General features: G+C 42.7%; 55 protein-coding genes and 1 pseudogene (1 of these 56 running past the window's edge). 27 read left to right on the plus strand and 29 right to left on the minus strand.

The genetic code is table 11. The annotated features are described in order from the left end of the window. Nucleotides 1–8 precede the first annotated feature (8 nt). Nucleotides 9–656: an START domain-containing protein gene (locus ACZ8ZH_RS00180; protein WP_086210356.1), complete on the plus strand. Its 648-nt coding sequence runs from the start codon at nucleotides 9–11 to the stop codon at nucleotides 654–656. A 51-nt stretch (nucleotides 657–707) separates the two neighbouring features. Here ACZ8ZH_RS00180 and ACZ8ZH_RS00185 read toward each other — a convergent pair whose 3' ends face one another. After that, a complete protein-coding gene (locus ACZ8ZH_RS00185) occupies nucleotides 708–1112 on the minus strand; it encodes a hypothetical protein (RefSeq protein ID WP_119063349.1) in 405 nt (134 codons plus the stop codon). Between the two features lie 99 nt (nucleotides 1113–1211). Here ACZ8ZH_RS00185 and ACZ8ZH_RS00190 point away from each other — a divergent pair, with 99 nt between their 5' ends. Continuing rightward, nucleotides 1212–2663 carry an aminotransferase-like domain-containing protein gene (locus tag ACZ8ZH_RS00190; RefSeq protein WP_119063348.1) on the plus strand — a complete coding sequence of 484 codons (1452 nt, stop codon included), beginning with the start codon at nucleotides 1212–1214 and terminating at the stop codon, nucleotides 2661–2663. 28 nt (nucleotides 2664–2691) lie between these two features. Here ACZ8ZH_RS00190 and ahr read toward each other — a convergent pair whose 3' ends face one another. From ahr to ACZ8ZH_RS00230, 8 genes and pseudogenes are all read right to left on the minus strand, one after another. After that, nucleotides 2692–3714: an NADPH-dependent aldehyde reductase Ahr gene (ahr, locus tag ACZ8ZH_RS00195; RefSeq protein ID WP_086210353.1), complete on the minus strand. Its 1023-nt coding sequence runs from the start codon at nucleotides 3712–3714 to the stop codon at nucleotides 2692–2694. A gap of 33 nt (nucleotides 3715–3747) precedes the next feature. Further along, nucleotides 3748–4302, minus strand: coding sequence for a DNA-3-methyladenine glycosylase I (locus ACZ8ZH_RS00200; protein WP_119063347.1), 555 nt, complete (start codon nucleotides 4300–4302; stop codon nucleotides 3748–3750). A gap of 21 nt (nucleotides 4303–4323) precedes the next feature. Next, the gene (locus ACZ8ZH_RS00205; protein WP_086210351.1) at nucleotides 4324–4569 is read right to left on the minus strand and encodes a hypothetical protein; all 246 of its coding nucleotides are present in this window, start codon (nucleotides 4567–4569) and stop codon (nucleotides 4324–4326) included. 15 nt (nucleotides 4570–4584) lie between these two features. Next, nucleotides 4585–5127 (minus strand): M23 family metallopeptidase, encoded by a 543-nt coding sequence (locus ACZ8ZH_RS00210; protein ID WP_171405789.1) that lies wholly within the window; start codon nucleotides 5125–5127, stop codon nucleotides 4585–4587. A gap of 99 nt (nucleotides 5128–5226) precedes the next feature. Beyond that, nucleotides 5227–6262: pseudogene (gene mutY / locus ACZ8ZH_RS00215) on the minus strand (A/G-specific adenine glycosylase). Nucleotides 6263–6368: 106 nt separating this feature from the next. Next, the gene (locus ACZ8ZH_RS00220) at nucleotides 6369–6731 is read right to left on the minus strand and encodes an HIT family protein (protein ID WP_119063344.1); all 363 of its coding nucleotides are present in this window, start codon (nucleotides 6729–6731) and stop codon (nucleotides 6369–6371) included. A gap of 73 nt (nucleotides 6732–6804) precedes the next feature. Further along, the gene (locus tag ACZ8ZH_RS00225) at nucleotides 6805–7545 is read right to left on the minus strand and encodes a dienelactone hydrolase family protein (protein WP_119063343.1); all 741 of its coding nucleotides are present in this window, start codon (nucleotides 7543–7545) and stop codon (nucleotides 6805–6807) included. Nucleotides 7546–7714: 169 nt separating this feature from the next. Beyond that, the gene (locus tag ACZ8ZH_RS00230; RefSeq protein WP_004647174.1) at nucleotides 7715–7873 is read right to left on the minus strand and encodes a DUF1328 domain-containing protein; all 159 of its coding nucleotides are present in this window, start codon (nucleotides 7871–7873) and stop codon (nucleotides 7715–7717) included. Nucleotides 7874–8074: 201 nt separating this feature from the next. Here ACZ8ZH_RS00230 and ACZ8ZH_RS00235 point away from each other — a divergent pair, with 201 nt between their 5' ends. Next, the gene (locus tag ACZ8ZH_RS00235; RefSeq protein ID WP_119063342.1) at nucleotides 8075–8527 is read left to right on the plus strand and encodes a YcgN family cysteine cluster protein; all 453 of its coding nucleotides are present in this window, start codon (nucleotides 8075–8077) and stop codon (nucleotides 8525–8527) included. Between the two features lie 98 nt (nucleotides 8528–8625). Beyond that, complete coding sequence (locus ACZ8ZH_RS00240) at nucleotides 8626–9909, plus strand: replication-associated recombination protein A (protein ID WP_119063341.1); 1284 nt, start codon at nucleotides 8626–8628, stop codon at nucleotides 9907–9909. Nucleotides 9910–9992: 83 nt separating this feature from the next. Here ACZ8ZH_RS00240 and ACZ8ZH_RS00245 read toward each other — a convergent pair whose 3' ends face one another. Continuing rightward, nucleotides 9993–10610 carry a LysE family translocator gene (locus ACZ8ZH_RS00245; protein WP_119063340.1) on the minus strand — a complete coding sequence of 206 codons (618 nt, stop codon included), beginning with the start codon at nucleotides 10608–10610 and terminating at the stop codon, nucleotides 9993–9995. A 93-nt stretch (nucleotides 10611–10703) separates the two neighbouring features. On the opposite strand from ACZ8ZH_RS00245, the gene ACZ8ZH_RS00250 reads away from it, so the two are divergent. After that, nucleotides 10704–11162, plus strand: a complete 459-nt coding sequence (locus ACZ8ZH_RS00250; protein ID WP_110974702.1) for an Lrp/AsnC family transcriptional regulator — start codon at nucleotides 10704–10706, stop codon at nucleotides 11160–11162. A 613-nt stretch (nucleotides 11163–11775) separates the two neighbouring features. Here the strand turns inward: ACZ8ZH_RS00250 and ACZ8ZH_RS00255 are convergent. The 7 genes from ACZ8ZH_RS00255 to dapA all read right to left on the minus strand — a co-directional run bounded on the left by ACZ8ZH_RS00255 (nucleotide 11776) and on the right by dapA (nucleotide 17529). Continuing rightward, nucleotides 11776–12552 carry an ABC transporter ATP-binding protein gene (locus tag ACZ8ZH_RS00255; RefSeq protein ID WP_119063339.1) on the minus strand — a complete coding sequence of 259 codons (777 nt, stop codon included), beginning with the start codon at nucleotides 12550–12552 and terminating at the stop codon, nucleotides 11776–11778. Between the two features lie 8 nt (nucleotides 12553–12560). Then, nucleotides 12561–13274: an ABC transporter permease gene (locus tag ACZ8ZH_RS00260; protein WP_086210342.1), complete on the minus strand. Its 714-nt coding sequence runs from the start codon at nucleotides 13272–13274 to the stop codon at nucleotides 12561–12563. After that, a complete protein-coding gene (locus ACZ8ZH_RS00265; protein ID WP_119063338.1) occupies nucleotides 13271–13960 on the minus strand; it encodes an ABC transporter permease in 690 nt (229 codons plus the stop codon). The genes ACZ8ZH_RS00260 and ACZ8ZH_RS00265 overlap by 4 nt, the downstream gene beginning before the upstream one ends. A gap of 84 nt (nucleotides 13961–14044) precedes the next feature. Next, nucleotides 14045–14830: an ABC transporter substrate-binding protein gene (locus ACZ8ZH_RS00270; protein WP_086210340.1), complete on the minus strand. Its 786-nt coding sequence runs from the start codon at nucleotides 14828–14830 to the stop codon at nucleotides 14045–14047. Nucleotides 14831–15251: 421 nt separating this feature from the next. Beyond that, nucleotides 15252–15971, minus strand: a complete 720-nt coding sequence (gene purC / locus ACZ8ZH_RS00275; RefSeq protein WP_004691818.1) for a phosphoribosylaminoimidazolesuccinocarboxamide synthase — start codon at nucleotides 15969–15971, stop codon at nucleotides 15252–15254. A gap of 36 nt (nucleotides 15972–16007) precedes the next feature. Then, nucleotides 16008–16616, minus strand: a complete 609-nt coding sequence (locus ACZ8ZH_RS00280) for a lipoprotein-34 precursor (NlpB) (protein ID WP_110974700.1) — start codon at nucleotides 16614–16616, stop codon at nucleotides 16008–16010. Between the two features lie 13 nt (nucleotides 16617–16629). After that, a complete protein-coding gene (gene dapA, locus ACZ8ZH_RS00285; protein WP_086210338.1) occupies nucleotides 16630–17529 on the minus strand; it encodes a 4-hydroxy-tetrahydrodipicolinate synthase in 900 nt (299 codons plus the stop codon). Nucleotides 17530–18240: 711 nt separating this feature from the next. On the opposite strand from dapA, the gene mhpT reads away from it, so the two are divergent. The 4 genes from mhpT to ppk1 all read left to right on the plus strand — a co-directional run bounded on the left by mhpT (nucleotide 18241) and on the right by ppk1 (nucleotide 23550). Further along, a complete protein-coding gene (mhpT, locus tag ACZ8ZH_RS00290; RefSeq protein ID WP_110974699.1) occupies nucleotides 18241–19446 on the plus strand; it encodes a 3-(3-hydroxy-phenyl)propionate transporter MhpT in 1206 nt (401 codons plus the stop codon). 213 nt (nucleotides 19447–19659) lie between these two features. Continuing rightward, nucleotides 19660–20304, plus strand: a complete 645-nt coding sequence (pncA, locus tag ACZ8ZH_RS00295) for a bifunctional nicotinamidase/pyrazinamidase (RefSeq protein WP_119063336.1) — start codon at nucleotides 19660–19662, stop codon at nucleotides 20302–20304. 61 nt (nucleotides 20305–20365) lie between these two features. After that, entirely contained in the window at nucleotides 20366–21319 is a 954-nt protein-coding gene (locus tag ACZ8ZH_RS00300) for a bile acid:sodium symporter family protein (RefSeq protein ID WP_119063335.1), read from the plus strand. Nucleotides 21320–21486: 167 nt separating this feature from the next. Beyond that, nucleotides 21487–23550, plus strand: a complete 2064-nt coding sequence (ppk1, locus tag ACZ8ZH_RS00305; protein WP_086210334.1) for a polyphosphate kinase 1 — start codon at nucleotides 21487–21489, stop codon at nucleotides 23548–23550. A 57-nt stretch (nucleotides 23551–23607) separates the two neighbouring features. Here the strand turns inward: ppk1 and ACZ8ZH_RS00310 are convergent, their stop codons facing one another. Next, entirely contained in the window at nucleotides 23608–24861 is a 1254-nt protein-coding gene (locus tag ACZ8ZH_RS00310; protein ID WP_086210333.1) for a hypothetical protein, read from the minus strand. A gap of 77 nt (nucleotides 24862–24938) precedes the next feature. Between ACZ8ZH_RS00310 and serB the strand changes: the two genes are divergently transcribed. After that, a complete protein-coding gene (serB, locus tag ACZ8ZH_RS00315; protein ID WP_086210332.1) occupies nucleotides 24939–26159 on the plus strand; it encodes a phosphoserine phosphatase SerB in 1221 nt (406 codons plus the stop codon). Between the two features lie 410 nt (nucleotides 26160–26569). Continuing rightward, a complete protein-coding gene (aciT, locus tag ACZ8ZH_RS00320; protein ID WP_004691806.1) occupies nucleotides 26570–26905 on the plus strand; it encodes a ciprofloxacin tolerance protein AciT in 336 nt (111 codons plus the stop codon). 57 nt (nucleotides 26906–26962) lie between these two features. On the opposite strand, the gene ACZ8ZH_RS00325 is transcribed toward aciT, so the two are convergent. Further along, complete coding sequence (locus ACZ8ZH_RS00325) at nucleotides 26963–28114, minus strand: IS4-like element ISAbe18 family transposase (RefSeq protein ID WP_058971770.1); 1152 nt, start codon at nucleotides 28112–28114, stop codon at nucleotides 26963–26965. 219 nt (nucleotides 28115–28333) lie between these two features. Between ACZ8ZH_RS00325 and ACZ8ZH_RS00330 the strand changes: the two genes are divergently transcribed. Then, complete coding sequence (locus ACZ8ZH_RS00330) at nucleotides 28334–28813, plus strand: SCP2 sterol-binding domain-containing protein (protein ID WP_004691804.1); 480 nt, start codon at nucleotides 28334–28336, stop codon at nucleotides 28811–28813. A 64-nt stretch (nucleotides 28814–28877) separates the two neighbouring features. Beyond that, nucleotides 28878–29390, plus strand: a complete 513-nt coding sequence (locus ACZ8ZH_RS00335; RefSeq protein ID WP_086210384.1) for a hypothetical protein — start codon at nucleotides 28878–28880, stop codon at nucleotides 29388–29390. Between the two features lie 47 nt (nucleotides 29391–29437). Here the strand turns inward: ACZ8ZH_RS00335 and dtd are convergent, their stop codons facing one another. Next, nucleotides 29438–29878, minus strand: coding sequence for a D-aminoacyl-tRNA deacylase (dtd, locus tag ACZ8ZH_RS00340; RefSeq protein WP_086210331.1), 441 nt, complete (start codon nucleotides 29876–29878; stop codon nucleotides 29438–29440). A gap of 231 nt (nucleotides 29879–30109) precedes the next feature. Between dtd and ACZ8ZH_RS00345 the strand changes: the two genes are divergently transcribed. The 5 genes from ACZ8ZH_RS00345 to asd all read left to right on the plus strand — a co-directional run bounded on the left by ACZ8ZH_RS00345 (nucleotide 30110) and on the right by asd (nucleotide 35454). Beyond that, the gene (locus ACZ8ZH_RS00345) at nucleotides 30110–31630 is read left to right on the plus strand and encodes a catalase (RefSeq protein WP_119063334.1); all 1521 of its coding nucleotides are present in this window, start codon (nucleotides 30110–30112) and stop codon (nucleotides 31628–31630) included. A 142-nt stretch (nucleotides 31631–31772) separates the two neighbouring features. Then, a complete protein-coding gene (locus ACZ8ZH_RS00350; protein ID WP_119063333.1) occupies nucleotides 31773–32267 on the plus strand; it encodes an ankyrin repeat domain-containing protein in 495 nt (164 codons plus the stop codon). 116 nt (nucleotides 32268–32383) lie between these two features. Beyond that, the gene (gene pncB, locus ACZ8ZH_RS00355) at nucleotides 32384–33586 is read left to right on the plus strand and encodes a nicotinate phosphoribosyltransferase (RefSeq protein WP_119063332.1); all 1203 of its coding nucleotides are present in this window, start codon (nucleotides 32384–32386) and stop codon (nucleotides 33584–33586) included. Between the two features lie 171 nt (nucleotides 33587–33757). Continuing rightward, entirely contained in the window at nucleotides 33758–34606 is an 849-nt protein-coding gene (locus ACZ8ZH_RS00360) for a sulfurtransferase (protein ID WP_110974693.1), read from the plus strand. Then, nucleotides 34603–35454 (plus strand): archaetidylserine decarboxylase, encoded by an 852-nt coding sequence (asd, locus tag ACZ8ZH_RS00365; RefSeq protein ID WP_119063331.1) that lies wholly within the window; start codon nucleotides 34603–34605, stop codon nucleotides 35452–35454. The genes ACZ8ZH_RS00360 and asd overlap by 4 nt, the downstream gene beginning before the upstream one ends. A gap of 95 nt (nucleotides 35455–35549) precedes the next feature. Here asd and phoR read toward each other — a convergent pair whose 3' ends face one another. The 3 genes from phoR to ACZ8ZH_RS00380 form a co-directional block, all read right to left on the minus strand. Beyond that, nucleotides 35550–36908, minus strand: a complete 1359-nt coding sequence (gene phoR, locus ACZ8ZH_RS00370; protein WP_086210325.1) for a phosphate regulon sensor histidine kinase PhoR — start codon at nucleotides 36906–36908, stop codon at nucleotides 35550–35552. A 9-nt stretch (nucleotides 36909–36917) separates the two neighbouring features. Continuing rightward, entirely contained in the window at nucleotides 36918–37628 is a 711-nt protein-coding gene (phoB, locus tag ACZ8ZH_RS00375) for a phosphate regulon transcriptional regulator PhoB (protein ID WP_086210324.1), read from the minus strand. Between the two features lie 214 nt (nucleotides 37629–37842). Beyond that, a complete protein-coding gene (locus ACZ8ZH_RS00380) occupies nucleotides 37843–38541 on the minus strand; it encodes a TetR/AcrR family transcriptional regulator (RefSeq protein WP_086210323.1) in 699 nt (232 codons plus the stop codon). 201 nt (nucleotides 38542–38742) lie between these two features. Between ACZ8ZH_RS00380 and ACZ8ZH_RS00385 the strand changes: the two genes are divergently transcribed. After that, nucleotides 38743–39582, plus strand: a complete 840-nt coding sequence (locus ACZ8ZH_RS00385) for an SDR family NAD(P)-dependent oxidoreductase (protein WP_086210322.1) — start codon at nucleotides 38743–38745, stop codon at nucleotides 39580–39582. Nucleotides 39583–39693: 111 nt separating this feature from the next. On the opposite strand, the gene ACZ8ZH_RS00390 is transcribed toward ACZ8ZH_RS00385, so the two are convergent. The 5 genes from ACZ8ZH_RS00390 to ACZ8ZH_RS00410 all read right to left on the minus strand — a co-directional run bounded on the left by ACZ8ZH_RS00390 (nucleotide 39694) and on the right by ACZ8ZH_RS00410 (nucleotide 44933). Beyond that, nucleotides 39694–41061, minus strand: coding sequence for an MATE family efflux transporter (locus ACZ8ZH_RS00390; protein ID WP_119063330.1), 1368 nt, complete (start codon nucleotides 41059–41061; stop codon nucleotides 39694–39696). 124 nt (nucleotides 41062–41185) lie between these two features. Next, nucleotides 41186–42343: a methionine aminotransferase gene (locus ACZ8ZH_RS00395; protein WP_119063329.1), complete on the minus strand. Its 1158-nt coding sequence runs from the start codon at nucleotides 42341–42343 to the stop codon at nucleotides 41186–41188. Between the two features lie 112 nt (nucleotides 42344–42455). Then, nucleotides 42456–43763: a DUF445 domain-containing protein gene (locus ACZ8ZH_RS00400; protein WP_119063328.1), complete on the minus strand. Its 1308-nt coding sequence runs from the start codon at nucleotides 43761–43763 to the stop codon at nucleotides 42456–42458. Between the two features lie 16 nt (nucleotides 43764–43779). Next, nucleotides 43780–44355 (minus strand): CC0125/CC1285 family lipoprotein, encoded by a 576-nt coding sequence (locus ACZ8ZH_RS00405; RefSeq protein ID WP_086210318.1) that lies wholly within the window; start codon nucleotides 44353–44355, stop codon nucleotides 43780–43782. Nucleotides 44356–44393: 38 nt separating this feature from the next. Beyond that, a complete protein-coding gene (locus ACZ8ZH_RS00410; protein ID WP_119063327.1) occupies nucleotides 44394–44933 on the minus strand; it encodes a DUF924 family protein in 540 nt (179 codons plus the stop codon). 224 nt (nucleotides 44934–45157) lie between these two features. Between ACZ8ZH_RS00410 and gshA the strand changes: the two genes are divergently transcribed. Together gshA and ACZ8ZH_RS00420 are read left to right on the plus strand one after the other, a co-directional pair. Continuing rightward, nucleotides 45158–46735, plus strand: a complete 1578-nt coding sequence (gene gshA, locus ACZ8ZH_RS00415) for a glutamate--cysteine ligase (protein ID WP_119063326.1) — start codon at nucleotides 45158–45160, stop codon at nucleotides 46733–46735. A gap of 19 nt (nucleotides 46736–46754) precedes the next feature. Further along, nucleotides 46755–47270: a disulfide bond formation protein B gene (locus tag ACZ8ZH_RS00420; protein WP_086210315.1), complete on the plus strand. Its 516-nt coding sequence runs from the start codon at nucleotides 46755–46757 to the stop codon at nucleotides 47268–47270. A gap of 54 nt (nucleotides 47271–47324) precedes the next feature. Here the strand turns inward: ACZ8ZH_RS00420 and ACZ8ZH_RS00425 are convergent, their stop codons facing one another. Continuing rightward, complete coding sequence (locus ACZ8ZH_RS00425) at nucleotides 47325–48656, minus strand: PGAP1-like alpha/beta domain-containing protein (RefSeq protein WP_086210314.1); 1332 nt, start codon at nucleotides 48654–48656, stop codon at nucleotides 47325–47327. 244 nt (nucleotides 48657–48900) lie between these two features. On the opposite strand from ACZ8ZH_RS00425, the gene ACZ8ZH_RS00430 reads away from it, so the two are divergent. The 6 genes from ACZ8ZH_RS00430 to urtD form a co-directional block, all read left to right on the plus strand. Further along, the gene (locus ACZ8ZH_RS00430; RefSeq protein WP_086210313.1) at nucleotides 48901–49476 is read left to right on the plus strand and encodes a YqiA/YcfP family alpha/beta fold hydrolase; all 576 of its coding nucleotides are present in this window, start codon (nucleotides 48901–48903) and stop codon (nucleotides 49474–49476) included. Between the two features lie 14 nt (nucleotides 49477–49490). Then, nucleotides 49491–51371 (plus strand): DNA topoisomerase IV subunit B, encoded by a 1881-nt coding sequence (gene parE / locus ACZ8ZH_RS00435; protein ID WP_119063325.1) that lies wholly within the window; start codon nucleotides 49491–49493, stop codon nucleotides 51369–51371. A 415-nt stretch (nucleotides 51372–51786) separates the two neighbouring features. Next, the gene (urtA, locus tag ACZ8ZH_RS00440) at nucleotides 51787–53070 is read left to right on the plus strand and encodes an urea ABC transporter substrate-binding protein (protein WP_110974597.1); all 1284 of its coding nucleotides are present in this window, start codon (nucleotides 51787–51789) and stop codon (nucleotides 53068–53070) included. Between the two features lie 95 nt (nucleotides 53071–53165). Further along, nucleotides 53166–54797, plus strand: coding sequence for an urea ABC transporter permease subunit UrtB (urtB, locus tag ACZ8ZH_RS00445; RefSeq protein WP_086210299.1), 1632 nt, complete (start codon nucleotides 53166–53168; stop codon nucleotides 54795–54797). Between the two features lie 4 nt (nucleotides 54798–54801). Beyond that, a complete protein-coding gene (gene urtC / locus ACZ8ZH_RS00450; protein WP_119063324.1) occupies nucleotides 54802–55875 on the plus strand; it encodes an urea ABC transporter permease subunit UrtC in 1074 nt (357 codons plus the stop codon). Next, a protein-coding gene (gene urtD / locus ACZ8ZH_RS00455) for an urea ABC transporter ATP-binding protein UrtD (RefSeq protein ID WP_086210297.1) crosses the window boundary here: on the plus strand, nucleotides 55872–56653 show its 5' portion. 37 nt of this gene lie beyond the right edge of the window; the window shows 782 of its 819 coding nt (coding positions 1–782); the start codon lies at nucleotides 55872–55874; its stop codon lies beyond the right edge, outside the window. Before urtC ends, urtD begins: the two co-directional genes overlap by 4 nt.

The raw sequence follows: 56653 nt of genomic DNA on the forward strand, positions 1-56653 counted from the left end.
AGAATAGAATGAAAAAAGTCATGTATATGGCTTGTGTTGTTGCCTTAATGAGCACAGCACAAGCCAAGCCTATGGATCAAGCCAAACTGAGTATTCATAAAAATAATATTAAAGTTTGGACTTATCAAAATGCACAAAACCCCGTTTTTTTATATAAGGCTGAAACCACGTTTGATGTGCCGATTGAAAAAGCCGTTTCACTGATTTTGGATGTAGATCACGCAGTGAAATGGGTACCGTATATGGGCAGTGTCAAAGTTTTGTCCCGCGATGATAAAAAAGGTGAATTCCAGTTGTATATGGTGCTCGACTTTCCTTTTCCTTTAAAAGATCGCGACTTGGTGGTGCAAGGCAAAATGATCAAGGACAGTCAGGGGGTGATAAGTATTAAAAACAAAGCCATTGATAAAAATATTCTGAAAAATCCAGACTATGTACGCTTAAACCACTATGAAGGCGATTGGACTTTCCAAAAACTCGGACCAAACAAAGTGAGAGTTTCCACTTCGGGTTATGCCAATCCTGAAGGCTCGATTCCACTGAGTATCGTGAACATGTTCGTCCAACAGCAGCCTTATCAAATGCTACAGAAAATGAAAAAGCAATTGCAGGAACAGCGTGATCTGCCTGTGCAGTTACCTGTGGCTTTACGTTAGAACTGCTGAAAGCCTGCACTGCGGTACAGGCAATTGATTTTGATGGTGGTTTTATTCAGGCTGTTGGTAAGTAGTCAGTTGCTGTAAAGTCGACGCCTGAGGTAAATCTAGGTGCATTAAACTCAGCATGACATGCCCTTCACCAGCAAGTGAGATTGTGAAATGTTTGGCACTGCTTTGATCACATTGAAATTCTAAATGTTTCTTGTTGGGTAAATTTATCTGCATTTGTCGTTCATCGTTCAACCGATATTCATAGGTTCGCTGTGTTGCTGTTTCCGTCAAGCTCGGCTGTAAACTTAAAAATTGGTAGTCATTTAAGTTCTGTGTTTTGAGAAACCCTTCAATGAGCGCTTTACAAATAAAGTGCTGTTGCTGTACTTGCTGTGAAACCTTTTGCGGTTGGCATGCAGATAAATTCAATACACAAAATAAAGAAATCATTATTTTTTTCATAAAGGCACCTATTGACGTTCGTTGACGGATGACAGGAGCATAATTCTGTGCGCATAATGGATACAGATACATAAAATTTAAAAAAATAGGTACAGATGCATGGCTTTTCAGTATCAGAGCTTGGCGACGCAGTTACTTGAGAAAATTCAAAATGCGGAATTACCCGCAGGACAGAAATTGCTGTCTTTGCGACAGTTTGCAACTTTACAAAAGGTCAGTCTAAATACTGCCAAAAGTTGTTATGAACTGCTCGAATCGCAGGGCTATATTCATGTAAAAAATAAATCAGGCTATTTTGTCAGCTATCAGAAAAAATCCAGTCCCTCTATTCCTGTGCCACAGCATCCAGACTTTCAGTCCCAAGAGCGTGAGATCTCAAATTTAGAACTGCAACTTGAAATTCAACAGTCTTCTATTAACAGTCGTCTCATTCATTTGGGTGCTATTCAGCTTTCGCCTAAACATGTGCCTGTAGAAGCACTCCGCCGTTCAATCCAACGTGCACTAAAGCATAGCCAACCTGAAGACTTTTTATATAGTGATAAGCAAGGTCATATTCGCCTAAGACAAGCTTTGTCGGAGCATTGGGCTGAAGATGGTTTTTACATTTCGCAGGATGATATTTACATCAGCAATGGCTGTATGCCTGCATTGTCGGTAATCATTCAAAACTTAAGCCAAGAAGGGGACAGCGTGATTGTCCCAACACCGAATTTTAATGGTCAGCTGCAAATGTTGGCTAGCTTAAAGCGAAAAATCATTGAAATTCCAGCCGATACTCAAGGTTTTGATTTGGAACGTTTAGAGCAAGTCATGCAAAGTTCAGGCGCAAAAGCATGCTTACTTACGGCCAATTATCAAAATCCCTTGGGGTTTTGCCTAAGCAATGCAGAAAAAGAAAAAATTGCACAACTGGCGGCACGTTATCAATGCTATGTAATTGAAGATGATATTTATGGTGAATGTAGTTTCAGCTCGAGTCGTCCGCTGCCGATTAAATATTGGGATCAGCAGGGTTATGTGATTTTCTGTGGTTCGGTTTCCAAGTCACTTTCAACTGCGTATCGGGTAGGTTGGTTCTGTATTCCGCAGCGCTTAGCGCATTTGAAGGCTACTTTGCTGATGCAAAATATCACCGTGAATACACCTTTGCAGTTGGCACTGGCTGACCTGATTTATAGCCGTGCCTATCGCGAACATTTACAGCAGCTTAAACCGATTTTGAAACAGCAAGTTGAACAATATCGACACATGATCATGCATGCCTTTGACGGGGTAGAGTTACGGATCAATCAGCCCTTGGGAGGATATGCGCTATGGCTACAACTTCCCGAAAGTATTGATGGTTTAGACATGTACTATTTTGCGCAACAACATGGTATCAATATTGTGCCCGGAGAGGTTTTTGGAGAAGGGCAGCGTTATAAAAACTGTATCCGTCTCAATGCTGGACATGAACTTTCGGTAGATATTCGGGAGGCCGTTAGCTTGTTGGCCGATTGGGTCAAGGCGCAAATTAATCGTTCGGTAGGGGTTAAACAAGCGGTCTAAAAAGCGCCTCTTTTGAGGCGCTCATCGTTTAAAAGTCAGCTTTGAGGACAATACGATAACGTGCTTGTCCTGAATGTAAACGTTCCAGCGCTTCATTTAACTGCGACATGGGATACAGTTCAATTTGTGGCGCAATATTTTTACGTGCAGCGAACTTGAGGAGTTGGCGTAATGCCGCAGGAGATCCTGTCGGTGAACCTGTGATAGATTTGGCCCCACCAATTAGACTACCCGCAGAAATTTGCATCGGTTCTAAGGGCAGTCCCAACATATGTACCGTACCATTCGGAGCAAGTGTGGCTAAATATGCTTGCCAATTGAGCGTGACATTCACCGTACTGAGCAACAGATCGAATTTGCCTCTTTGTGCTTTAAGTGCATCCACATCTCGGCTATTTACGACATGGTCTGCCCCCATAGCCTTGAGCTCTTCAGCTTTGTCTAAATTGGACGTGAATGCCGTAATTTCACAGCCCCATCCTTTCAGAAGCTTAATCGCCATATGACCAAGCCCACCAATGCCAATCACACCAACATGGTGAATAGCTTGAATTTGGTGCTTTAAAATTGGATCAAAAACAGTAATCCCGCCACACAGCAAAGGCCCTGCTGACTCAGGGTCCAGATCTTCAGGTAAGGGAATAATCCACTGCCAACCTGCCCGAACTTTGTTGGCAAAACCACCTGCATGCCCTACGATGGTTGCTGTTGAACCGCCTGTACAGAGCACCTGCTGCCCCGACACGCATGGGTCACAGTGTTGACAACTTTCAGCGGTCCAACCGATACCTACGCGTTGCCCCAGTTTTAAGCCTTTGGCCTCTGAGCCTAAGCGAATGATAGTACCAATAATTTCATGGCCTGCAACCACAGGGTAGACCGATGAATTCCAGTCATTATTGATGACCGAAACATCAGAATGACACAGTCCACAATATTCCACCTGCACTTCAACTTGATGTGCTTGCAGTTCGCCTGCATCGAATTGATAGGGTTGTAAGGCCTCGCCTGCTTGCATCGCCGCATAGGCACGAATGGTGTTGTCAGTCATATTCGGTGTCCTTATTTATCGTTTGAGATGGTTTTATTTAAAATGACAGCCATTTTCATGATCATTGACCATACCGACCGCTTGCATAAAGGCATAACAGGTGGTCGGGCCAACAAACTTGAAGCCCTGTTTTTTCAGTGCTTTTGACATGCTTTGGCTTTGAGGTGTTTGTGCAGGTGCTGTGCGGTAGTCAGGAACATCATTGTTGATGGCATGTTGCTCGACAAAGTTCCAGAGCCATTCCACAGGGTTGATGCCTTGTTGTTTCAGTGCAACCCATGCAATCGCATTGTCACGAATCGCAGTGAGTTTTCCGATATGCCTGATTAGCCCTGCGTCTTGGACTTTAGTGGCTAAGTCTGCTTCGCTAAAACTTGCAATTTGCTCGATGGAATGCTGGAAAAAATGGCGATGATAGTGTTCACGTTTTTTCAGGACGGTAATCCATGACAGCCCCGCTTGTTGACCTTCGAGGCAGAGCATCGCAAAGAGCTGCTTTTCATCATGTAGTGGTTTACCCCACTCATGATCATGGTAGTCGATGTAGAGCGGGTCTGAGGAGCACCATCCGCAGCGTTGAGTGGTCATCTGGAAATGCTCCTTTTTTATTTATAGGGTAAACGTTGCCCATTGATCGAGTTGATTATCCCAATAAAATAATTGGGCGTGTTCGAGCTCGGAGAAGTTAATCCAAACATCTTTTCCGGTCTTTTCTGCAAATCCAGTGCTGATTAAGAGTGCATCTTCAGTAATTTCCATGATCCAGCCTTGGTGGCTTTGTCCTGCCAAGATAATTTTTTGTTGATTGCCTGATTCAGCAAATTCGACCAGACGGTTGATCAACGCTTCTGACATGAAAAATTCCTAAAGTTAACGTAAATAAGGATAGGGATTTACTGCACCACGACCTTTGCCTTGTAAATACAGTCCATAATGTAAATGTGGGGCGGTGTATCGTGCATTGCCTGTGTTGCCAACATAGCCAATCACATCGCCTTTTTTAACATAGTCTCCGACCTTTAAACCACGTTTATGATCATCAAGGTGAGCATAATAATGCCATGTGCCAGCGGGTCCCATAATCCAAACCACTTTACCACCCAAATTGTTATTACGTAAGTCCGCGACTAGGCCTTCTGTGACGGAAAAAACTTTGGTTCCCTTTGGTGCCAAAATGTCGATGCCTTCATGCGTTCGCCCACTGCTGCGTGAGGCACCCCAAGTGTCTTTGAGCGCATGACGTTTGATGCCCTGAACTGGTACCGGGAATTGTTGGGCTAAACGCATATTTTTAAGCTGCTGAACTTGAGCTGCGGGTAATTGGCTACCGCTGGGCACAGGGGGTGTGGTACGACAAGCAGCAAGTAAAAGGAGAAGAATACTTAGACTGCTAATGGCAGAAATGCGAGGCAAACAATAACGCACGAACAATCCTTTCTTATCTCTGTGATCTCATTTTAAAGTGAGCTAATTTTAAGTTTTATCATCAATCAAATTGATGACATCACTATGTCACAGTTGAATTGCTGAGATCAATTTTTTCATGGCGGTTGGGATGCCCATTTCTGTGACATTTTGTACATCGAACCACATGCCTGCCAGTTCAATACTTAAATGTTCGAGTTGATCGGCATCGACCTCAAAACAAAGTGCTTCCAGTTGCCAAGTGAAGTGAGTAAAACTATGTGAAATTTCGGCGCGTTGTGTAGCTCGTTTAAGCCCTAAACTTTGGCACAGTTGCGTGAATGCATCACAGTTTTCAAAAATAGGTAAACACCATAACCCCCCCCCACAGTCCACTATTGGGGCGTTGTTGCCACAGCCATTGATTGTGATGACGCAGCACCAATACTTGAGCCGACTTTATTGGGACAGCTTTTTTGGGTTTTTTAAAGGGTAATTCCGTTTCTAGCCCTTGTGCATGGGCCTTACAGTGTTGCTGCATGGGACAGTAGAGGCACAACGGTTTTTTCGGTGTACATACGGTTGCCCCCAAATCCATGATGGCTTGGGTGTAGTCATGGTTACGTTCATTTGGGCAAAGTTCGTCAGCCAGTTGCCACATGCTACGCTCATGCGCGGGTTTACTCAGGTCGTCATCAATAGCAAAAAAACGTGCGATAACGCGCTTTACATTACCATCCATAATGACGCCGTACTGACGTAAACCCAAAGACATCAGTGCCCCTGCGGTAGAGGGTCCAATACCGGGCAGCTCAATCCATCCTTCCAAGGTTTGAGGAAAAGCACCATGGCGTGCCACAATACTAGCCGCTTTATGCAGATTACGCGCGCGTGCGTAGTAGCCGAGACCTGCCCAGTAAGGTGCGACTTCATCCCATGATGCTGTCCCTAAAGTTTCAACCGTTGGGAAGCGTTCGATAAAACGCTCGAAATATTGCAGTACGGTTTTGACTTGGGTCTGTTGTAGCATAATTTCAGACACCCAAACTTTGTAGGGGTCATTGGCCACTTGCCATGGTAGGTCATGTCGACCATGAACGTCGAACCAAGTCAGTAACGCATCTGAAAAAGAGAAAGGAGACATCTGAAGCACAAACAAAAAATTCGACTTAGTATAACGGAATGTCTTTTATACGCATGTATTTTGCCTATAAAAAATGGCGCCGAAGCGCCATTGATCAAATGAGCATTTAGTCGTGTGTCATGCCCCAGCGTGCATCGAGTTTGAGCTCTTGGTTTTTATAGCGTGGAATAATATGAATATGCAGGTGTTCAGACACATTTCCAAATATTTCACCATCATTAAACCCAATATGGAAACCTGACGGTTGATGGCGCAATTGGAGTTCATTACGTGCCAGTTCTAACAAAGACATTAAGCTCTTACGTTCTTTGTCAGTGATATCAAAGAATGAACTGATATGGCGTAGAGGGATAATGACGCAATGACCTTTAGAGAGCGCATTGGGTTCGGGTAAAATCACCCCAAACTCATTTTTATCAAGCACATCAAATTCATCAAAATTACAATATTGGCATTGGGTCTCAGTCATTGTTATCTCCTCTAAAATCTAATTATCTATCCTACTGGATATGAGCAAGTGATATTTGCTTGCTCGTCTCTAGTTAAGCACTGAGATTGCGTTCTAGCAAGTCATACATTGCTTCAAGACCCTGTCTTTCTGCTTCAGGGTTATAGCCCAAGTCTACATCATTGGCTTTGGCACGTTCATCGGCTAATGGATTACTAAAGCCATGCTTCGCATCTTCAAAAATAATGACTTCATGATTTACTTTCGCTGCATGCATTTCTTCACGGAAGCTTGCAACATCATCCAAGGTGACCATGCTGTCTAACTCACCATGTAAAACTAAAATTTCACCTTGAATTTGACCTTCGACCGCAGGGGCTTTCGGTGCCAAAGTTGCATGGAAGGTTGCGACAGCTTTGAGTGGAGCACCAGAACGTGCCAAGTCTAAAACCACTTTGCCACCATAACAAAAACCAATGGCCGCCAGTTGATCGGCATTCACTTCAGGCTGGGCTGCAAGCGTCTCTAAACCAGCTTGCGCACGGTTGACGATGGTGTCTGCATCGGCAAAAGTTTGCATCATCCATTCATAGGCTTGCTTGGCATCAGTGGTGACTTTTTTGTCGCCGTACATATCAATCGCCAGAGCAGCATAACCATGTTCAGCTAGTTCGCGAGCACGTTGTTCAGTATATTCATTTCGACCCCACCATTCGGGTGCAACAATGATTCCTGCATGGGGTGTTTGGCCATTGGGTGCTGCAAAATAACCGACTAAGCGTTGTCCATCTGCTGTGTTATATTGAATTTCCCGAGTTTGAATACTGATCGTCATGCTCAAATCCTGTTAGATAATATGTTCTGATTAAAGCATAAAAACTTTTACAAGGATTTGAAAAACAGCCTGATTTGTAGAAGAAATGTGAGAAATTATTTTTTAAATGCCATAACGAAAAAAGAAGGAAATCATTCCTTCTTTTTTGTCAGTAAAGCATTTAAGCTCCCTATACTTTGCCACGGGACAAGAAGCCGACAATAGCAAGTATGACTGCAATCACTAATAAAATAATTGCAAAGTCTTTCGATAAACCTGCGACACCACCAAAGCCAAGTAAACTTGCAATCAGTGCAATCACTGCAAAAATAATCGCCCAACGAAACATAGCTCTTCTCCATGGATGTTTTTATTGATTACTTATTGAGTATAAAAAGATCCTTCAAACTCACTGTGTTGCTTTTGTTTAAAAAATGTTCTGTTTTTATTTTAAGTTTATGAATATGATGTAAATCTTGAAAATGATCTGACGCTAAAAACTAAGCTGATGATCGGTTATAATAGGTCATTGAGTTTATTGGCAGCCCCCATGGCACACGAATTACGCCCAGAGTTTTGGAAGCATTATCCCCTTGCTGAGTTACATCCAGCAGAATGGGAGGCGCTGTGTGATGGTTGTGGTCTGTGTTGTTTGGTGAAACTTGAAGATGAGGAAAGTCAGGAAGTCGCCTATACCAAAGTGTCTTGTAAGCTGTTGGATTGCCAAACGGCCAGTTGTCGTGATTACCCCAACCGCAAGCAGCATGTACCCGATTGTATCCAGCTCACCCCCGAACTTTTAGACACGATTCATTGGTTACCACCGAGCTGTGCCTATCGTCGTTTACATGAAGGTAAAAATTTACCCAGATGGCACTATCTGAACACGGGTTCACGTGAGAGCATTCTAAAAGCCAAAAAGTCTGCGGCGGGACGCTGTATTTCTGAAGATGAGATCAATCAAGAAGAGATCGAAGACTATATTGTGCGTTGGGTTCGCTAGCGGAGAAAAGCGGCGTGAAATTGCATGAAAAGCTTGTGTCATTTACCTGAATTTGCCATAACATAAGCATTCGATGAACGCATTTAAGTCTTAGTCCTATGTCCGATAGCAATATTCCACTGCCTGAACGTTTACGCCCGCGTGATTTGTCTGAAATTATTGGGCAGGATCACTTATTGGGTGAGCAGGCACCGCTCCGTCAAATGATTGATCAAGGACATTTGCCATCTATTATTTTTTGGGGACCACCTGGGGTGGGGAAAACCACGATTGCTTTACTGTTGGCACAAGCGATCGACCGACCGTTTGTCAGTCTATCTGCACTCAATACGGGGGTCAAAGAACTCCGTGAGATCATTGCCGATGGCGGGGACTTAATGCCACCCGTGGTGTTTATTGACGAAATTCATCGTTTTAACAAATCACAGCAAGACGCGCTACTGAATGCTGTGGAGAAAGGCAAAATTACCCTCATTGGCGCCACCACAGAAAATCCATCTTTTGAAGTGAACAGCGCGCTACTGTCACGTTGTCAGGTCTATACCTTAAATGCACTCGATGCTGATGCGATTCAAACTTTATTATTACAAGCGATTAAGAACGACAAATTTTTAAAAGAGCGCTACATTCAGATCGAAGAATTTGAAGCTTTGGTGCAATTTGCCGCAGGTGATGCACGTAAAGCTTTGAATCTTATTGAGTTGATTGCAGGAACTTTCGAGCCAGACGTTGAAAATATCGTGACCAATGCAATGGTGGTCAAAGTTGCACAGCAAAATATTGCCCGTTATGACAAATCGGGTGAGCAGCACTATGATTTGGTGTCGGCTTTTATCAAGTCGATTCGTGGCAGTGACCCTGATGCTACTTTATATTGGATGGCACGCATGCTCAAAGGCGGAGAAGATCCCGTTTTTATTGCACGTCGTATGTTGATTGCTGCCTCTGAGGATATTGGCAACTCAAATCCGAATGCTTTACTTCTGGCGGGCGAATGCTTCCGCTCTGTTCAAGCTGTGGGTATGCCAGAGTGCCGAATTATTTTAGGGCAGTGTGCGGTGTATTTGGCGACCAGTGCAAAAAGTAATAGTACATATCTTGCAATCAATAAAGCCTTAGATTTGGCTGAAAAAACGGCAAATTTACCTGTGCCGTTGCATTTAAGAAATGCACCAACTAAGTTGATGCAAGAGCAGGGCTATGGTGTCGACTACTTGTATCCACACAACTATCCAGAGCATTTTGTGATGCAAGAGTATTTACCATCTGAACTGAAAGGCACCAAGCTATATGAGTCAGCACGCAATAAGCGTGAGGTTGAAGGAGAGCGCTTACAACAGCGACGTTGGCAACAACAGCAACAACAGCAGCAACAACAGTAAACATAGCCCGATTGAAAGATCGGGCTTTTTTGTTGGAGTGGTTGATGTATGCGTTGTAGCCATGTGTAGGGATTTTTATATGCTCATGGCGTTAAACTACTCATCAATCGCAATGCAGTAGGTAAAACAGAGACCAGCAAGGCAATTGCCATCGTGATATTAAAGATAAAAGCAAACTGAGGTTTGATGAGGTGCTGACGTAAGAAAAGTCCACTCACCGCCCAAATGCCAACGCAGGGAATCGAAACCAACATTAAAATCAGGGTGGCATAAATGATCTCGCTGACAGGAGGATTTAAAGCAAAATAAGTCGAGACTGTGCTGATAGAGATGATCCATGCTTTGGGATTGACCCACTGAAATAACGCACCTTGCAGAAAGCCCATGGATGGTTTCTGCTCTAATTCGATGTTGAGTGGCCCACTAGATGCAATTTTCCATGCAAGCCAAAGAATATATATAAAACCAATAAAACCTAAAATAAATTGAAGCTGAGGCAGAGTAAGGAAAATTTGGTTCAATCCGATGCCAATGGTGAAGAGTTGTACGGCAACCCCAAAGGCAATGCCAAGAATGAGCGGTACAGTTTTATATATTCCAAATCGTGCACCAGACAGTATGACCAGTGCATTATTAGGGCCAGGTGTGCTTGTCATAACAATACAAAACAGCAGATAAGGTGCAAAGAGAGACATATTCATAATGGCTGAAAGGTCAAAATAAATATTATTTTATTGTTGATCTAGCACAATTTGATTGTATATTGATCTTTAAAAATGAATTTTATGCAATAAATGATTGAATTAGACCGCTTGGACCGAAAGATATTGTGTGAGCTTGAACGCGATGCACATTTAACCAATATTAAACTGGCAGAACGCGTGGGTTTGTCAGCCTCGGCCTGTTTACGACGCGTGCAAGAACTAGAAAAAATAGGCATTATTCGCGGATATAAAGCGGTGATTGACCGTTCGCTTTTGGGGATTGGTTTAACGGTTTATGTGACTATCGGGTTGTCTTGTCACTCAAAAGAAAGTTTGGTTCAGTTTGAGGATGTGATTTCTGCTGCGGATGAAGTGACCGAGTGTCATACCATTACGGGCTCGGTTGAGTATTTACTTAGAGTAGAAGTGGCAGATATTAAAGCGTATAAAAAGTTCCATACGGATGTTTTGGGGACGATTCCTTGTATTACCTCCATCACCAGTTTTTTAGTGATGGAAACCACTAAAAATCAGTATGCAAATATATAACGTGTCAATAGGACACCGAATGTTCTAGCGAGGTTTTTAACATGAATCGCTATTCGCGAGTTGAACTCTTTCAGTCGTGCGTTGATGTTGAAGTATTCTTGTCTGTTTGAGTGTACCGCGATAAAACGTTAGCTATCGGCCCTATATATGTGCCAAGTTGACAGTGTTGGTTTAGGGTTATAATAAAATGGCCCGATTAAAAAGAAAATGTCAGCCAGTAAATACGCTCCATATTCATTTCCTTAAACTTTTAGCTCCTTTTTGCTGAGCCTTAGCGTTTTTAAGTTCAATTTTCGGTCTTTGTTTTGTTTCTGATGAAGCGAGGTTTAGTAAGAAAAAATCTTGCAATGCGATGTGCTCGACCACAGAATTTGTTCAATTTATATATGTAAAACAACTTTTGCTGTAAAAGCAGTCCATTTTTAATGCTGACGACTTCGTCTTGCACCACAGATAAAAGCAATGTTTTTATTTTTGTTCGGATGGCGGATGACATTAACCAGTATCAAATAAGATCTAGAGTTTAAAAAGGAAATGCCGGTCAGTTTCGGAACTGACTGGCATTCTGTTTAAAACGGGTTTTTCTTGAATCAGGGTTTTGAGGGCTATTCAATTATTTAAAGTTACCTTCTAAAAACTGTTTTAGGCGTTCACTTTTCGGGTGAATCAAGACTTCTTTCGGGTCGCCTTGTTCTTCAATTTTACCTTGATCTAAAAATATAACATGGTTGGACACATGGCGTGCGAAGCCCATTTCATGGGTGACCACAATCATGGTTCGGCCTTCTTCAGCCAAACTTTGCATCACTTTTAACACCTCACCTACCAGCTCAGGGTCCAAAGCACTGGTTGGTTCATCAAACAACATCACCTCAGGCTCCATTGCCAAGGCACGAGCAATCGCGACACGCTGTTGCTGTCCACCAGATAGAAAAGAGGGGTATTTTGTTTCTACACTTTCTGCGAGTCCAACTTTTCTTAAATATTTACGAGCCCGTTCTTCCGCTTCACTCCGTTTTAAACCTAAAACATGAATGGGCCCTTCAACGATGTTTTCTAATACCGTCATATGTGACCATAGGTTGAAATGTTGAAACACCATCATCAGTTGGGTGCGCATTTTTTGTAGCTGTTTGGGATTTTTTGCTTTGAGATTGCCATTTTTATCCAAGCTCATCTCTAACTGCTCACCATTGAGTTCAATGCTACCTTGGCTTGGCTGCTCTAGAAAATTGATGCAGCGAAGAAAGGTGCTTTTACCTGAACCCGAGGAACCAATAATACTAATCACATCGCCTGCATGTGCCTCAAGTGAAACCCCTTTTAAGACTTCATGATCGCCAAAGCTTTTACAAAGATCTCGAATCACCAGTTTTGCTGAATTTTCCATTTTTTCTCCTAATGATTCGATGGTTTTAAAAACGCCAGCCAGCGTTGTTCCAATTTACGAAAGATCCAAATGAGGATAAATGCCAGACAGGCATATAGCACAGCGGCAATGCCAAAGGCGTCAAAAGTGGCATAAGTGGCAGCATTGACATCTCGTGCAATTTTGAGAATATCAGGCACGGTTGCAGTGAAGGCAATGGTGGTTGCATGCAGCATCAAAATGACTTCATTGCCATAAAAAGGCAGTGCTCGGCGTAGCATAGACGGAATAATAATGCGGGTATAGCGTTTCCACGGCGACATTCCAAAGGCTTTTGCTGCCTCAATTTCACCGTAGGGAATTGAACGTATTGCGCCAGCAAAAATCTCAGTGGTATAAGCCGCTGTATTGAGTGCAAACGCTAAAATGGTGCAATTAAGCCCTTCTCTAAAGAATTCATCGAGCCGTTCATGGGCATGGACAAATTCAAGGCTATAAATTCCCGTGTAAATAATCAGCAGTTGTACATAGAGGGGTGTACCACGAAATACATAGGTGTAAAACCAAACAGGAAGACGTAAAAAAGGATTTTCTGATACGCGGGCAACCGATAGAGGCACAGCTAAAACAAAGCCAATTGCAATAGAAAGCACCAACAACCATGCGGTCATGGCAACGCCAGTCATTTGAAAACCATCGGTCCACAGGTAAGACTGCCAATATTGTTGAATAATCTCAATCATAATTGTCCCTTTTTCACACCAGCAGAATAACGACGTTCCAGCCACATGAGTATTAAATTTGAAAGGGTGGTGATGGCCAAATAAATGACTGCCGCAACGATACTAAAATAGAACACTTGCATGCTGCTTCGACCTACATCTTGGGTAATTTTGACAATGTCGGTCAAACCAATTAAGGACACCAAAGCGGTGGCTTTGATGAGGACTTGCCAGTTGTTACCAATGCCTGGTAAGGCAAAACGCATCATTTGTGGAAAGAGGACACGCCTGAAAACTTGAAATGGGGTCATGCCGTAGGCATATGCGGCTTCAAGTTGACCTTTGGGGACGGCTTGAAATGCACCACGAAAGGTTTCAGTAAAATAGGCCCCATAAATAAATGCCAAAGTAATCACCCCCGCCACGAAGGGATTGATATCAATTTGCTCCATCTGCAAAGATTCGGTAATGGAGTTCAGTCCAAGTTGCAGGCTATAGAATAACAACAACATGATCACCAGATCGGGAACACTACGAATGAGTGTGGTATAAACAGTCGCAACATAGCGTATGATTTTAATATGGGAGAGTTTGGCACTTGCACCAAACAATCCAATCATGATCGAAAGTACAAGGGATAACAATGCAAGCTGAATGGTCATCCAAGTGCCACTGAGTAATACGGGACCATAGCCAGACAAAAACATACTCAGTTTCTCCGAGTAAAAATATAATATTTTGTAAATCAGCTATATATAAAAAGTGTCGGTATTGAACCGACACTTTATAGGTTAATAAATGCTGAAGGAGAAGTATTTTTTCTCGAGTTTTTTATAGGTGCCGTCGGCAATAATTTCAGCTAAAGCCTTATCAATATTCTTTTTCAGATCGACGTCTTCTTTACGTAAGCCGATGGCAGCCCCTACACCGAGTGTTTTGGCATCGACCACATTATTGCCTGCAAAAGCAAAGCCTTTACCTTTTGCTGATTTCAGGAAACCACCATCAACCATAATTGCATCTTGTAATGTTGCATCTAGACGCCCAGAAACCATGTCTTGATAAAGCACGTCTTGGTTTGGATAAGGAACCACATTCACACCTTTAGGTGCCCAATAAGCTTTTGCATAACTTTCTTGGATGGTCCCTTGTTGCACACCTACACGTTTTCCTTTCAAAGAAGCGGGTGTCGGAAGTAAAGGAGAGCCTTTTTTCGCGACCATGCGGGTTGGAGTATTATAAATTTTATTACTAAACGCGATTTGTTTTGAACGATCAGCCGTCACGGTCATGGATGATAAAATTCCATCAAATTTCTTGGCTTTGAGGGCAGGAATCATTCCATCAAAGGAGTTTTCTACCCAAACACATTTGGCTTTTAATTTGGCGCAAATAGCATTTCCCAAGTCGATGTCAAAACCGACCAGCTTATTGTCAGGGGTTTTATATTCAAAAGGAGCGTATGCGGATTCTGTACCAAAACGAATAGTTTTCCATTCTTTGGCTTGAACAGAGCCGCTCAACGCAGTGAGTACGAATGTGGTCGAAAGGAGTAATTTCTTTTGCCAGTTTTTCATTGTAAATATAGCCATCCGTAAAAAATCAAATCTAAAAAATAAGACGAAGATAGAACTTATCCTACTGATTACTTTTGAATAAAAGCAATATTTATACCAATTTTCCGATCGTTGGTGATGAGTTGATCTTTCGCCATGAGATAGGAGGAAATAAGCGTACTGTTTCGGTTGGAAAATTTTTATCTAAAGAACGTCCTGTTCATAAGTTTTTATCATATTCAAAAACATATCTGATACATAGCTGAAATATACCTGAAGTCTTGTGCGCTATGACGTACAGCGTTGTTGATTTTTTAGCAAATTTCGATGTTCCACAAAGTGTATTCTGAGTGAAACGTGGTTTGAAAACGAGCAGACTATAGATGAAGTTTAAACAAAAAAACCGAGCGTTTAAGCTCGGTTTTTTTGAATCTGTAATAGATTAGATATCAGAAAGGTCGATACCTAAACGTGCAGCAACTTCTTCGTACGCTTCAACCACACCACCTAAACCTTGACGGAAACGGTCTTTGTCGAGTTTTTTCTTGGTTTCTTTGTCCCATAGACGGCAGCCGTCTGGAGAGAACTCATCACCAAGAACAATACGGTCGTGGAATACACCAAACTCAAGTTTGAAGTCCACAAGTAGCATGCCACCTTGGTCAAATAAGTTTTTAAGCACTTCGTTCACTTGGTAAGTGAGGACTTTCATTTGCTCAAGTTGCTCAGCAGTTGCCCAACCTAAAGCAATCGCTTGAGACTCATTCACCATTGGGTCGCCAAGAGCATCATCTTTGAAGAATAATTCAAAAGTCGGCGGAGTTAATTCCTTGCCTTCTTCTACACCTAAGCGACGGCATAAAGAACCTGCTGCATAGTTACGAATCACACATTCAACAGGGATCATGCTGAGTTTTTTCACTAAAACTTCTGTTGGTGAAAGAAGTTTTTCAAAGTGAGTCTCAATGCCAGCCGCAGCCAATTTATCCATGATAAAGGCGTTAAAACGGTTGTTCACCTTACCTTTTCGATCTAGTTGTTCGATCTTTTCACCATTGAATGCCGAAGCATCGTCACGAAAGACTAAAATCAGGTGGTCTGCACTGTCTGTTTCATAGACAGATTTCGCTTTACCAGTATAGAGCAAGGTTTGTTTTAACATGAGGGAACCTTTTTCAAAAAAAAATGCCTAGTACGACTAGGCTGGCCAATTTTGGTAAATCTGAGTTAACAATTCTGTGGCTTTTTCAGGCGCTGCAAAACTGTTATCGGCATTGAACACTGCAAGGTTATTGCTTGTACCGACAGCGGTTAGTCTTAACACATAGGTCTGTTGATCGACCTTAATGGTTGCTTCATAACCATTTTTGCCTTGGCCAACGATTTGATGGTTGAGACTGCTGAGGGTGGCAAGTGTGTATTGCCAAATTGTAGCAGAATTTCCTTCAACTTTGAGCAGCGGATTCTTATTTCCGTCAATAATCAATTGAGGGCGACCTACGGCTACAGCTACGGTTTCAGTTGATTCTGTTTGGTTGGTAATTTGAGTTGATTCTGGGCGAGGCATTGCGAAACGGTTACCACGCTTGTTTTCAAGTACTGGTGCGTGTTCTAAAGCAAGTGCCTCAACCGTTGGAGCTGGATACAACGGCGTTGCAGGTCGAACCATTGAGCCTTCAGGGTATTTAAGAGGTTCCAAGCTTGCTGTTTCTTTATAGTCCAAACTACCGTTATTGACTGCAAGAGAACTACAACCCGCTAAACTGACGACTGAAAGTGCGAGGGTAAGACCTAAACGTAATTGCATATTAATGTGCTCTTTATTGAATGACACCCGCTTTTGTGAGTGCTTCACGGAGCGGTGTGCGATATTGTTCTGCAAGTGGTGTTAATGGTAAACGAATACCCGTTTCGATTAACTCCATTTCATGAAGTGCCCATTTCACAGGAATTGGGTTCGATTCGCAAAATAGAATTTCGTGTAGATTTGCAACTTGAGTATTTAAGCTTTCTGCCTTTTCAGCTTCACCTGCAAGTGCTGCTGCACAAACATCACTCATTTGTTTTGGTGCAACGTTTGCAGTCACAGAAATATTACCTTGAGCACCTGACAAGATCAGTTGGTAGGCTGTTGCATCGTCGCCTGAATACACAGTCATATCTTTGCCAGCAAGACCCTCAAGCAGAGCTTGACCACGAGCAACATCGCCTGTGGCATCTTTAATGCCTACAATTTGTGGGATATCTGCCAAACGAATAACGGTTTCATTTGTCATATCAACGCCAGTACGGCCTGGAACGTTATAAAGGATCTGAGGCAGGTCAACCGCTTCTGCAATGGCTTTATAATGTTGGTATAAGCCTTCTTGAGTCGGTTTATTATAATACGGGGTAACAAGAAGGGCAGCATCTGCACCCAGTGCTTTGGCTTCTTTGGTCAACTCAATGGCTTCGCGAGTTGAGTTCGCACCAGTACCCGCAATAATCGGGATGCGTTTGTTTGCTACACGAATGATTTCTTTGATCACTTGTGTATGTTCTTTCATGCTTAGAGTAGACGCTTCACCCGTTGTACCGACAGCAACAATGCTATTTGTGCCTTGTGCGATGTGCCACTCAACGAGCTTCTCTAGACCCTTCCAATCTACGCTGCCATCTTCAAACATAGGGGTGACGATTGCGACAATTGAGCCTTGGATGGTCTGTGCTTGCTGAGTCATTTTAAAAAATATCCTATTTGTCCATCCAGTTAGGCCAGAAAAACATAAGATTGGATGGGTACGTATTTTAATTTATAGCATTTTCAAAGCGCTGATGCATTGAATAATGCTTATGCAAATTATGAACGAACACAACATGAAGAACAATATGATTTAGTCAAAGTGTATAAAAACTTTATCTTTTGCTACAAAAATAAAGCCTGTTTAAATGCTGTACAAAGAACATGCTTTTCATCCAGAACCTGAAAATAGTATTTCGCAAGGCAGACGTGAGTCGTTTGGGGCCATCGAAAAGTGGTTTTTTAGATGAAAAAGAGGCTTAAAAGTCTATCAAACCTGATATTCCGTGTATAAAAGTCAGAATTTAAGACCTTTTAAAACTCATACAAGATGTAAATGTGATTTCTGCAAATCTGTTTGCTACAAAAGAATCATTGCTAAAAAGCAGCCTAATCATTCATTTCAGCTATCACTAAAAGGGGGAAACTTGCTTTTATTAAATCGGTGATATGCCTATTTTCAGCATTTTAGTCTAAATTTTTTCCTTATTTTTATTGTTTTTAAGACTATATCTGAACGGATGTTAATACAGGACTAATCCACTAATTTTAGCCATTTGTATGATTTCATTCCACCTTTTGATAGTTATTTCTCCGACCTTGCTCATAGATGATGGCGTTTTTGGAACGCTGATTGAACAAGGATTTCCCAATGCAAAAATCAGATAGGCAACATGCAATTGTCACGGTTGCGATTTGCTTCTTAATTGCAGTCATTGAAGGGCTGGATATTCAAGCAGCAGGTATTGCAGCCGCAGGCATTCGTGAATATTTCGGTTTGGATAGTTCACAGTTGGGGGTGTTTTTTAGTGCAGGGATTCTGGGTCTATTGCCCGGTGCACTGGTGGGCGGGCGTTTTGCTGACCGAATTGGCCGTAAAAAAGTGTTGATTGGTTCAGTGGCTATTTTTGCGGTCTTTACACTCTGTACGGTGTGGGTCAACAGCTTTAATAGTTTATTGCTGGTGCGGTTCTTGGCAGGTGCTGGTCTTGGTGCGGCGATGCCGATTTTAATTACCTTAGCCTCTGAGGCAGTTTCACTACAAAACCGCGGTCGTGCTGTTGGATTGATGTACTGCGGTATGCCTGTGGGTGCTGCCATTCTTTCATTGGTTGCAAGTACTGAGTTTGGTGCCAACTGGAAGAATATTTTCTATTTGGGTGGTTTATTACCGATTATTGTCATTCCTGTGATGATGTGGTTGTTGCCTGAGTCGAAGGAATTTTTAAAGACCCAAAACCCAGAATCTGCCACTGAGGCTGCACCTCAAGCCGCGTTTAAAGAGCTGTTGAACGCGGATAATTTATTTAGAACCTTATTTATTTGGGTGAGCTACTTTTTCACCCTGATGGTGGTGTACATCATGCTCAGTTGGTTGCCATCACTATTTACTGAGTTAGGCTTTTCACGTAAGGAAGGTGCAACGGCGCAGTTCTACTTTATGCTAAGTGCGACAGTGGGGACCGTGATTTTAGGGATGCTGACAGACCGCTGGAAGAAAGCTTATGTCATCGTACTGATGTATGGCGGCATCTTGGCGGGGTTATTGGCATTAAATGCGGCTTCTTCACTGAATCAAATGTATTTGGCAGCAGCATTGGTTGGTGCTTTTGTGATTGGCTGTCAGGGCGTATTGTATGCTTTTGGTGGAATTGTCTACCCAACTGAAGTACGTGGCACAGGTATTGGCGTCGCTTCTGCCGTAGGGCGGATTGGCGCAATGCTAGGGCCTGCAATTGCTGGAGCATTACTAAACGCAGGTTTCGGTGCAGCAGGAGTCATTTCAGCAGCGATTCCATGTATTGTGATTTCAGCGGTGATGATGTTGTTACTGACCCGTCGTATGAAGGGCGTATGACATCATCCATAAGCATGAGTTGGAAAATAGCCTGCTAGAAGCAGGCTTTTTTTCATCAAAATGACAATGCTGCGTAGCGTACTTGTTGATTTGCTTCAATATCCATTGCACTCAAGGCTACAGTCATTTAATTTTGACCCGCGAGGATGAATACTGTTTTATAAATTAAGCTAAGCTTGGCCTTCGAGCACAGAACAAAAAGGACAGAGAAGAATGCAGAAGAATATGGCACTGATTGTGGTGGATGTACAAAATGGTTTTACCCCCGGCGGAAATCTAGCGGTGGCAGGATCAGATCAAATTATTCCTAAAATTAATCAGTTGGGCGCTTATTTTGACAATATTGTACTCACCCAAGATTGGCATCCAGAAAATCATATTTCTTTCGCAGAGAATCATCCTGAAAAGCAAGCTTTTCAAACCATTGAATTGGACTATGGCACACAAGTGCTGTGGCCACGCCACTGTGTACAAGGCACGCAGGATGCTGAATTACACCCTGATCTTGACCTTGCCAAAGCGCAGTTGATCATCCGGAAAGGATGTCATGCACACATTGATAGTTATTCTGCTTTTTTAGAAGCGGATCACAAGACTCAAACCGGACTCGCAGGCTATTTAAGAGAGCGTGGGATTGATACGGTATTTATTGTTGGGATTGCAACAGACTTTTGCGTTGCGTGGACCGCAATAGATGCTGCGCAACTCGGTTTTCAAACTTATGTCATTGCAGATGCCACCAAAGGTATCGACTTACAGGGATCTTTACAGCATGCATGGCAAGACATGCTGGCGCAAGGCGTAAAACGTCTCTATTGCAAAGACATTGCACAACAATATGCACAAAGGATGTATTGATCCAATCGAGACTCTGTAATCATCAACATAGAAATCATAAGACATGCTGTAGGGAAAGGTCATGGGCACTTTTTTAAGATTTACCACTTGGATTCAAAAAACCTTTGCTTTGTGGGTCGTATTATTTGCAGGGATAGCACTTTTGAGTCCTGAAACCTTTGTCTGGATGAAAGCTTATATCACGTGGATGTTGGGCTTGATCATGTTTGGTATGGGCATGACCATGACGTTGAACGACTTTAAAAGTGTGATGCAGAGTCCAAAAGCAGTTGCGATTGGGGTGGCTGCCCAGTTTGTGGTGATGCCAAGTGTGGCATATGTGTTATGTGTGTTGTTCCGCTTACCCGCTGAAATTGCCATAGGAGTCATTTTAGTGGGCTGTTGTCCAGGAGGGACGGCATCTAATGTGATTACTTACATGGCGAAAGGCAATACAGCATTGTCTGTTGCATGTACCACGGTATCGACTTTATTGGCACCCGTGTTGACTCCCGCGATTTTCTATCTGTTAGCCAGCCAATGGATTGAAATTAATGCATGGTCGATGCTGAGTTCAATTTTACAGGTGGTGTTGTTTCCTATTGTTTTGGGGCTGGTGGTACGTGCTGTACTGAAACATAAAGTTGAACGCTATATTTCAGTGATGCCTTTAATTTCAGTGGTCGCAATTGTGTTGATTGTGGCAGCGATTATTGGTGGCTCAAAAGCACAAATTTTAGAATCGGGCTTACTGATTTTAGCTGTAGTCATCTTGCATAATGCTATTGGCTATTTACTGGGGTATGGGGCTGCACAGTTATTTCACTTGCCACATGCCGACTGTAAAGCGGTTTCGATTGAGGTGGGTATGCAAAATTCAGGTCTCGGCGTGGCTTTGGCGGCTGTGCATTTTGCTGCTTCTCCAATTACAGCGGTCCCCAGCGCCATCTTTAGTTTATGGCACAACATTTCAGGACCTATTTTAGCCAGCTATTGGGCAACAAAAGCAGACTCAATGCTCAATAAAAAAAAGTGAAAAAGAACATATTTTGGTTTAAATACTGTACGCTGTTCAAGCTTTAAGCATAAAGTCAGGATGAACTTTCTATTTGGGCTGTGATTGTAACTAAACTGTCATAAAGACTGCCTAACATCCCTGCCAAACACTTCATAACAGACTGTTTTAAACAGCATTGAGAGGGTATGGATAATTTTCAGCATTCATCGGTGACGTATTTCAACCGAGAGCTATCGTTATTTGAGTTTCATCAGCGGGTTTTAGCACAAGCATTAGATTTGAGTTTGCCTGTGCTAGAACGTTTAAATTTTTTAATTATTTTTTCACGTAATTTGGATGAGTTTTTTGAGATTCGTATTGCGGGTTTGATGAAACAACGCGATATGAATGCCATTGCCAGAACCCCTGATGCGCTCCCCACAGACGTCGTATTACAAGACCTGTCTCAATCTATTCATACTGCGGTTCAAAAACAATTTGAAACGCTCAATCATTCGATTTTACCCGAGTTACAGGCTCACGGTATTCAATTCCTTCAGTTCCAAGACATCTTAGAAAAACATAAAACGTGGATTGCAGAATATTTTGCCAAAGAAATCCAACCTGTTTTAACCCCGATCAGTCTAGATCCTTCCCATCCTTTTCCTCGTCTCGTGAATAAAAGTCTGAATTTCATTGTGAGTTTACAAGGTAAGGATGCTTTTGGGCGAAGCATTGAGATGGCAATTGTTCCTGCGCCACGTTCTTTGCCTCGCCTGATTTCGATGCCCAAAGCAGTTTCAGGCAGTGTAGACACGCAGATTTTCTTAACTGCGATGATTCAGCAGCACATCAGCGATTTGTTCCCAGGTATGAAGGCTACAGGCTGTTATGCCTTTCGTGTGACACGTAATGCCGATTTGATTTTGTCGGAAGATGTTGACGATTTGGCGGTTGCGCTAAAAGATGAATTGTCTTCACGTCGCTTTGGGCGCGCGGTGCGTTTAGAAATTGAAGATGACTGTCCCGAAGCGGTGATTGATTATCTGCTCAAGGAGTTTGATTTAACTGAGCAGGAGCTTTATCGCATTGATGGGCCGATCAATCTTTCACGTCTTAGTACCAGTTGTGATCGACCTGAATTGAAACATCCCGTTTTTATTCCCGTTATTCCCAAAGTTTTGCGCAAACAAAAAAGTACCTTTGATACTTTAAAAGCACAGGATGTATTGTTGCATCATCCGTTTGATTCTTTTCAGCCTGTAATTGGCTTATTAAAAGAAGCCGCGAAAGATCCAAATGTACTAGCGATTAAACAAACCCTTTACCGCAGTGGGCCCGACTCTGAAATTGTACAGGTCTTGGCAGAGGCAGCACGAAATGGCAAGGAAGTCACGGCAGTGATTGAGTTGCGTGCGCGTTTTGATGAAGAGTCGAATATTACTGTGGCCAATATTTTGCAAGAGGCGGGCGCGGTGGTGGTGTATGGCATTGTGGGCTATAAAACGCATGCCAAAATGATTTTGATTGTACGCCGTGAAAATGCTCAGTTGATTCGCTATGCTCATCTAGGCACAGGCAATTATCATGCGGGTAATGCCCGTATGTATACCGACTATGGGCTGATGACTACACAGCCTGATATTTGTGAAGATGTTCACCGCATGTTTCAAGAACTGACGGGGATGGGTAAGATGGCCAAGTTGAAGGCATTATTACATGCGCCTTTTACTTTACACAGTGAACTGTTAAAGCTGATTGAGCAAGAAATTGAGTTTGCACAAGCTGGTCAGGCCGCACGTATTATCATTAAAGTTAATGCTTTAACTGAACCGCAACTGATTGCTGCGTTGTATCGTGCGTCACAAGCTGGGGTGCGGGTTGATCTGATTATTCGTTCGATCTGCTGTTTGATTCCACAGGTCCAGGGTATGTCTGAGAATATCCGTGTACGTTCGATCGTGGGTCGTTTTCTTGAGCATACGCGAGTTTACTTTTTTGAACATGGCGGTGAGAAAAAGCTGTACTGCGCCAGTGCAGACTGGATGGGACGCAACTTATTTTCACGTGTGGAAACCTGCTTTCCAATATTAGATCGCACTTTGAAAAAACAAATTTATAAAGATGGGCTAATAAGCTACCTGAATGATTGTTTAAATGCTTGGGAGCTACAGGCCGATGGTCATTGGCTTAAAGTAGCCTGTACTGATCCAGAGCAGCGCTATAGTGCACAGCAACATTTGGTTGCCCAAAAGCAACTGAAAATTTGAGTTCGACAGAGAAAAAAAGCCTGACATGTGTCAGGCTTTTTTTCTGCTCGGACGTAATTAAGAGGCTTTAGATTGTTTTGCTTTTAGAATTTCAGTTCTTAAAGTTTGTGCCAATTCGGCAGACTCTGAACCCATACCATTGACCATAAAGGCATGACGGGTCAAGACATTGGTTGGATTCGGTAAATTGATCAATTGATAGCTTTCGGAAATGTCTTTCAATAATTCATTGCTTAAATGCACCGCACTTTCTTTGGCAGATAGTTGTTGCACTAAACGTTCAGATGCTTGAGTGGCAGACAGTTGCATTGCATCAACTGCAGTTGAAATACCACAACGTGTTTGCAAAACAAAGCGCTTTTCTTCGCGGTAACGTTTATATAAAACGTCAGACAATAGCTGGAACACACTGCTGATCATCATGAGACATGGCACGGCATTCGGCGTGTCGGTCGACATGGTGAGGGTTGCACCATGTTCATTAAATGACTGATGTGTGCTGACGTCTGAGCTGTTTAATTTAAAGTGCTTTAAGCAAAGCTCGGTACTTTTATTCAGAAAAATTTGGCACAAGTTAAAATACGGAATTGAGACCGTGGTATTGACTGAGTCCATCAATTGTTTTGGGTCATAGAATTGAATATTGAGTGCGACCGAATGGTTGTCCACGATCACAGGTTTTTGCTCTTTCGGCTTAGCACTGGTTTTGAGTTGTTGCTGTGCTTGAGCAATCGCGACCGCAGCATGATGTTTTTCTTGTTCTAGTGTTTGCGTTAACACTTGAATTTCGTGTTTTAAGCGAGATTCATTATTGATCCGTGCTAAGTATTCAGTACGGCTTGGGCGAGCAATCGCACGATAAGCCAACCACAGTAAACCATGAATCGCCAAAGACAATAAAATTGCTAACCATTGTGTCCGTAGAATTTCACCCATACTTGGTTTGATGAGTGTGATCTCGATACTACCCACTTTCTTTTCGTTTTGTAGCGCATCACGAACAAACACTTCACCATCTCGTGTTCGCACCTGACCACCAGTTGCCAGCACTTGATTATTGGCATCCAATATACGAATGGAAGCTACGCTTGGGTTGGTCGCATAGCGATCCACCAAAAGCGCGAGAGAAACCGTGTTGGCAGGTTCCAGTTCTGTAAGACTGTCTGTCACCAATTGAGAGGTCATCAGTTGACCTTGGCTGGCACGGTTTTCATTCAGTTGATGAGTCGTTGCCAATACCAATAAAAAGGTATGTAAAGCAAAACTTACAATTAATAGGCTAGCAAATAGCCCTTGTCTAGGCGCATTCAACGTAAACTTCCAAAGAAAATATATTCAATTTCGATTATGATTCTAACAATAGTCGTAGCTCAGACCCGAGTCAATTCATGCGAGAAATCATTCTTATTTCATTTTTAGGACCAGACCAGCCTAATCAGTTCACTCGATTAATGCAGGTATTGTCCACTCATTCACTACAAATTTTAGATGTTGGACAAGCAGTTATTCATAACCAATTGACCTTGGGTATAGTTGTTTCTTCAGATGACCAAACCGCAACGGCTTTGGCGATGAAAGAAATTCTAATTTTAGCACATGATATTGGTTTAACTGTACGTTTTAAACCAATCACTACAACTGAATACGACCAGTGGGTGAGCGAAGGTGGACGGACGCGCTATATAGTCACGGCTTTGGCGCCAGAGCTTGAGGCTGCACACTTACAAGCAGTTACAAATATTGTGTCCAACCAAGGTTTCAACATTGAAACTGTGACCCGTTTGTCAGGTCGTCCAGTCTTAAATGGCGAATTGGATGGGCCAAAGCGCGCTTGTGTCCAATTTGGTTTAAGCGGACAAATGCTGGATGCTGCAGCGATGCGTGCGGCTTGCTTACGCTTATCACATGAGTTGAATGTCGATGTCGCGGTTCAAGAAGACAATGCCTACCGCCGTAACCGTCGTTTGGTCTGTTTTGATATGGACTCGACCTTAATCGAGCAAGAAGTGATTGATGAGTTAGCTATTGAAGCAGGTGTCGGCGCACAAGTAGCTGAAATTACAGAACGTGCCATGCAGGGTGAGTTGGACTTCCAACAAAGTTTCCGTGCACGTGTCGCACTGCTCAAAGGAATGGATGCTTCTGTTCTACCTAAGATTGCGGAGCGCTTGACCGTTACAGAGGGTGCGGAACGTTTAATCTCAACTTTAAAAGCATTAGGTTACCGTACCGCGATTTTGTCGGGTGGGTTCCAGTACTTTGCTGAGTATTTACAAGCGAAATTGGGCATTGATGAAGTGCATGCCAATATCCTAGATGTTGAAAATGGCGTAGTGACAGGTGAAGTGAAAGGCCACATTGTCGATGGTGCACGTAAAGCATTATTGCTGCGTGAATTAGCTGAAAAGATGGGGATTTCGCTTGAACAAGCCATTGCTGTAGGCGATGGTGCAAACGATTTACCGATGCTGTCGATTGCGGGTTTAGGGGTCGCATTCCGAGCGAAACCATTGGTAAGACAAAACGCGAATCAAGCCATTTCAAGTGTTGGTTTAGATGGTGTTCTGTATTTATTGGGCGTGCATGATAAAGATTTGAATCGTGCCTAAAAGCATTTGTGAGGATAAAAAACGCAGCCCTTGAGCTGCGTTTTTTTGTTGCAAATTTAAGCAAAAAGCGATGAGTGGTCAGTGAAAAATGTTGATAAAAACAACGATCAACAGAATCGAAAAAAATATTTTTAACTGCTGAAATTAAGGGTTTTATTTTGTAATGACACGCCAAGACCGAGCGTGTCTTTGTTTTGGAAAAGTTCAAATCTAAAAAAATGTAATGACAATATAATATGGCGACAAGGTATGTCGCATTCTAAAAATACAAGCCTTTTTTTCTTTTCAAAACTGCTCATAATGCATGCATAGAGTTTGAAAGCTACACAATCCATTAATTTTAAACGGTATAGGGGATGGGTTCAGCGCAGTGTATAGATCGCTTGAACTGATCTTAGACGGAGGTTTTTATGGTAACAGCGAATTTAGCTACCATCGTTGGCTTGAGTTTAGTCGCCGCTGCGTTGATTGCTGTTTTCTTTTCGCCTTATCGTCGCTGGTTGAGTTTTATGGTGGCGGGTATGGTGTTTTGGGGAATACTGGAAGTCATTCGCCTAGGTGTGCAAGCAGTCTTTGAAATGCCAATCACTTATAGCTACTTAACTGCTTTAACTTCAGCGATGCTTATTGTGACGATGTTACTTCTACGTGAAGACCGTCGTGCAGAACGTGCATTGGCGCAGCGCCGTTGTATTGAACATACACCTGTATATGAAGATGACCAACAGCAATGTTCTAGCCGCTAAGTCATAAGTACATACCGTACAAAAAGATGCCTAGGGCCATTGCTGTCCCACAATTTTTCACAAGAGGAAGCTCATTTGAGCTTCCTCTTGTTTTATGGGTATTTTATCGGGTGAAAATAAAGCTTTTAAAGTTCTTCTTTCAAACAAATTCACTTGAATTATTCTGAGTAAACGTTGAACTGTCCAACCTGTTTTCCCTAAATGTTGAGCGAAACTCACCAATAAATAGGCGATCATCGCAATCCAGATTTGTGTCTGAATTGCGTTCCTGCTGCGGCCTAGAAACGCTTTTAATTTGAGATTCTGCTTAATCGCCTTAAAGAACAGCTCAACTTTCCAACGATCTTTATAAATCGCCGCAATGGTGGAGGCGGCTAAATGAAAGTTATTGCTGAGAAAGCTAAAGTGCTTGCCACTTTGCTGATCTCTATATTCAATTCTTCTTAACACTGGGGCTTTTCTTTTTAGGGCATGTGCGCTATTCAGCTGAATGGTTTCATCTTTTAGAATACCTTTGGATTCAAGCACTGGATGTTGCTGGATCACCTGATACACAGATTTAGGCCTAAAACGTGTGACAAATCCAATGTTTTGAGCAGTCAGATTTGCATACCATTGGTAATCGACATAGCCTTTATCAAAAACTACAATGCTGCCAGCAGGAAACTGGAATTTGCGACCTTGTACCATGTCATTTTCTTTGCCATTTTCAACTGCAACAAACTCAGGAATATCATTGCTGTGATTCAATCCTATGCTGAGTTTCATGCTGGCTTTTGAGTCATGAACTTTGGCCCATTCACATAAGGAAAGCGACAGGTCAATATGACTGGCATCCAAGGAATACAAGGGATTTTTAAAGCGAAATTTATGAGCTACTTTTGAGTGTTCATAGTATTTAAGCAACTTGTAAAATAGCTGTTGATACAAGGCAGCAGGCTGCTGCTCATTGATTCGTGCCAGCGTGCTTCGGGGAATAGATTTTGCTCCGAGATGACTTAGCTTTTCCTGTTGGCACTCCAAATTGGATTGAATATCTCTCAGACTTTGCCTACAAGAGAATTGAGACATCAATATGGCAATAAACTGATCCCAACGGGAAGTCGCTCTAAATTTCTGTCCAACATGGTGTACTTTAGCAAGTTGTTCAAAATCCTGTCGCACAACAGGTTTAATTAGCTCATAAAATACGGTATTCTGATGTGACAAAACCTGAATCCTGGTCGTTAAAGTGTTTGTTTACACTCATATTTTAACTGTTAGGACTCAGGTTTTTTTATTTAAAGCAAACTATGGGACAGCAGTGGCCTAGGGCATCTTTTTTACGTTCTTACATGATTGTTATACAAAGCCTAGCAGTAAAAATGGCAACTTGTGGTAGGATTGGAAACAGTCAATTTATCAACAATTACAATAGGCTTACATGTCATGAAACTATCTTCAATTCCTGTGGTTAAACTTCCATTGGTTGATGTCAGCACGGATCCGCTGGATTTAATGGTTACAGGTCTGGCACTGCGTATGAAACAACTGGCACGCACTAGCCCAAAATTTATTGAATTGGTTCATGAGCGTCAGTTCCGTATTCAGATTGGTACGGATTTGGGTATGGCCCGCCAAATTATTGTCAATAATGGACAGATTGATACGGTTTCAGGTGATGCTGAAAAAGCCGATTTTATTTTACAGTTTGCGGACAGTGAGCAGGGTGTGAAAACTTTAATCAAAGGTGATCCAACCGCATTTATGACTGGCATGCAAAACGGCAGCATTAAAATGGAAGGTGATTTTGGTCTCTTGGTTTGGTTTAACCAAGTTGCAAAATTGGTTCCGCCAAAGCTACCAAAGCCTGTGAAAGCAAAAATTAAAGCCGCTCGTGCGTTTTTAAAAGAAAAAACGGGTAAGTAAGTTTTATTGAAAAATAATATATTTATCAATATGATTGCCCCCAAATTATGGGGGTAATTTTTTTATGAAAACTTTTTTAACTGCAACATTAATGACAGCATCTTTAGCACTAACAGGTTGTGCGAGTATTATGTCTGGCTCAACGCAGACACTGACATTTAAGTCAGTTCCTGACACAGCAAATATTGTGATCACAAATAAACTGGGTGAGAAAATTCATACAGGCTCAACCCCTGCAACGGTCACTCTTAAACGTGGTAATGGGTATTTTAAACCCGCAAGTTATGACGTTACATTTTCAAAAGAAGGCTATCAACAGAAAACCGTACATGTCACTGCAAAAATGAATGGTTGGTATATAGCTAATATCGTTTTTGGTGGATTAGTTGGCTTTTTGATTGTTGATCCTGCTACTGGTGCTATGTATAGCTTAAGCCCTAATGATGTGAATACACTTTTAGAGATTTCTAATACTGAAAGTAACAAGATGCAAAACAATCAAAATCTTACCGTTATGCTCATTGATGAAGTACCTAAGGATATGTTGGCGCGAGCACAATTCATCAAGCAAATTTAATCCTATCAAAAAGCCCTCAACTGAGGGCTTTTTGATACGTTGCTTTTTTATTCGACTTCTAAATTAAAAGTCACAGGGCCATCATTGACCAAATGTACTTTCATATCGGCGGCGAAAATACCTGTCTGTACAGTTTCAAACTGGGCCTTGGCATAGTCAACCAATTGTTCATATAAGGCTTGGGCATCATTTGGTGGCATAGCGGGTCCAAAGTCAGGACGCAAGCCCTTTTGCGTCTGCGCCATCAAGGTAAACTGAGAGACCAGTAAGATTCCACCACCTGCCTGACTCACGTTCCAACCCATTTTACCTTGTTCGTCATCGAAGAAACGATATTTTAAGATCTTATCGACCAGTTTCTTCCCTTTTTCGAAGGTATCATCTTTTCCTATACCTAAGAAAACCAAGATACCGTGTTGAATTTCGCCAGTGGTTTCACCATTGACGACCACTTTGGCTTCGAGAACGCGTTGTAATAAGGCTCGCATGATTGATTTGATCTATCGCTTGATTATGCAAAGTGGAATTGTAGCAAACCTATATTGCCTGAGCAGATCATCAAGCATATTTTGCACATAAATGACTGAAGAATAGCGAATAAAGATCACACTATTCCATAAACCGATTAAATTTATGAAAATTATCCGTTTTAACAATTTGTGTAATTTTTGTATCTTGGCTGACGCAGGAAAGGTAGGAATTTTAGTGAGATAGAAACGATGTTTAAGTTTTCTTTGTTAGTTGCAATGTTGGCAACTGCGACGGGTGTTACACAAGCAGCGACATTAACCAAAGATAATGGTGCACCAGTCGGAGACAATCAGAACTCAATAACTGCGGGCGAATACGGACCGACTTTACTGCAAGATGTTCAACTCGTTCAAAAACTGCAACGCTTTGGCCGAGAGCGTATTCCTGAGCGAGTCGTACATGCGCGTGGTACAGGGGCCTATGGTGAGTTTGTTGCAAGCAAAGATTTATCCGATTTAACCGTGGCTTCCATGTTTAAGGGAGGCACTAAAACCCCTGTATTTTTACGCTTTTCTACCGTCATTCATCCGAAAGGTTCACCAGAAACTTTACGTGATCCACATGGTTTTGGCTTGAAATTTTACACACAAGAGGGCAATTGGGATTTAGTGGGAAATAATCTTCCTGTGTTTTTTATTCGTGATGCCATCAAATTCCCAGACTTCATTCATGCCATGAAGCCAAGTCCTGTGTCTAATGTACAAGATGCCAATCGCGTATTCGATTTTCTACAAAGCCAACCTTGGTCAGTCAACATGTTGACCTATGTTTACTCAAATTTGGGTACACCTGTGAGCTATCGTAATCTGGATGGTTTTGGGGTACATGCCTTTAAGCTTTATAACGCTAAAGGTGAATATAAGTACGTGAAATTTAATTTCCGTACGAAGCAGGGGGTAAAAGGTATGAATCTGGAAGAAACGGCTGCAATGCAGGCGAAGGACTTCAACCATTTAACCAATGATTTGTATAACAATATCAATGCAGGTCATTTCCCGAAATGGGACTTGTATATTCAAGTGATTGATCCTAAAGACTTAAATAATTTTGATTTTAATCCATTGGATGCAACTAAAATTTGGCCAACTCATTTAGTTCCAGAATTCAAAGTTGGAACATTGACACTGAATCGTATGCCAAAGAACTTCTTTAATGAAACGGAACAATCAGCTTTTGCACCAGGAAATTTAATCCCAGGTATCGAACCATCAGAAGACCGTTTGTTGCAAGGTCGCATTTTCTCTTATTCAGATACGCAAATGTATCGTTTGGGAGCAAACCATCAACAAATTCCTGTCAACCGTCCGCTTGTCGCTGTCCAAAATAACAATCAGGAAGGCGCGATGAATATGTCGCATCGTGATTCTGATGTGAACTATGAACCCAGTCGTGCCGAGCCTAAGTCCGTCGTATTACATGCCAAGGCTGTGAATACACCTCTGGGTGAAAAAGTGTTGCAACAGGCGATTCAAAAAGAACAGCCTTTTAAACAAGCTGGTGAGTTATACCGCTCTTATTCAACACAGGAAAAAAATGATTTGATTCGGAACCTTGCGGCCGACTTAGGTCAAGTCAAAGATCCAGAAACCAAAAATGTGATGTTGTCATATTTTTATAAAGCGGATGCAGATTATGGCAGACGTTTAACTGTGGCAACCAAAGGAAATCTTAAGCAAGTAGAAGCTAAAGCAGCATTGCTACAAGACTAATGGACACGTCTGAACAAAATTGGTGACTAGGGCGAGGACGTCACCTCCCAAAAGTCCTGTAAAACTCAGAACCTTTCCTGCAACCCTAGGGCGAGTTTTACAGGCATTGTATTTTTAACCGCTAAACAGTGGAAGATATGTCATGAAATTTCTATTTAACGGTTTAATGGTTGCAGTGCTCAGTCTAAGTACTTCGGTTGTCTATGCAGAACAAACGACTTCGACAGCATCCTTAGCGCAATCGCAACAAGCTTTAATAGATCTATTTTTTGCTGCAGCTCGAACTGGCAATCAAGATGTGATGAGTGAATTTTTAAAGTATGGTTTTCCAGTCAATCAGAAAAACCACGCAGGTTTTACTGGGCTCATGATCGCCAGTTATTATGGTCATCAAGATGTCGTAACGCTGTTATTAATACATGGTGCTGACCGATGTTTACGCGATCACAAAGGCAATACGGCTCTTATGGGGGCAATATTTAAGTTGGAATGGTCGATTGCCAATCAGCTACGCCAAGTTGATTGTGATGTACAGGCCAAACAGACAGGTCAAAAAACAGTACGAGAATTTGCAAAAGTGATTGGTCAAGAACAACAGCTGGAAAAATGGATAGAAACAGAGTCTCAACAAAAGTAAAAAGCACATTTCACTTTGAACCTTGGTCGAATAGCACTAGTGAATTACTAAAACATGGCTATGCAGTTTAAAAAAATGTGCTTTAATGCAATAAGTTGCTAAAAACCGAAAATGATATGTCTGCCATCATCCAATCCTTATTAGATACTGATCTGTACAAATTTACGATGCTACAGGTGGTACTGCATAAGTTCCCTCAAGCACATAGTGTGTACCAGTTTCGTTGCCGTAATTTGGATGACACGGTTTATCCTTTGGTCGACATTCTGGATGATTTAAATCACCAATTAGATTTGCTTTGCCTACTGCGTTTTCAAGATGATGAACTGCAATATCTACGCGGTTTGCGCTTTATCAAAAGTGACTTTGTTGATTATTTAGAGTTGTTTCAACTCAAACGTCGTTTTATTGTGGCCAGTATTGATCACCAAGGTCGTTTAGATATTCGGATTGAAGGGCCGATGGTTCAAGCCATGATGTTTGAAATCTTTGTGCTTGCCATCGTCAATGAGTTGTATTTCCGTCGTATTCGGACAGATGAGGTCATGGCTGAGGGCGAACGTCGACTACAAGCTAAAGTGGCCTTATTAAAACACTATGAAACATCGCAAACCCCAAATGATCCCCCATTTTTAGTTTCTGATTTTGGTACACGTCGACGCTATAGTCTGGCGTGGCAAAAACATGTGATTGAAGTCTTTAATCAAGCTGCACCACATATTTTCCGTGGTACCAGTAATGTCTTAATTGCGAAGCAATTAGGTCTTACCCCGATTGGCACCATGGCGCATGAATTCCTACAAGCCTTCCAAGCGTTGGATGTACGTTTACGTAATTTCCAAAAATCAGCACTGGAAACGTGGGTACAAGAGTACCGCGGTGATTTAGGCATTGCTTTGACGGATGTGGTGGGGATGGATGCATTCCTGCGTGATTTTGATCTGTACTTTGCCAAACTGTTCGATGGTTTGCGTCATGATAGTGGCGACCCGTATGAATGGGGCGATAAGGCCTATGCTCACTATAAAAAGCTGAAAATTGACAGTAAAACCAAAATGCTGACCTTTAGTGATGGACTGAATTTAGAGAAAGCGTGGGATTTACACAACTATTTCAAAGACCGTTTTCAAGTGAGTTTCGGGATAGGCACCAATTTGACCAATGACATGGGGCAAACGCCATTAAATATTGTGCTTAAACTAGTTGAATGTAATGGTCAGTCGGTTGCGAAAATTTCAGATAGTCCAGGTAAGACCATGACTGATAACGATACTTTTTTGGCCTATTTACGTCAAATTTTTGAGATTACTGAGGTATAAGTTTCTATAACTCTAGTGTTTGTAATGCCAGAATTCATTTTGGCATTACGCTTTTTAAATGAGACAAATAGAGATATCTATAATTCTGCTAAAGGAATGCAAAAAATCAGAATAATTGTAAAAATGAGTTGTGCTAAGATCAAAGCATGACCTGAAAATATACGAAATAATATGACACATTCTGCCTTTAATTTTGGCTTACTGATAGAAGCAGAACAGTTGGTTCCGCATTTAGGCAATGAAAAACTACGCATCGTAGATTTAAGTCGCGCCTCGGTCTATGACCAGTTGCATATTCCACATGCTTTGCATTTAAAGCCAAAATTTTTAGTACGCCAAGACGAACAGGCTACGGGTTTACTACCCGATGCTGAGGGGCTACGAGAACTGATTTCTTATCTGAATATTTCACCCGAGCATCATGTGGTGGTTTACGATGATGAAGGTGGTGCTTGGGCTGGGCGTTTGATTTGGAATTTACACTGCTTAGGTTTTGAAAATACTAGCCTGCTGAATGGTGGAATTCATGCATGGCTTGCGGCAGGATTGCCAACGACGTCTGAGGTGGAGCAGTTTGAATCTGTTAGTACTTTGGTACAGGTCGATCAAGCCAAAATACAGCAGTATCGAATTGAATATACTGAGTTATTAGACAAAGTTCAAAGTAGTCAGGTCCAACTCTGGGACTGCCGAACAGAAGATGAATATACGGGTCTCCGCCTTGCAGCGCGACGCGGTGGTCACATTCCAAATGCATTACATTTTGAATGGAGTACTGCACTTAACCGTGAAAATCATTTAAGATTGCACCCTTTAGAACGCACGCAGCAACGCTTAGAGCAATTGGGTTTTAACTTAAATGAACCTGTGGTGGTGTATTGTCAGTCACATCACCGTTCAGGACTGGCTTATATTTTAGGTCGTTTATTGGGTTGGAATATTCAGGCGTATGACGGTGCGTGGAGTGAATGGGGCAACCGCCTCGACAGTCCTATCATTACCGGAGAGATGCCGTCTTGAGCCTCACATCACGCTTAAAAAAACAAATTTTCATTCAGGCACAACGTGTTGTACCGCAACATCAATTATCACGTGTCGTGGGTAAAGTTGCAGCCAGTGAAAACCCGATTGTGAAAAATGCAGTCATCACGGCTTTTAAAGCGCAGTACGGCATTGATATGTCGATTGCGGAGCAAAGTAATGCACTGAAGTTCAAATCTTTTAATGAGTTTTTTACCCGTGCATTAAAAGAGGGTGTGCGTGATATTGATACTGATGTGACCAGCATTGTGTCGCCTGCCGACGGGGCTATTTCGCAACTGGGTCCAATTGTAGAAGGTGATATTTTCCAAGCCAAAGGGCAGAAGTTTACCGTTGATAATTTGATTGCGGATCCGCAGTTGGCTGAACCGTTTAAAAATGGTCAGTTTGCAACAGTATATTTATCACCTAAAGATTATCATCGTGTGCATATGCCATTTGCAGGGACATTGACTGAAACCTTATATGTGCCAGGTGAATTGTTCTCGGTCAATCAAACAACTGCTGAAAATATTCCGGGCCTATTTGCCCGCAATGAACGCATGGTCTGTTTATTTGATACAGAAATCGGTCGTATGGCCGTGGTTTTAGTCGGTGCCATGATTGTGGCGGGGATTGAAACGGTTGCAACTGGCAAGGTGAAACCTACGGGCCGTTTAGAGTTAAATCAGCATCAGCTGTTCTTGGATAAAGGTGCTGAACTGGGTCGCTTCTATTTGGGTTCAACCGCTGTGGTACTGTTTGAAAAAGACAAAATGACCTGGGATGCAGCCTTTAAAGCCAATTCGACTGTGGTGATGGGCGAAGCGATGGGACACACGCTTTAATCGTTTCAGCTCTCGGTCTCTGTCTTTGTTAAACGGAAGATGAGTGACAAAAAAGCACCGATATCGGTGCTTTTTTCATACTTTTGAAGAGAGGCTTATTCAGGATTATAGGTGCGTTCTTTGGGGAAAATCACTTTAAAAATAGAGCCTTGGTTTTCTTTAGATTCAATCTCTAAATGTGCTTGGTGCTGCATCAACACGTGTTTCACAATTGCGAGTCCTAAACCTGTGCCACCCGTTTGTCGACTACGTGCACTGTCGACCCGATAAAAACGTTCGGTTAAACGTGGTATATGTTTGGGATCAATACCGATACCTGTATCTTCCACCGTGAAATAAGCTTGTTCACCATTGTCGTGCCAGCCCATGGTCACGGTTCCACCTTTTGGTGTGTATTTGATGGCATTGGTAATCAGGTTACTAAACGCACTGGCCAACTCCATATCAGAACCGATCAAGTCGCAGTGACTGTCAATGTCAAGATTCAGCGTATGACCATAATCAATATTATAGGCATGTGCATCATCATAGAGTTGGTTCATCAAACTAGGCATATCAATGATTTGATTTTTTGCGATCTGCTTGTCGTTTTCTAAGCGTGACAATAACAGTAAATCATTCACCAAGGCATTCATACGTTTGGCTTGGGCTTGCATTTGGTCAAAAGCCCGCTTCCAACGTGGGTTGAGGTCTTCTTGGTCTGTAAAAGTCTCAATATAACCACTGAGTACTGTGAGTGGTGTGCGTAGTTCATGCGAAATGTTATCGACAAAGTCTTTACGCATTTGTTCAAGATTGTGCATGCGGGTCACGTCATAGGCGACCAGTAAGCGACTTTCACCCCCAAATCGAGTCATTTTGACCTGAACATAATGTTCATCAAAGCTGGATGACTTCATTTTTAAGCCGTCTGGTGCAGCATCAATATTATTGTAATAATCCACAAAATTCGGTTGGCGTAATAAAGTCAAAATATTGCGGCCACGATCATTTTGTTCAATGCCCAATAAACGCTCTGCGGCAGGGTTCCACCATTCAATTTGTTGCATGTCATCGACCAGTACCACTGCTTCTTGTAAAGCGACCAAGGATGATTGTGCTCGATCAATCAGTCCGACCATTTCCGCCTGTACGATTCGTTCTTGGCGCTGGGCACGGTAGACATTGAACAATAGTGCTCCCCAAATGCCCCCCAAGTTGGGTGGAACTTCATAGGGACGGTTAGAAATCCAGTCATTGACCAAATACAAAGAGCGCATTTGCAGAATAAAAAAAACGGCAAAGGCAACCGCGATACACGTCCAAAAATAACCAACACCAAAGCCAATCAAGCTCGCAATCAGCAAGAAAAAGGCAAGCAGACGTAAGTCCTGTTTGGCAAAGCCCCATAAACTGCTGTATCGCGTTTTTTTATGTTCGCGTGCAAGTTCTGGGACTGGGTAGGGTTCATACATAAAAGAAAATTAACCTAGAGCGATATCCGCACGTGTAGAGAATCTATAACCTGTACCACGCACTGTTTGTACAAAGCGATCAGCGGCATAAGGCTCAAGCACTTTACGTAAACGACGAATATGTACGTCAATGGTACGGTCTTCAATATACACGTTTCCACCCCAAACTTGGTCAAGAAGTTGAGCACGGGTATAAGCACGCTCAGGATGGGTCATAAAGAACGCCAATAAACGGTATTCTGTTGGTCCCATATCTAGAATATGGTCACCGAAACTCACTCGTTGGCTGACAGGGTCTAAGATTAAGCCATTGGCATCAATTGATTTTTCACCACTGAGGGCATTGGCACGACGTAGAACTGCTTTAATTCGTGAAACTAATTCACGGGTCGAAAACGGTTTGGTCATGTAGTCATCTGCACCAGCATCCAGACCTTGTACTTTATGGTCTTCTTCACCACGCGCCGTGAGCATAATCACTGGAATTTCAGAGAGATTTTCATCACGTTTCAGGCGGCGGCATAGATCTACACCGCTGACCCCGCCAGGCATCATCCAGTCGAGTAAGATCAATGCAGGACGCTGATCCACAATCATTTGGTGGGCTTGTTTTGCATCTTCTGCTTGTAAGCATTGAAAGCCTGCCATATCCAACGAGGTGTGAATCATTTCTCGAATGGGAAGTTCATCATCGACGATTAAAATGTAGTCATCTTTCACAACGCAATATCCTATTGTAGGTAACGGCAGGCCGTTTTAATTTTATGACAGGCTTATTACAAAGATTAATTATGACAGTATCATTGCAAAAAACAGACGATTGATGAAATTTGCAAAAAAATGTGACAAAAAATCGTCATATTTGATTAAAAAATTAATGGAAGTTTAATCTAAAATTTATTTAAAAGTGCAGATGCAATCCAAATTGAGCGTCTTAGATATCTAGTTTTGCACGTGTATTGGGGTCTGAAAAGGTTTCTAAGAGTGAAATAAACACAATACGGCTTGAAGATAGAACCTCTTCAAAGGATTGTTTAAAGCCACTGACCACCCAGCGGATTGCAATTTGAGTCACATAACCATTCAAGCCTGTCGCAACCAGTGAAATTTCACGTTCAGAACGATTAATTTGCGGCATCATCAGCATCACAAAGGCTTGAATCATTCGGTCAAAACGGGTCATGGTTTCATGAATGGTGGCTTGATTATGTAATTCTTGGACCAACATCGCGTCAATATAAATAATCCGTGCCATGCGGGGATTGTCTTTTAGTGTGGTGAGCAAAGCACGTAGTCCAGCATCAATCATTTTATGTGGATCAGATGAGGCTTGCATGATGGCTTGCATGACGTTGTGTTGTAACTCATCAATTAGTTTTAGAAAAATGGTTTGAAACAGTTGCTCACTTTTTTTAAACGATTCATAAAAATAACGTTCGGTGAGTTTGGCTTCATTACAAATATCTTTCACTGTTACAGCAAAAAAACCGTGCGTACCATAGGCTTCGATCCCTGCTTCAATCAGTTTTTCACGACGTAGCTGTTTACGCTCAGAAAGTGATAAGCCTTTGAATTGGCGTTCTTTGGTTTTATTGTGATCGCTGTTTTGTTGTATTTGTTCAGATGCAGTCATCAGGTTTCATCGCCCTATTAAAGCCAAGATTTGCTGTAGTTTAACAATAAACAAGTTCTGTACCTATGCGTAAGCAAAGATCTTTATTGGGTTTTCATGGACTTGACACTTTTAGCTATCAAATTTATGACAATTGATATTGTCAATTATAAAAAAAGCATCTACAGTCGATGTACAAAGATAAAGGATAAGCAAAATCTCATGAAGAATTTTAAGAATAAAGTCGCAGCAATTACAGGTGCAGGGTCGGGTATTGGACAACAATTGGCACTTTTATTGGCCAAGGCGGGCTGTCATGTGTCGTTGAGTGATGTCAATGAACAAGGGTTGGCGAAAACAGTTGAATTACTGCAAGGTAGCAATGTACGGGTTACCACGAAAAAATTAGATGTCTCTGACCGTTTGGCGATGAAAGCATGGGCTGAAGAAACGGTACAGAATCATGGTTCAGTGAATATGATTTTTAATAATGCAGGGGTGGCTCTGGGTTCAACGGTAGAAGGGGCATCCTATGAAGAGCTAGAATGGATTGTAGGGATCAACTTCTGGGGGGTGGTCTACGGTACCAAAGAATTTCTGCCGTTTATTAAGAAAACAGGCGATGGGCATATCATCAATATTTCAAGCTTGTTTGGTTTGACTGCTCAACCGACCCAGTCTGCCTACAATGCAACTAAATTTGCAGTACGTGGTTTTACCGAGTCGCTACGCCAAGAGCTGGACATGGAAAACTCTGGTGTGAGTGCTTTGTGTGTGCATCCAGGCGGGATTCGAACCAATATTGCCAATGCTGCCAAAGTGAATGACAGCTTGCGTAGTATCGGGATGAATCCAGACAAGTCTGCACAGACTTTCAATAAACTACTACGCTGCCCACCAGAAGAAGCGGCACGCCAGATTTTAGAGGCGGTGCAAAAAGATAAACGCCGATTATTGATTGGCAATGATGCGAAAACGCTAGATTTGATCCAGCGTATTTTACCGACGGGCTACCAAAAAGTGACCGCTTTTGCGACCAAATTAAGCCAAAGAAAGTCTTAATATCGTGATAAAAAAACCCGCCTTGGCGGGTTTTTTTATGCTTCATTTTTGATGGATATCTGAAAGAATGATGCGTGGCGTGCGTGTAAGCAGGGCAGCAAAAATCCTATTTTAGATGAGCGTTTCAATAGTCTTTTTCTTCCAGACCAATTGATAGTACAGTCCTTGCATAATGCATAAGCTGACAAAGGCCAGTGCATAAGCATACCAAATACCTTGTAGTCCCCACCATTCACTAAACATATAGGCACAGGGCACTTCGATCGCAATAATCGCCACGATATTGATGACCATTGGCATGGTGACTGTACCGCTAGCCCGCATGATGGAGGCAAAAATGGCGCTGGCACCAAAGAATAAAATCGACCACAGTACAATAAACAACAACTGTTGCCCCAACTCAACTACCGCATGGTCAGTGATAAAGAGTGCCATGAGATATTTGGAAAAGAGGTAGGCCAACACCACCAAGGAGCCTGTAATAATGATGTTCATGCTGAGCGCTGTACGCGTGACTTTGGCCAATAACTCGGACTTGCCCGCACCAATGGCTTGAGCACCAAAAATGGATGCGGCAATCGCAATTGAAAGTGCAGGAAATTGAATATAGTTTAGGACTTGGTTGACTGCGCCATAAGCAGCTGTTGCATCTGCGCCGTGACGGTTAACCAGACCAACAATTACAAGGCCTGCCACGGAAGTGGTGATCATTTGAATGCCAGTTGGAATCCCCAAACGCAGAATAATTTTACTCAGTTGACGGTCAAAGCGAATATGGCTGAGCATTTGTGCATCAAGTCTTAGAGGGTGCTGCTTATAGCCCAAATAGAAATATAAAAACACCAAAACAGAAACGAAACCTAAGGTTGTTGCAATGGCAGGTGCAACAATCCCGAGTTTAGGAAAACCAAAATAGCCAGCGATGAGGATCGGTGTGACACAAAGTCCAATCAAAATGGTCATGCCAGAGGCGATGAGTGGCGTGGTGCTGTCACCGACACCACGTAAAATTGAGGTATAAATAATATAAATAAATAATAGTGGGCTTCCAGCCAACATCCATCGTACATAAGGCAAGGATAGGTGCATGACATTTTCATCTATGCCCAAAGCCGATAAAATTGGACGTGCGAAAACTACCCCTAAAAAGGCAATAAAACTGCCTCCAATCAAGGTCATGAATAGCGTAGATCCAACCACTGCACGAACTTTCTCAATATTTTGTGCGCCCCACGCTTGGCCGATGAGGACTGTAGAACCCGCAGAAAGACCAATCACGAATGCCATTAAGCAAAACAGAATGGGGAAGAAAACAGCAACTGCAGCAATCGCCTGTACCCCCATCATCTGTCCGACGAAAACAGTGTTGATGGTTCCAGACAGATTTTGCAGGATATTGGTCGCAATTAAAGGCATCAAGAAAATGAAAAAGGCTTTCCATAGCTTTTGTTGTTGCACCAATGGGTTGTGTGCTGACATAAGTCATCCTGAAGGTCATTTTTATTACATTTTTCAGTCTTACCCTAGCATAGTTCTGTGCTGAAAAACCGATGTATTTCAGTAAGCAAAGGCGAGTTTCGAATAGAGTGTGGCGGTCAAAAAATTAGACTTTCTGCAAAATTTCGGTCGCTTGTGCCAGCGTTTGGTCAGTCTTAGCAAAGCAAAAGCGAATCAGGCGTAGTGCTTCGGGTGCCTGCTGATAAAACACCGAAACAGGGATGCCAACAATGCCATGCTGCTCTGCCAGAAAGTGGCAAAATTCAACATCGCTTAAATCGGGCCGAATGTGGCTGTAGTCCACATTTTGAAAGTAAGTGCCTTGAGAAGGTAGCCATTGAAAGCGTGAGCCAGTTAAACCCTCAATAAAACGATCGCGTTTTGCTTGATAGAATCCCGCTAAGTTTTGAATATGTTCAGGATGTTGTTGCATATAATTGGCCAAAGCCAGTTGTACAGGGGTGACTCCGCAAAAGTTGGCAAACTGATAGACCTGTCGGAATAATTGCATGAGTGCTGGTGCGGCAATGCAGTAGCCAGTTTTCCAACCCGTTACATGAAAGGTTTTGCCAAAGGAACCCACCACCACACTGCGTTCACGCAGTTCAGGAAAAGACAGTGCCGAATAGTGACGTTGACCATCAAATACTAGATGTTCATAGACTTCATCGGACAGGACTAAAATATTGGTGTCGCGAATCAGTTCAATCAGGGTGAGCCAATCTTGCTTGTTCCAAATGGCACCACTCGGGTTATGTGGTGTGTTGATAATGATCAGTTTGGTTTTGGCTGTAATCGCGGATTTGACCTGCTCCCAATCCACCGAAAAATGTGGTGCATGCAGAGGGAGGTGAACGGCCTTACCCCCAACCAAAGCGACACTGGGTGCATAGCTGTCATAACTGGGGTCAAAAATGATGACTTCATCGCCCGCATGAACCACGGCTTGAATGGTGGCAAAAAGGCCAATGGTTGCACCTGGGGTGATGGTAATTTCAGTCATCGGGTCAAGCTGAATCTGATCGCGCTGTGCAAACTGCTGTGCCAGTTGTTCGCGTAATAACCAGACCCCATCGCCCGGAGCATATTGATTGAACCCACTTTGTGTGGCCTGTGCTAAAGCATCCAGCAGTTCAGAGGGGGCTTCGAAGTCTGGAAAACCTTGGGATAGATTTAGGGCATTTAAGCGCTGTGCCATGGCAGTCATGGTGCTGAAAATAGTGATGCCCTGTGCGGGTAGTTTGGATGTAGGTAATTGAAGCATAAATCTTTATAAGTATTTAAATATTCATCCAAAATAGCACAGTAGGCCACTTTTTCTTATGCAAATTTTGCATGTAGGGCAGGGGTGAAGCATGCATTTTTGTGGATTGCTTTTATAAGAGCAGTTCAACCGCCGCGCGAATAATCCCCAGCGCTAAGCCAATAAATGCACCGACCACCACGCCATTGACTCGAATCATGTGTAAGTCACCACCAACTTCATTTTCGATTTTGTCGATCATGACACTGGAGTCCCATTCGTGGATGCGTTCACTGATAAAACGAATCACTTTTTCACTGTATTGATCGCTTAGATTGACTGCAATGCCGCTTAAACGCTGATTGAGTAGATCTCGTACAGCTTGATTGGAGATGATATTTTCACCAATCTGTTGAATGGATACACGGATGTTGTGTGCAATGCCTGAGTCGGTTTTTTGTAGATCTTGTTTTATGGCATCACATAAAATGGCGACGGCACCACTAATAAAATTCAGAACTTGTGGACTATCCAATAGAGCATCTTTGGTTTGGTTCAAGCGTTGGCTGGCTGTACTGTTGGCATCTGCCAGTTCGAGCATGAGTTCATGTCCCATCGCTTCAATTTTTTGACGCCATGGATGTTCTGGATCTGCCAGCATTGACTCTACTCGTTGAATGAGTGAGTCAATGGTTCTTTGCTGAACATCTATCCCAATCCAACTGGCTCCTTTGGCCAACTTCCAGACGCCGAGTTCTTTGAACAAGGTTTGAGTCAGCTCGCGACTTTGTTCAGGGTGTTGGGTCATCCAGTCATGTGCTAAATCGAGGCCACGTTGTAATACATCCTGATGGAAATCATTTTCCAGTACGGCGCGTAGCATTTCACTGGCCAAATGATTAACTTGGGTATTACGCACCCATTGCACGCTATTACTTTGAATAAAACGGCCAATTTGTTCTTGCCCCACAAACTCAAATACTTTAGGCACGGTTTGTTGAATCACTTGGGTGATTTGTAGATTGTTTTGCGGGTTGGCGAGCCATTGACCCACTGCCAAAGATAGGTCGGTACTTTGTAAGCTTTTTTCCACCACTTGGGGTGAAAGAAAATTCTCTTGTACAAAACGCCCCATGGATTCAGCAATCCGTGCTTTGTTACGAGGGATGATTTCGGTGTGGTCGCGCAAAAACTTTGGAATGGGCATTTTCCCAAAAGGGTTACGAAACAGCACAGTAATCGCATACCAATCTGCTAAACCACCGACCACACCTGCTTCAGCAGATAACATCAAAATATGAATGATCCACACTTTGTCTGTCGGGACAAACTTAGCAACCACCATCAGCAAAAGCCATGTCACGACTGCAGTGATGAGAGCAATAGTGGCAAAGCGTTTACTGCGTTGTAGGTTAGAAGACGTCGTTTGTGTTTCATTCATAGGCGAACTCTATGTCTTACTTTGTTTTGGTTGTGGGCGCTGGCGTTGTGGGTTCAGGTGGTGGCAAAACCTCACCTGTTGGGCTTAGGCCATACTTTCCACCCAATGACTGTAAAATCAGCGTGGCGTCAAAGGCATCACTTGGTGCCGATTTTTGGTCTTTAAAGCATTGAATGCTGTATGACACTTGTACAGGATCAATGTTTACAAGACGTGGTGTGTCATAGAATGGGTCGGGCCAGAAACCTGGGTGGCGTGAGTAATAGCCGTAGGGATAATAAGGCATTGGGTTAGAGTAAACCACGGCCTGCCTTGGTGCTTGATTCTGGTTGCTTGGGTCATTCAACACTTTAAAGAAGCGATAACCATTTTGTACGGTGGTTTGTGCGGCTTTAACCAACGTGATTTCTTCAGCTGTACCATGGCTCATATTGGGACGTGCTTGAAAGCTGATTCGGTAGGTTGAGCTATTTAAAGGTGTGTTACTAAAGCGCCCCAATTGGTCGAAGGTTAAGGGTTTTGAGGGGGTAGAGGCACAACCCACTAAACTCAGACTAGTGGCCAATGCGCAGGCAATTAAAATTTTTGTCATGAGGTAGACTCCTTAGCACAGAGGGAGAAACCGAACAGTTAAAAATGGCTGTTGGGTTGCGTCAAAAATTCCAGTTCTTCTTGGCTTGAGTTACGTCCAAGGATTTGATTACGATGAGGATAACGTCCAAAACGGTCAATAATGACTTTGTGACGTTGTTCAAAGTCGAGATTGATCGGATTACCCAAGTCTTGGAACAATTTTAAAGCATATTGATGAATAAGTTTTGATTCACTATGCATAAAAGGCATATATAAAAAACTGCGTTGCGTCGCTGATAATTCGATATCTAATTTAAGTGAAATCGTTTCTTGTGCCAAAGTCAAAGCCAGTGCATCTTGAGCAAAGGCCAAAGGGCTGTTGCGATACATATTTCTCGACAGTTGATCGAGTACAATAATTTCAGCCAAACGTCCTTCAGCGCTACTGCGCCAAGACCAGAGCTCAGCATGTATGGCTTGCTCATGAATGCTCTTAAATTTTTCTTCGATCAGGGCATCAAAGGCATCATTTTGGCTAAACCACCAAGTTTGGTGTTGATGATCAAACCAAAAGTCTAAAATTTCTTGATAATTCATAAAGTTTACAATTCTTTAGCATTTATTCTTCAATAGAATCACACTTTTGACATGTCTAATAGCGTAACTTTGTGATAAATATTTTCCGAAAAATAGAACAGATGGTTTACTTGAAAATAGGACTGGGTGTAATGTGCCGAGTTAAAATCACGTTATACTGATTTAAACTGATGATTTTATTTTATTCGTCGTGGTCGTTGTTTCTTCCAAAAAGTGAGATTGTAATGGGTCAACCCGCATCTAAATCTACAGCTGTGTTACCGACTTGGTTCAATTCATCACTTTTGCAAGGGATGTTACGCGGAATTGAGCGTGAAAGTTTGCGTATGCAAAGTAATGGCTTTTTATCTCAAGCTGATCATCCCCAAGCTTTGGGTTCTGCACTGACGCACCCACACATCACGACAGATTATTCAGAAGCGTTATTAGAATTTATTACCCCACCACAGCCGACTATTACTGAGGCCTTGGATTATCTAAAAGATATCCATACGGTGGCACATCGACACTTGGAAAGCGGTGAAAAATTGTGGCCCTTGTCAATGCCTTGTATGTTGGATGACGATGACGAAAAAATCCGTCTCGCTCAATATGGCACATCTAATATTGGAAAGTTTAAAACCCTATACCGTCATGGTTTAGGTGTTCGTTATGGGCGACGGATGCAAACCATTTCAGGACTGCACTATAATTTGTCCTTTCCCGATCAGCTGTTTGAACAATTACAACATCATGAGACAGATGAAGCGCTGAAAGCCTTGTCTGCACAGGATTATCGCAGTCATCGTTATTTTGGTTTGATCCGCAACTTTATTCGTCTCACGCCATTGGTGATGTTCTTGGTCGGGGCAAGCCCATCGGTCTGCCAGTGTTTTATGACAGGACGTGAACACCACCTATTGCCGTTGTTGCGCGGAACCTTATATTTGCCCTATGCAACTGCTCTGCGGATGGGACGTTTTGGTTATCAAAACTCAGCACAAAAGCAACTCGGGATTCATTATAACAATATCGACGGTTATCTCGAAGGTCTACAAAAAGCAGTCAAAACAGCTTATGCACCGTTTAGTCGTTTAGGCCTCAATGATGCGCAGGGCGAACCGATTCAGATTAATGATCATGTCTTGCAAATAGAAAATGAGTACTACAGTTTGGTACGTCCAAAGCAAGTACCACAAGCAGGGGAAACACCGTCCCAAGCGCTAAGTAATCGAGGCGTTGGTTATGTCGAGCTTCGCGCGGTGGATATCAATCCGTATAGCTCGATTGGAATCAATGAAGATACCGCTGGTTTCTTAGAAGTGCTGGCACTGTATTGCTTACTGTTAGATAGCCCAGAACTTTTGTCCGCAGAGCAAGATCAAATCGAGAAAAACCAAGCGGAAGTGGTCAATCGTGGGCGCGCACCGAATGCCGCAATTGCTGTGGGTGAGCAATCGTTCCCAATAGAAGCATGGAGTCAGTCTCATTTAGAGGCTATGCAAGAACTGGTTGTGTTGTTAGATCAGTGCTATGACACCACACTCTACAGTAAAGCAATGACAGTCATGCAACAGAGAGTGGCCGAAGTTGATGATACTTTGTCGGCGCAGATGATCGAAGATACTTTGGAAGCGGGTGGGACATGGGGCTTTGGTAGCCAAATGGCCGCACAACATGCATCAAGTTATGAGCGTCATCAGCTGAGTGCAGAGACATGGGCTTATTTTGATGATTTGGCTACGGTATCTTTACAACAGCAAGCACAATTAGAGCAAGACAGCCAACTGAGTTTTGAGCAGTATCTTGCACAATTTAGATAAAAAATTAAGAGGATTAACCATGCAATGGAGTTATCGCTTCGTGAGTGGTGTGTTGGTTTTAGCCAGTATTATTGGTATGGCCTTTGCCTTGTATTTAGAGCATGGCCCTGCACAGTTGAACCCTTGCCCACTCTGTGTGTTCCAGCGTGTGGGACTGATTGGACTTGGGTTAATTTCACTGATTGCCTTTTTACATAACCCGGCATCAAATGGTTTTAAACGTTTTTATACGTTTCTTGGTAGTGTATCGGTCTTATGGTCTGCAGGTGTGGCAGCACGTCATGTTTGGCTACAAAACTTACCACCTGATCAAGTGCCGAGTTGTGGGCCAGGTCTGGATTATTGGTTAGACACCTTGCCTTTGCGTTCAGTGTTTGAACAGGTACTGACAGGTTCTGGTGAATGTGCACTTGTAGATTGGACGTTCTTGGGTCAGTCTTTACCGGTATGGTCTTTGGTGTTTTTTGTGGCACTGGCGTTGATTAGCTTGTGGCAGCTGTTCCGTAAATATCCGAACCACGCAAAGAAAAAATAATAAAGATAAAAAAGCCAACGTCATGTTGGCTTTTTTATGAGCTGTATGAGGGGCTTAGGTCAGCGCAATACCCTCAAAATCATCCAGCCCAACCATGTATTCATGCACCTGACCATATTCCGTTTCAGTTGGATTTGGATAGAACCAATGTACGATTTGCTCTGCCACACTGGCATGGGTATGCAGTTCAAAATGGTTTAAGCCATAGAAAATCGCTTTATGCGAATCAGGCACTTTCAATTGAAAGCGTGGATTCATGTGTTCGCCTAAAGCACTTTTTACACTAACTAGATAATCGCCAATCACATTCAGCGCGCGATATTTGCGCTTTTCAAATTCAATCGTACCTGCGATCAAGAATGTATTGATATGTGAGGGCAATGGGGCAGGTTTACGGTTGTCATCAACTTGACCAATACGTGCTTCATTGTGCTCCCAGTCGTCATCACGCACACTGCCATGACGCAAGTCTAGAATGCCATTACTGCGAATATTGACGACATGCCCGATAATTTTGACAAATGGGAAACGCCCGAGTTTATCTTGTAAATGAAAGCCAAAGCGTTCTAAAACTGCGCCATGGTGTGGAGAACCGATACAGACCATGTTTTCCACTACATGAATCCAGCTTTGCATATTCTGTTTGCCATAGAACAGTGCGCTGCGTGAAACCAGCCCACCCATGCTGTGTCCAATCAGATCAATTGAGCTGATACGGGGGTTACGGTTGAGCAAGTCTTGTAAAGTATTAGAAAAGCTACGTCCATTGGCTGAAATACGACGCCCTGTGTTGTAGTTCAAATACAACATCGTGTTTTGGGCACGTTGTGCCAACAGCTTTTCCCCAATACCGCCATAACGCGCTGTACTCCAGTACAAATGATTCATGCATAGACCATGAACCATAATTACCACACGGCCAGATAACTCACCTTGTTGGACAGCGCCATAATGATCATACAGCACCATCGGTAGTGCCACAGGGTTATGGTATTTGAGTAAATAGTCACCCAAAACACCATTCAGCGCCCCAACTAAATAATGCAAGGTTGGGGTTAAGGGTTTATGGTGTAAATTGGGAAATTTTTCAATAATATGGCGTAAACTCGGTGCCAATAAATAACTACCGTAGTTTTGTAGGGTATTGAAAGAAAATTGGTAAAGCTTCTCAATGTAGCGGGTAGATAGAAACTTTTTTGAGCTGGCCTCGTTCATCCCAAACAAACTGATTAAAATTTCACGCTGAATGGCCTGAATTAAATCATGGACAACGTCGCCTAGGCGCGTGGTAAGCAGCTGAGCAACCCCTTCAAGCACATCGGCTTGGCTGGGAGGAGTACGATCCCATTTACAATAGGTCTCGTGCAGAGGCGTTAAACTTGGCATTTTTTCTACCCTTGAGTTTCTGTGTCGGCAGGGACTTTATTTTTTTCAACGATCACGGTATAAATTCTTAGCACTCTAGCTTATCTAATTCATCTCGAATAACTTTTACAATAGCGATGAATGTAAGGTTGATCTTATTTTTTTGTCTGACAATATTCGATACATACAAAAAAAATCAGTCAGTTAAAAGGATCTCCTTTGAGTGCACAATATAAATGATGATGTGGAAGAGTAAATTTACAGCATGAATATAATTTATTTACATGGCTTTCAAAGCAGTTCTTCATCAATAAAAGGTCAATTGCTGAAACACTACTGTGAAGCCCATTCAGGGTGGCAAGTACATTTACCTGACTTGAATATGCCTCCGCATTTGGCCTTGGAAAAATTAACGGCTTTGATTCAAGAGCTGGATCAAGTGGTGCTCGTGGGGAGCAGTTTAGGCGGTTTTTATGCGACACAATTGGTCGCGAAGTTGGCAGTCCCTGCTGTGCTGATTAACCCTGCTATGCAACCATGGCAATTGTTCAGAGATTTATTTGGTGTGGCTCAGTTGCCTTATAAGGTGAATGAACATTGGACGCTGGATGATGCACAGTTGGATTATCTTGAGCAGATCGAACTGCCATTTGTGCAAGATGCAGACAAAATTTTAGTGTTATTGCAACAAGGCGATGAAGTTTTGGATTATCGTGACGCAGAGCGCTATTATAATGGCGCAGCGCTTGTGATTTCGGAAACGAAAGGCAATCATGCGATGGAAGATTTCGCAGACAAAATACCGATGGCATTACAGTTTTTATCGGACTGCTTAAAATAAGGAAACAGTACAACGTGTCTCAATATACGGCCCAATCCCTTGAAGTATTATCTGGTTTAGATCCGGTACGTCGTCGTCCTGGCATGTATACCGATACCACACGCCCAAACCATTTGGCGCAAGAGGTTATTGATAATGCGGTCGATGAGGCACTTGCAGGTCATGCCAATAAAATTACTGTCACCGTTTATAAAGATGGTTCGCTGTCGGTGGAAGACAATGGTCGTGGTATGCCTGTCGATATTCACCCTGAATATGGTCAAAGCGGCATTGAAATCATTCTGACCAAACTGCATGCAGGGGGTAAATTCAGTACTGACAACTATCAGTTCTCAGGTGGTTTGCATGGTGTTGGAATTTCCGTGGTCAATGCGCTATCTAGCCGAGTTGAAGTGGAAGTTCAACGTCAGGGCAACCTTTACCAAATGGCGTTTGAGCAGGGTGAGCCGACTGCGCCCTTGGTGGTATTAGAAGGTAAAGCACCGAAGCGTGCGACAGGGACTTCTGTTCACTTTTGGCCTGAAGCCAAATATTTTGATTCACCGAAATTTGCCCTGAAAGCGCTGAAGCATAATTTAAAAGCCAAAGCCGTTTTGGCTGCAGGCTTACAAATCAATTATGTTGACCAAATCAATGATGAAAAAATTGTTTGGCAGTTTGAGAATGGCCTCGTCGATTATTTGATGGATGAAATAGAAGATCGTGAGATTCTGCCTCATCCAGCCTTTGTGGCTACAGGAGATGCTGAGCGTGCCAGTGCCGAATTTGCCATTTGCTGGAATGTTGATAGTGGTGAGTTGGTTCAAGAAAGTTATGTGAACTTGATTCCAACCGCGCAGGGCGGAACCCATGTGAATGGCCTACGTTCAGGCGTGACCGATGCAATGCGCGAGTTTTGTGAGCTTCGTAGCTTATTGCCAAGAAACATGAAGCTTTCTGCTGAAGATGTTTGGGATTGTGTGAACTATATTTTGTCGCTCAAGTTCCAAGAGCCACAGTTTTCAGGGCAAACTAAAGAACGTTTATCCAGTCGTGAAGCAGCAGGGATTGTCCAAAATATCGCCAAAGATGCTTTTGCACTGTGGTTAAACCAAAACTCTGATATTGCCATGCAGTTAGCGGAAATGGCGATCTCGAAAGCGGGTCGTCGTCTGAAAGCTGCGAAAAAGGTTGAACGTAAGAAGATTGTGGCAGGGCCAACATTACCCGGAAAATTGTCAGACTGTGTTGGACATACCTTAGAAGAGTCTGAACTGTTTATTGTGGAAGGGGATTCTGCGGGGGGGTCAGCTAAACAAGCACGCGATAAAAACTTCCAAGCCATCATGCCGATTCGTGGGAAAATCTTAAATACTTGGGAAGTCTCTTCCGATGAAGTCTTGGCTTCACAAGAAGTGCATAATATTGCCATTGCCATAGGAGTCGATCCGGGATCGGATGATTTATCTGAACTACGTTATGGCAAGATCTGTATTTTGGCCGATGCTGACTCGGATGGTCTACACATTGCGACGTTGCTGTGTGCTTTGTTTGTGAAGCATTTTCCTGTCTTGGTTGAAGAAGGACATCTGTATGTGGCGATGCCACCGCTGTATCGAATTGATGATGCCAAAGATGTGCACTATGCCTTGGATGATGAAGAGCTGGAAAGCATTTTGAAAAAATGTAAAACCAAGAACCCACAAATTACCCGATTCAAAGGTTTGGGTGAAATGAATGCTAGCCAACTACGTGAAACTACACTGGATCCGAATACACGCCGTTTGGTGCAGTTGGACTTGGATGATAGTCATTTCACCGCAGGTTTATTGGATAAATTGCTGGCTAAAAAACGTTCGAGTGACCGTAAAGAGTGGTTAGAGCAAAAAGGCAATTTGGCAGAGCTAGTGGTTTAAATTTATTATAAGTGCATCAAAAGCCCGCATATTGAACTGCACCCCGAAAGTTGGACACATTTAGTCTAACTTAGAGGGTGCTTTTTTATGGGCATATTTAATCTTCGGGTGCGCCTAATTTGTGCACAAATCTTAAAATAAAAGGGCAATAGTGGGCAAGATGGATTGATTTGGAACAAATGTTGTATACAAGCTTGTATGCATAAAAACAACAAAATGAGGTAAATTTAGGGTGCGTAGTGTGATTTTTTGTTTTATTTAAGATATTGATAAATATTAAAAAATATGTGTTTTGAAGAATGTTGAAACCTTCATTTAGACCTGCTTGGCATAGAAATTGAATTGGCACCTATAGCGCTAATAACAATCATGCATTGAAAAATGCACCCTAAGTTTCAAGTTTGGAGAAAATGAGATGTTCCAACAAAAATTATTAACGAAGACATTCCTTGCAACTGCAATTATGGGGAGTATTGCTTTAACAGGTTGTTCAAAACCTGCAGATAAAGCGAGCACAGCAGCATCTGAACCTGTTGCCACAGCAGCGAGTGGTGACACCATTAAAGTCGGGATTTTACATTCACTTTCAGGCACGATGGCCATTTCTGAAACGTCTTTAAAAGATACGGCATTGATGACCATCAATGAAATCAATGCCAATGGCGGTGTACTCGGTAAGAAATTAGAACCTGTGGTGGTTGATCCTGCATCTGATTGGCCTTTATTTGCAGAAAAAGCACGTCAGCTGATTACCCAAGACAAAGTGGCAGTAATTTTTGGCGCATGGACATCCGTTTCTCGTAAGTCAGTTTTGCCCGTAGTGGAAGAGTTAAATGGTTTACTGTTCTATCCTGTGCAATATGAGGGGCAAGAACAGTCTAAAAACATTTTTTACACGGGCGCTGCGCCAAATCAACAAGCGATTCCTGCGGTGGAATACTTGATGAGCGAAGAGGGCGGTAAAGCTGAGCGTTTTGTTTTATTGGGCACAGACTATGTCTACCCACGTACCACCAATAAAATCTTACGTGCGTTTTTGAAGTCCAAAGGTGTGGCAGATGCTGACATCATGGAAGAGTACACGCCCTTCGGTCATAGTAACTATCAAACTATTGTGAGCAATGTGAAGAAATTCGCTGCGGGTAAGAAAACAGCAGTGATTTCAACCATCAATGGCGACTCAAATGTGCCGTTCTACCGTGAATTGGGGAACCAAGGTATCAAAGCCTCTGACATTCCTGTCATGGCCTTCTCTGTGGGTGAAGAAGAACTCCGTGGTATTGATACCAAGCCATTGGTTGGACATTTGGCGGCGTGGAACTACTTTATGTCAGTGAAGAACCCAACCAATACCGAATTTGTCAATAAAATGAAGCAGTATGCAGTGGAATATAAACTGCCGAATGCTGACAAAATCGTGACCAATGATCCGATGGAAGCCACCTATGTGGGGATCAATATGTGGAAGCAAGCTGTTGAAAAAGCAGGAACGACCGATGTTGATAAGGTTCGTGAAGCAATGGCTGGTCAAGAGTTTAAAGCACCTTCTGGCTACACCTTAAAAATGGATGCAGAAAACCATCACTTACATAAACCAGTCATGATTGGTGAGATTCGCGCAGATGGTCAGTTTGATGTGGTCTACAAAACACCAAGTGTGATTAAAGCAGAGCCGTGGAGCCCATACATTCCTAAATAATTGTCTTAAGTACTGAGCCTATAGCTTCGGCTGTGGGCTCTTAAATAAAAACATCCCGATACGGGACTTTTTAAGCAACCTTAAGGGAATATTTTATGAATCCAAAGATTTTTTGTGTCGCGATACTCTGCTCAATGGCACAGCTCATGAGTAACAGTGTTTGGGCTGAAAATACTGAACCCGCTTCTGCTACACAAAGTGCATCAGCATCTAATGATGCCATTCAACGTTTTGTTAAAGCAGAATTTGCAGAGCGTCGTGCCATGCTGAGCCAGTGGCCGGGCACGATTGAAGAGTTTGATCGTCTCGTTGCATTTATTGAAAATGATGAGTTATACAAAGACAGTGCAGGCACGACATATATTTTAAAAAATAATGAGAAATTATTGAGTTATCCTGATGAGCAAGTGATTGAAACTTGGCCGGGTGATTTATCTCAAGTGACATTGGTCAATACTTTACGTAAAGCTTTAAACTTTGGTCAGGCACAAGCAAAATTAAAATCTGAAGACTTTTCTCAACGTTTAGAAGCGATTGATATTTTAGAAAATAACCTGTCTGAATTGAATATTGCACAGATTAATCAGCTCTATTTGAAAGAGCAAAATAACAAAGTCAAACAGCGCTTAGCACAGCTTAAAGCACGTTTAGATTTTGAAAATCCAGATGTGTTGGTACAGATTCAAGCAGCAAAAGTACTCGCTGAGTCAAATCGCCCCGATGTTTTAGCCTTAGTAGAACAAACCCTCACCCAGCCTAATCTGAATCCAGATCTCAAAGCTATTTTGGCGGATGGCAAAAGTCAGATTAAAACTCGCATCCAAGCCAGTGAATGGGCTGGACATGTATTTTCTGGTTTTAGTACAGCCAGCATTTTACTGCTAGCAGCGCTCGGTTTAGCCATCACTTATGGCCTGCTTGGTGTGATTAATATGGCACATGGCGAATTGATTATGATAGGGGCTTATACCACCTATGTGGTGCAAAGCCTGTTTAAGACTTACTTAGGCAGTTATGTTGATTGGTATTTAATTGCAGCTATTCCTGCAGCCTTTGTGGTAAGTGCGCTGATTGGCATGTTGATTGAACGGACGGTAATTCGTCCACTGTACGGCCGTCAGTTGGAAACGCTGTTGGCAACTTTTGGGGTCAGTCTGATTTTGATGCAATTGGTACGGATGATTTTTGGCGCGCAAAATGTCGAAGTCTCCAATATTTCATGGTTATCGGGCGGTATTGCGCTGAGCCCCAGTTTAATGCTGCCGTATAACCGGATTGCCATTATTGTATTTACGGTTGCGGTGCTACTGCTGTTGGTTTACCTGCTCAATAAAACACGCTTTGGTTTGTTTGTTCGTGCCGTGACGCAAAACCGCCAAATGGCACGAGCTGTAGGCATTCGTTCTAGTCGTATTGACATGATGGCTTTTGGACTGGGTTCAGGCCTAGCTGGTCTGGCAGGCTGTGCCTTAGCGCAAGTAGGTAATGTTGGGCCTGATTTAGGTCAGAATTATATCATTGATGCTTTCTTGGTCGTTGTTGTTGGTGGTGTAGGACAAGTCTGGGGAGCGGTACTGGCAGCACTCGGTTTGGGTATCAGTGGTACGATTCTTGAAATTGGCATGGGCGCTGTTCTTGCGAAAATTATTCTACTGGTTCTTGTGATTTTGTTTATTCAAAAACGTCCACAAGGTTTGTTTGCCATCAAAGGCCGTTTTGTGGAGTAAGCGCATGAAAATCACTTCTTTATTATCTGATAAACCTATCAGTGCAATGGCAATAGCGGCGTGTTTTGCTGTCATGTTATTGCTCCCATGGTTACATTTACTTCCTGCTGATTCGGCATTTTATCTTTCTGCGTATTGGGTCACCCTGATTGGTAAAATCATGTGCTTGGCTTTGGTGGCTTTGGCACTGGACTTGGTTTGGGGCTATGCAGGCATTTTAAGTTTAGGTCACGGCTTGTACTTTGCGCTGGGGGGGTATGCTTTCGGCATGTATCTGATGCGCCAATCTGCAGGGGATGCACTTCCTGACTTTATGCGTTTTTTAAGTTGGACTGAACTGCCATGGTATTGGGTGGGTACCAATCATTTCTTATGGGCTTTGGCCTTGGTGGTATTGGTTCCTGGTATGGTGGCTTTCATCTTTGGTTTCTTTGCGTTTCGCTCCAAAATTAAAGGCGTGTATTTTTCGATTATTACTCAGGCTATGACTTTTGCGGCGGCACTGTTGTTCTTCCGCAATGAAACAGGCTTTGGTGGAAATAATGGTTTTACAGGCTTTAAAACCATTTTTGGCATGGACATTACCTCAGCATCCATGCGTGCCACACTCTGTTTTCTCACCGCTGTTGTGCTGCTGTTGTGCTTTGTGGGATTGCGTCATCTTATGAATAAACCTTATGGCCGTGTACTGGGAGCAATTCGTGACAGCGAAAATCGCTTACAGTATTTGGGCTACCGCACACTTTGGTACAAGCTATCTGCATGGGTGCTGTCGGCGGTCATTGCAGGTATTGCAGGGGCTTTATACGTTCCCCAAGCAGGTATTATTAACCCAAGTGAAATGAACCCCGTCAATTCGATTGAAATGGCGGTATGGGTGGCTGCGGGTGGGCGTGGGACTTTGATTGGCCCAATTTTGGGTGCCGGGTTAATTAATGGCGTGAAAACCTATTTCACCGTGGCTTATCCAGAAGCATGGTTATTAATCTTGGGTGCTTTATTTATTGTGGTCACCATTTTCTTACCCAAAGGTGTCATTGGTCTGTTTGACCGTTTTAAAAAGGAGCGTAGCGAATGAGTGAGCTAATACAACCTCATGGTGGCCATGCTTCAGACGGCTATGGGCGTCCCAAAGAACAAGGCGCTGACTTTAGCCACGGTATTGCACTGTACTTGGAAAAAGTCAGTGTTTGGTTTGATGCCTTTCGGGCCTTAAATGATCTGTCGCTGTACATCAAAGAAGGTGAGCTACGCTGTATCATTGGACCCAATGGGGCAGGTAAAACAACACTGATGGATGTGATTACAGGCAAAACCCGACCGACCGAAGGCTCAGCTTTTTTTGGGCAAAACTATGATTTGGCCAAGATGAGTACGGAGCAAATTGCAGAAGCAGGCATTGGTCGTAAATTTCAAAAACCAACAGTATTTGAAAATTTTACAGTGATGGAAAACTTGCTACTCGCGGCACCAAAAGATAAGCGCGTCAAAAAAAGTTTCTTCAGTAAACTGGATCCAGATGCGCAGTTGGCTTTGGATGAGTCTTTGGCGCAAATTCGGCTAGAAGAATGGGTACATAAACCTGCGGGGCTGTTGTCACATGGACAAAAGCAATGGTTGGAAATCGGCATGTTGCTTATGCAACGTCCTAAGCTGATTTTACTTGATGAACCTGTGGCAGGCATGACTGATGCCGAAACAGAACGCACGGCTGAGCTGTGTTTAGAGTTGAAGAAAAATCACACTTTGGTGGTGGTTGAACATGATATGAGCTTTATCGACACCATCAGTGAAAAAGTGACGGTACTGGCTCAAGGGTCGATTTTAGCTGAAGGCACATTGGCAGAGGTACAGGC

The organism is Acinetobacter sp. SW-226, from assembly GCF_055632855.1.

What these genes read in the sequence shown, in the direction of transcription:
- ACZ8ZH_RS00395 (WP_119063329.1), bottom strand. Translation starts at nt 42,343, where the DNA reads ATGCTTCAATTACCTACATCCAAACTACCCGCACAGGGCATCACTATT.
- ACZ8ZH_RS00390 (WP_119063330.1), bottom strand. Translation starts at nt 41,061, where the DNA reads ATGTCAGCACACAACCCATTGGTGCAACAACAAAAGCTATGGAAAGCC.
- ACZ8ZH_RS00230 (WP_004647174.1), bottom strand. Translation starts at nt 7,873, where the DNA reads ATGTTTCGTTGGGCGATTATTTTTGCAGTGATTGCACTGATTGCAAGT.
- ACZ8ZH_RS00250 (WP_110974702.1), top strand. Translation starts at nt 10,704, where the DNA reads ATGATTGAATTAGACCGCTTGGACCGAAAGATATTGTGTGAGCTTGAA.
- ACZ8ZH_RS00335 (WP_086210384.1), top strand. Translation starts at nt 28,878, where the DNA reads ATGAAAACTTTTTTAACTGCAACATTAATGACAGCATCTTTAGCACTA.
- ACZ8ZH_RS00270 (WP_086210340.1), bottom strand. Translation starts at nt 14,830, where the DNA reads ATGAAAAACTGGCAAAAGAAATTACTCCTTTCGACCACATTCGTACTC.
- ahr (WP_086210353.1), bottom strand. Translation starts at nt 3,714, where the DNA reads ATGACTGACAACACCATTCGTGCCTATGCGGCGATGCAAGCAGGCGAG.
- ACZ8ZH_RS00245 (WP_119063340.1), bottom strand. Translation starts at nt 10,610, where the DNA reads ATGAATATGTCTCTCTTTGCACCTTATCTGCTGTTTTGTATTGTTATG.
- ACZ8ZH_RS00300 (WP_119063335.1), top strand. Translation starts at nt 20,366, where the DNA reads ATGGGCACTTTTTTAAGATTTACCACTTGGATTCAAAAAACCTTTGCT.
- ACZ8ZH_RS00400 (WP_119063328.1), bottom strand. Translation starts at nt 43,763, where the DNA reads ATGAATGAAACACAAACGACGTCTTCTAACCTACAACGCAGTAAACGC.
- ACZ8ZH_RS00430 (WP_086210313.1), top strand. Translation starts at nt 48,901, where the DNA reads ATGAATATAATTTATTTACATGGCTTTCAAAGCAGTTCTTCATCAATA.
- aciT (WP_004691806.1), top strand. Translation starts at nt 26,570, where the DNA reads ATGGTAACAGCGAATTTAGCTACCATCGTTGGCTTGAGTTTAGTCGCC.
- ACZ8ZH_RS00200 (WP_119063347.1), bottom strand. Translation starts at nt 4,302, where the DNA reads ATGACCACTCAACGCTGCGGATGGTGCTCCTCAGACCCGCTCTACATC.
- ACZ8ZH_RS00385 (WP_086210322.1), top strand. Translation starts at nt 38,743, where the DNA reads ATGAAGAATTTTAAGAATAAAGTCGCAGCAATTACAGGTGCAGGGTCG.
- gshA (WP_119063326.1), top strand. Translation starts at nt 45,158, where the DNA reads ATGGGTCAACCCGCATCTAAATCTACAGCTGTGTTACCGACTTGGTTC.
- urtC (WP_119063324.1), top strand. Translation starts at nt 54,802, where the DNA reads ATGAAAATCACTTCTTTATTATCTGATAAACCTATCAGTGCAATGGCA.
- purC (WP_004691818.1), bottom strand. Translation starts at nt 15,971, where the DNA reads ATGTTAAAACAAACCTTGCTCTATACTGGTAAAGCGAAATCTGTCTAT.
- ACZ8ZH_RS00410 (WP_119063327.1), bottom strand. Translation starts at nt 44,933, where the DNA reads ATGAATTATCAAGAAATTTTAGACTTTTGGTTTGATCATCAACACCAA.
- ACZ8ZH_RS00345 (WP_119063334.1), top strand. Translation starts at nt 30,110, where the DNA reads ATGTTTAAGTTTTCTTTGTTAGTTGCAATGTTGGCAACTGCGACGGGT.
- urtA (WP_110974597.1), top strand. Translation starts at nt 51,787, where the DNA reads ATGTTCCAACAAAAATTATTAACGAAGACATTCCTTGCAACTGCAATT.
- dtd (WP_086210331.1), bottom strand. Translation starts at nt 29,878, where the DNA reads ATGCGAGCCTTATTACAACGCGTTCTCGAAGCCAAAGTGGTCGTCAAT.
- urtB (WP_086210299.1), top strand. Translation starts at nt 53,166, where the DNA reads ATGAATCCAAAGATTTTTTGTGTCGCGATACTCTGCTCAATGGCACAG.
- ACZ8ZH_RS00360 (WP_110974693.1), top strand. Translation starts at nt 33,758, where the DNA reads ATGACACATTCTGCCTTTAATTTTGGCTTACTGATAGAAGCAGAACAG.
- mhpT (WP_110974699.1), top strand. Translation starts at nt 18,241, where the DNA reads ATGCAAAAATCAGATAGGCAACATGCAATTGTCACGGTTGCGATTTGC.
- ACZ8ZH_RS00220 (WP_119063344.1), bottom strand. Translation starts at nt 6,731, where the DNA reads ATGACTGAGACCCAATGCCAATATTGTAATTTTGATGAATTTGATGTG.
- ACZ8ZH_RS00225 (WP_119063343.1), bottom strand. Translation starts at nt 7,545, where the DNA reads ATGACGATCAGTATTCAAACTCGGGAAATTCAATATAACACAGCAGAT.
- ACZ8ZH_RS00265 (WP_119063338.1), bottom strand. Translation starts at nt 13,960, where the DNA reads ATGTTTTTGTCTGGCTATGGTCCCGTATTACTCAGTGGCACTTGGATG.
- dapA (WP_086210338.1), bottom strand. Translation starts at nt 17,529, where the DNA reads ATGACTCAGCAAGCACAGACCATCCAAGGCTCAATTGTCGCAATCGTC.
- ACZ8ZH_RS00190 (WP_119063348.1), top strand. Translation starts at nt 1,212, where the DNA reads ATGGCTTTTCAGTATCAGAGCTTGGCGACGCAGTTACTTGAGAAAATT.
- ACZ8ZH_RS00180 (WP_086210356.1), top strand. Translation starts at nt 9, where the DNA reads ATGAAAAAAGTCATGTATATGGCTTGTGTTGTTGCCTTAATGAGCACA.
- pncA (WP_119063336.1), top strand. Translation starts at nt 19,660, where the DNA reads ATGCAGAAGAATATGGCACTGATTGTGGTGGATGTACAAAATGGTTTT.
- ACZ8ZH_RS00380 (WP_086210323.1), bottom strand. Translation starts at nt 38,541, where the DNA reads ATGACTGCATCTGAACAAATACAACAAAACAGCGATCACAATAAAACC.
- ACZ8ZH_RS00255 (WP_119063339.1), bottom strand. Translation starts at nt 12,552, where the DNA reads ATGGAAAATTCAGCAAAACTGGTGATTCGAGATCTTTGTAAAAGCTTT.
- ACZ8ZH_RS00350 (WP_119063333.1), top strand. Translation starts at nt 31,773, where the DNA reads ATGAAATTTCTATTTAACGGTTTAATGGTTGCAGTGCTCAGTCTAAGT.
- ACZ8ZH_RS00205 (WP_086210351.1), bottom strand. Translation starts at nt 4,569, where the DNA reads ATGTCAGAAGCGTTGATCAACCGTCTGGTCGAATTTGCTGAATCAGGC.
- ACZ8ZH_RS00260 (WP_086210342.1), bottom strand. Translation starts at nt 13,274, where the DNA reads ATGATTGAGATTATTCAACAATATTGGCAGTCTTACCTGTGGACCGAT.
- pncB (WP_119063332.1), top strand. Translation starts at nt 32,384, where the DNA reads ATGTCTGCCATCATCCAATCCTTATTAGATACTGATCTGTACAAATTT.
- ACZ8ZH_RS00280 (WP_110974700.1), bottom strand. Translation starts at nt 16,616, where the DNA reads ATGCAATTACGTTTAGGTCTTACCCTCGCACTTTCAGTCGTCAGTTTA.
- ACZ8ZH_RS00405 (WP_086210318.1), bottom strand. Translation starts at nt 44,355, where the DNA reads ATGACAAAAATTTTAATTGCCTGCGCATTGGCCACTAGTCTGAGTTTA.
- ACZ8ZH_RS00425 (WP_086210314.1), bottom strand. Translation starts at nt 48,656, where the DNA reads ATGCCAAGTTTAACGCCTCTGCACGAGACCTATTGTAAATGGGATCGT.
- ACZ8ZH_RS00240 (WP_119063341.1), top strand. Translation starts at nt 8,626, where the DNA reads ATGTCCGATAGCAATATTCCACTGCCTGAACGTTTACGCCCGCGTGAT.
- ACZ8ZH_RS00420 (WP_086210315.1), top strand. Translation starts at nt 46,755, where the DNA reads ATGCAATGGAGTTATCGCTTCGTGAGTGGTGTGTTGGTTTTAGCCAGT.
- ppk1 (WP_086210334.1), top strand. Translation starts at nt 21,487, where the DNA reads ATGGATAATTTTCAGCATTCATCGGTGACGTATTTCAACCGAGAGCTA.
- ACZ8ZH_RS00330 (WP_004691804.1), top strand. Translation starts at nt 28,334, where the DNA reads ATGAAACTATCTTCAATTCCTGTGGTTAAACTTCCATTGGTTGATGTC.
- serB (WP_086210332.1), top strand. Translation starts at nt 24,939, where the DNA reads ATGCGAGAAATCATTCTTATTTCATTTTTAGGACCAGACCAGCCTAAT.
- ACZ8ZH_RS00235 (WP_119063342.1), top strand. Translation starts at nt 8,075, where the DNA reads ATGGCACACGAATTACGCCCAGAGTTTTGGAAGCATTATCCCCTTGCT.
- phoR (WP_086210325.1), bottom strand. Translation starts at nt 36,908, where the DNA reads ATGTATGAACCCTACCCAGTCCCAGAACTTGCACGCGAACATAAAAAA.
- ACZ8ZH_RS00185 (WP_119063349.1), bottom strand. Translation starts at nt 1,112, where the DNA reads ATGAAAAAAATAATGATTTCTTTATTTTGTGTATTGAATTTATCTGCA.